At 29.9% G+C, this 57,671-nt stretch carries 57 protein-coding genes and 1 tRNA gene (2 of these 58 cut by a window edge); 41 read left to right on the top strand and 17 right to left on the bottom strand.

The features are described 5' to 3' along the window. From ISS06_00880 to ISS06_00845, 8 genes are all read left to right on the top strand, one after another. Positions 1–94: the end of a DNA alkylation repair protein gene (locus ISS06_00880; GenBank protein MBL7053743.1), read on the top strand. Its footprint begins 626 nt before the window's first position; the window shows 94 of its 720 coding nt (coding positions 627–720); the start codon falls outside the window, past its left edge; it ends in the stop codon at positions 92–94. A 143-nt stretch (positions 95–237) separates the two neighbouring features. Further along, complete coding sequence (locus ISS06_00875) at positions 238–537, top strand: hypothetical protein (protein MBL7053742.1); 300 nt, start codon at positions 238–240, stop codon at positions 535–537. 40 nt (positions 538–577) lie between these two features. Continuing rightward, positions 578–1,333, top strand: a complete 756-nt coding sequence (locus ISS06_00870; GenBank protein ID MBL7053741.1) for a ZIP family metal transporter — start codon at positions 578–580, stop codon at positions 1,331–1,333. 19 nt (positions 1,334–1,352) lie between these two features. After that, a complete protein-coding gene (locus ISS06_00865) occupies positions 1,353–2,294 on the top strand; it encodes a hypothetical protein (GenBank protein MBL7053740.1) in 942 nt (313 codons plus the stop codon). Between the two features lie 10 nt (positions 2,295–2,304). Next, entirely contained in the window at positions 2,305–4,083 is a 1,779-nt protein-coding gene (locus tag ISS06_00860; GenBank protein MBL7053739.1) for a DNA primase, read from the top strand. Positions 4,084–4,097: 14 nt separating this feature from the next. Next, on the top strand, positions 4,098–5,369 hold the full coding sequence (locus tag ISS06_00855) for a sigma-70 family RNA polymerase sigma factor (protein MBL7053738.1): 1,272 nt from the start codon (positions 4,098–4,100) through the stop codon (positions 5,367–5,369). Between the two features lie 175 nt (positions 5,370–5,544). Next, positions 5,545–5,619, top strand: a tRNA-Asn gene (locus ISS06_00850). 148 nt (positions 5,620–5,767) lie between these two features. Next, on the top strand, positions 5,768–5,974 hold the full coding sequence (locus ISS06_00845) for a hypothetical protein (protein MBL7053737.1): 207 nt from the start codon (positions 5,768–5,770) through the stop codon (positions 5,972–5,974). 50 nt (positions 5,975–6,024) lie between these two features. Here ISS06_00845 and ISS06_00840 read toward each other — a convergent pair whose 3' ends face one another. Together ISS06_00840 and ISS06_00835 are read right to left on the bottom strand one after the other, a co-directional pair. Then, positions 6,025–6,330 (bottom strand): hypothetical protein, encoded by a 306-nt coding sequence (locus tag ISS06_00840; GenBank protein MBL7053736.1) that lies wholly within the window; start codon positions 6,328–6,330, stop codon positions 6,025–6,027. A gap of 212 nt (positions 6,331–6,542) precedes the next feature. After that, positions 6,543–6,836 (bottom strand): hypothetical protein, encoded by a 294-nt coding sequence (locus tag ISS06_00835; protein MBL7053735.1) that lies wholly within the window; start codon positions 6,834–6,836, stop codon positions 6,543–6,545. Positions 6,837–6,989: 153 nt separating this feature from the next. On the opposite strand from ISS06_00835, the gene ISS06_00830 reads away from it, so the two are divergent. Genes ISS06_00830 through ISS06_00820 form a run of 3 tightly spaced genes read left to right on the top strand, consistent with a single transcriptional unit; the run spans position 6,990 to position 8,795 of the window. After that, positions 6,990–7,238 (top strand): hypothetical protein, encoded by a 249-nt coding sequence (locus tag ISS06_00830; protein ID MBL7053734.1) that lies wholly within the window; start codon positions 6,990–6,992, stop codon positions 7,236–7,238. Between the two features lie 7 nt (positions 7,239–7,245). Beyond that, positions 7,246–7,752 carry a cysteine hydrolase gene (locus tag ISS06_00825; GenBank protein ID MBL7053733.1) on the top strand — a complete coding sequence of 169 codons (507 nt, stop codon included), beginning with the start codon at positions 7,246–7,248 and terminating at the stop codon, positions 7,750–7,752. Positions 7,753–7,775: 23 nt separating this feature from the next. Then, positions 7,776–8,795 carry a hydroxyacid dehydrogenase gene (locus ISS06_00820; protein MBL7053732.1) on the top strand — a complete coding sequence of 340 codons (1,020 nt, stop codon included), beginning with the start codon at positions 7,776–7,778 and terminating at the stop codon, positions 8,793–8,795. A 64-nt stretch (positions 8,796–8,859) separates the two neighbouring features. Here ISS06_00820 and ISS06_00815 read toward each other — a convergent pair whose 3' ends face one another. Further along, positions 8,860–9,057, bottom strand: a complete 198-nt coding sequence (locus ISS06_00815; protein MBL7053731.1) for a cold shock domain-containing protein — start codon at positions 9,055–9,057, stop codon at positions 8,860–8,862. Between the two features lie 217 nt (positions 9,058–9,274). On the opposite strand from ISS06_00815, the gene thpR reads away from it, so the two are divergent. After that, positions 9,275–9,796, top strand: a complete 522-nt coding sequence (gene thpR, locus ISS06_00810) for an RNA 2',3'-cyclic phosphodiesterase (GenBank protein MBL7053730.1) — start codon at positions 9,275–9,277, stop codon at positions 9,794–9,796. 50 nt (positions 9,797–9,846) lie between these two features. Here the strand turns inward: thpR and ISS06_00805 are convergent, their stop codons facing one another. Then, the gene (locus tag ISS06_00805) at positions 9,847–10,365 is read right to left on the bottom strand and encodes a hypothetical protein (GenBank protein ID MBL7053729.1); all 519 of its coding nucleotides are present in this window, start codon (positions 10,363–10,365) and stop codon (positions 9,847–9,849) included. A gap of 155 nt (positions 10,366–10,520) precedes the next feature. On the opposite strand from ISS06_00805, the gene ISS06_00800 reads away from it, so the two are divergent. From ISS06_00800 to alr, 3 genes are all read left to right on the top strand, one after another. After that, positions 10,521–10,847, top strand: coding sequence for a hypothetical protein (locus ISS06_00800; GenBank protein MBL7053728.1), 327 nt, complete (start codon positions 10,521–10,523; stop codon positions 10,845–10,847). A gap of 102 nt (positions 10,848–10,949) precedes the next feature. After that, positions 10,950–11,579 (top strand): adenylate kinase, encoded by a 630-nt coding sequence (locus ISS06_00795; protein ID MBL7053727.1) that lies wholly within the window; start codon positions 10,950–10,952, stop codon positions 11,577–11,579. Positions 11,580–11,584: 5 nt separating this feature from the next. Next, the gene (gene alr / locus ISS06_00790; GenBank protein ID MBL7053726.1) at positions 11,585–12,703 is read left to right on the top strand and encodes an alanine racemase; all 1,119 of its coding nucleotides are present in this window, start codon (positions 11,585–11,587) and stop codon (positions 12,701–12,703) included. Between the two features lie 249 nt (positions 12,704–12,952). On the opposite strand, the gene ISS06_00785 is transcribed toward alr, so the two are convergent. Further along, a complete protein-coding gene (locus ISS06_00785) occupies positions 12,953–13,615 on the bottom strand; it encodes a hypothetical protein (GenBank protein ID MBL7053725.1) in 663 nt (220 codons plus the stop codon). Positions 13,616–14,250: 635 nt separating this feature from the next. On the opposite strand from ISS06_00785, the gene ISS06_00780 reads away from it, so the two are divergent. The 6 genes from ISS06_00780 to ISS06_00755 all read left to right on the top strand — a co-directional run bounded on the left by ISS06_00780 (position 14,251) and on the right by ISS06_00755 (position 21,462). Then, entirely contained in the window at positions 14,251–15,384 is a 1,134-nt protein-coding gene (locus ISS06_00780) for a PD-(D/E)XK nuclease family protein (protein ID MBL7053724.1), read from the top strand. Between the two features lie 191 nt (positions 15,385–15,575). Next, on the top strand, positions 15,576–17,315 hold the full coding sequence (locus ISS06_00775; GenBank protein ID MBL7053723.1) for an HlyD family efflux transporter periplasmic adaptor subunit: 1,740 nt from the start codon (positions 15,576–15,578) through the stop codon (positions 17,313–17,315). 16 nt (positions 17,316–17,331) lie between these two features. Next, positions 17,332–18,048 (top strand): ABC transporter ATP-binding protein, encoded by a 717-nt coding sequence (locus ISS06_00770; protein ID MBL7053722.1) that lies wholly within the window; start codon positions 17,332–17,334, stop codon positions 18,046–18,048. 10 nt (positions 18,049–18,058) lie between these two features. Further along, entirely contained in the window at positions 18,059–19,291 is a 1,233-nt protein-coding gene (locus tag ISS06_00765; GenBank protein ID MBL7053721.1) for an ABC transporter permease, read from the top strand. Continuing rightward, complete coding sequence (locus tag ISS06_00760) at positions 19,284–20,543, top strand: ABC transporter permease (protein ID MBL7053720.1); 1,260 nt, start codon at positions 19,284–19,286, stop codon at positions 20,541–20,543. Before ISS06_00765 ends, ISS06_00760 begins: the two co-directional genes overlap by 8 nt. Further along, entirely contained in the window at positions 20,536–21,462 is a 927-nt protein-coding gene (locus tag ISS06_00755; protein MBL7053719.1) for an NAD-dependent epimerase/dehydratase family protein, read from the top strand. The genes ISS06_00760 and ISS06_00755 overlap by 8 nt, the downstream gene beginning before the upstream one ends. A gap of 58 nt (positions 21,463–21,520) precedes the next feature. On the opposite strand, the gene ISS06_00750 is transcribed toward ISS06_00755, so the two are convergent. Further along, entirely contained in the window at positions 21,521–22,252 is a 732-nt protein-coding gene (locus ISS06_00750) for a CDP-alcohol phosphatidyltransferase family protein (protein MBL7053718.1), read from the bottom strand. A 257-nt stretch (positions 22,253–22,509) separates the two neighbouring features. Then, positions 22,510–23,217: a hypothetical protein gene (locus ISS06_00745; GenBank protein MBL7053717.1), complete on the bottom strand. Its 708-nt coding sequence runs from the start codon at positions 23,215–23,217 to the stop codon at positions 22,510–22,512. Between the two features lie 104 nt (positions 23,218–23,321). Between ISS06_00745 and ISS06_00740 the strand changes: the two genes are divergently transcribed. The 16 genes from ISS06_00740 to ISS06_00665 all read left to right on the top strand — a co-directional run bounded on the left by ISS06_00740 (position 23,322) and on the right by ISS06_00665 (position 44,352). Further along, the gene (locus ISS06_00740; protein MBL7053716.1) at positions 23,322–25,802 is read left to right on the top strand and encodes a PAS domain-containing protein; all 2,481 of its coding nucleotides are present in this window, start codon (positions 23,322–23,324) and stop codon (positions 25,800–25,802) included. 24 nt (positions 25,803–25,826) lie between these two features. Next, entirely contained in the window at positions 25,827–26,204 is a 378-nt protein-coding gene (locus tag ISS06_00735) for a response regulator (protein ID MBL7053715.1), read from the top strand. 88 nt (positions 26,205–26,292) lie between these two features. Beyond that, complete coding sequence (locus tag ISS06_00730) at positions 26,293–26,832, top strand: isoprenylcysteine carboxylmethyltransferase family protein (GenBank protein ID MBL7053714.1); 540 nt, start codon at positions 26,293–26,295, stop codon at positions 26,830–26,832. 45 nt (positions 26,833–26,877) lie between these two features. Beyond that, on the top strand, positions 26,878–27,252 hold the full coding sequence (locus ISS06_00725; GenBank protein ID MBL7053713.1) for a hypothetical protein: 375 nt from the start codon (positions 26,878–26,880) through the stop codon (positions 27,250–27,252). Between the two features lie 9 nt (positions 27,253–27,261). Further along, positions 27,262–28,041 (top strand): AAA family ATPase, encoded by a 780-nt coding sequence (locus ISS06_00720; protein ID MBL7053712.1) that lies wholly within the window; start codon positions 27,262–27,264, stop codon positions 28,039–28,041. A 3-nt stretch (positions 28,042–28,044) separates the two neighbouring features. Next, positions 28,045–28,902 (top strand): ParB/RepB/Spo0J family partition protein, encoded by an 858-nt coding sequence (locus tag ISS06_00715; protein ID MBL7053711.1) that lies wholly within the window; start codon positions 28,045–28,047, stop codon positions 28,900–28,902. A 40-nt stretch (positions 28,903–28,942) separates the two neighbouring features. After that, positions 28,943–29,161 (top strand): hypothetical protein, encoded by a 219-nt coding sequence (locus ISS06_00710; GenBank protein MBL7053710.1) that lies wholly within the window; start codon positions 28,943–28,945, stop codon positions 29,159–29,161. A gap of 4 nt (positions 29,162–29,165) precedes the next feature. Continuing rightward, a complete protein-coding gene (locus tag ISS06_00705) occupies positions 29,166–29,624 on the top strand; it encodes a GatB/YqeY domain-containing protein (protein MBL7053709.1) in 459 nt (152 codons plus the stop codon). A 7-nt stretch (positions 29,625–29,631) separates the two neighbouring features. Further along, a complete protein-coding gene (locus tag ISS06_00700) occupies positions 29,632–34,671 on the top strand; it encodes an Ig-like domain-containing protein (GenBank protein MBL7053708.1) in 5,040 nt (1,679 codons plus the stop codon). Between the two features lie 7 nt (positions 34,672–34,678). After that, positions 34,679–37,795: a fibronectin type III domain-containing protein gene (locus tag ISS06_00695; GenBank protein MBL7053707.1), complete on the top strand. Its 3,117-nt coding sequence runs from the start codon at positions 34,679–34,681 to the stop codon at positions 37,793–37,795. A gap of 27 nt (positions 37,796–37,822) precedes the next feature. Next, complete coding sequence (locus tag ISS06_00690) at positions 37,823–38,437, top strand: hypothetical protein (protein MBL7053706.1); 615 nt, start codon at positions 37,823–37,825, stop codon at positions 38,435–38,437. A gap of 4 nt (positions 38,438–38,441) precedes the next feature. Then, positions 38,442–40,757, top strand: coding sequence for a hypothetical protein (locus ISS06_00685; protein MBL7053705.1), 2,316 nt, complete (start codon positions 38,442–38,444; stop codon positions 40,755–40,757). 7 nt (positions 40,758–40,764) lie between these two features. Continuing rightward, on the top strand, positions 40,765–41,496 hold the full coding sequence (locus ISS06_00680; GenBank protein ID MBL7053704.1) for a rod shape-determining protein MreC: 732 nt from the start codon (positions 40,765–40,767) through the stop codon (positions 41,494–41,496). Between the two features lie 4 nt (positions 41,497–41,500). Further along, a complete protein-coding gene (locus ISS06_00675; GenBank protein MBL7053703.1) occupies positions 41,501–42,034 on the top strand; it encodes a hypothetical protein in 534 nt (177 codons plus the stop codon). After that, positions 42,031–43,956 (top strand): penicillin-binding protein 2, encoded by a 1,926-nt coding sequence (gene mrdA / locus ISS06_00670; GenBank protein MBL7053702.1) that lies wholly within the window; start codon positions 42,031–42,033, stop codon positions 43,954–43,956. The genes ISS06_00675 and mrdA overlap by 4 nt, the downstream gene beginning before the upstream one ends. Before the next feature lie 78 nt (positions 43,957–44,034). Further along, complete coding sequence (locus ISS06_00665; GenBank protein MBL7053701.1) at positions 44,035–44,352, top strand: hypothetical protein; 318 nt, start codon at positions 44,035–44,037, stop codon at positions 44,350–44,352. A 6-nt stretch (positions 44,353–44,358) separates the two neighbouring features. On the opposite strand, the gene ISS06_00660 is transcribed toward ISS06_00665, so the two are convergent. From ISS06_00660 to ISS06_00635, 6 genes are read right to left on the bottom strand one after another with little or no spacing between them, the layout of a single operon-like run. Beyond that, complete coding sequence (locus tag ISS06_00660) at positions 44,359–45,300, bottom strand: methionyl-tRNA formyltransferase (protein MBL7053700.1); 942 nt, start codon at positions 45,298–45,300, stop codon at positions 44,359–44,361. Positions 45,301–45,313: 13 nt separating this feature from the next. Next, positions 45,314–45,805, bottom strand: coding sequence for a hypothetical protein (locus ISS06_00655; protein ID MBL7053699.1), 492 nt, complete (start codon positions 45,803–45,805; stop codon positions 45,314–45,316). A gap of 14 nt (positions 45,806–45,819) precedes the next feature. After that, entirely contained in the window at positions 45,820–46,380 is a 561-nt protein-coding gene (locus ISS06_00650) for a LemA family protein (GenBank protein ID MBL7053698.1), read from the bottom strand. Positions 46,381–46,395: 15 nt separating this feature from the next. Further along, positions 46,396–47,130 (bottom strand): hypothetical protein, encoded by a 735-nt coding sequence (locus ISS06_00645; GenBank protein ID MBL7053697.1) that lies wholly within the window; start codon positions 47,128–47,130, stop codon positions 46,396–46,398. A 34-nt stretch (positions 47,131–47,164) separates the two neighbouring features. After that, on the bottom strand, positions 47,165–48,547 hold the full coding sequence (locus ISS06_00640; GenBank protein MBL7053696.1) for a hypothetical protein: 1,383 nt from the start codon (positions 48,545–48,547) through the stop codon (positions 47,165–47,167). A gap of 5 nt (positions 48,548–48,552) precedes the next feature. Further along, the gene (locus ISS06_00635) at positions 48,553–51,168 is read right to left on the bottom strand and encodes an AAA family ATPase (protein ID MBL7053695.1); all 2,616 of its coding nucleotides are present in this window, start codon (positions 51,166–51,168) and stop codon (positions 48,553–48,555) included. 180 nt (positions 51,169–51,348) lie between these two features. On the opposite strand from ISS06_00635, the gene ISS06_00630 reads away from it, so the two are divergent. From ISS06_00630 to ISS06_00615, 4 genes are read left to right on the top strand one after another with little or no spacing between them, the layout of a single operon-like run. Beyond that, positions 51,349–52,230: a glycosyltransferase gene (locus ISS06_00630; protein MBL7053694.1), complete on the top strand. Its 882-nt coding sequence runs from the start codon at positions 51,349–51,351 to the stop codon at positions 52,228–52,230. A 16-nt stretch (positions 52,231–52,246) separates the two neighbouring features. Continuing rightward, a complete protein-coding gene (locus tag ISS06_00625; protein MBL7053693.1) occupies positions 52,247–53,722 on the top strand; it encodes a glutamate--tRNA ligase in 1,476 nt (491 codons plus the stop codon). Further along, positions 53,712–54,944, top strand: a complete 1,233-nt coding sequence (locus ISS06_00620) for a peptidoglycan DD-metalloendopeptidase family protein (GenBank protein ID MBL7053692.1) — start codon at positions 53,712–53,714, stop codon at positions 54,942–54,944. Before ISS06_00625 ends, ISS06_00620 begins: the two co-directional genes overlap by 11 nt. 10 nt (positions 54,945–54,954) lie before the next feature. Then, a complete protein-coding gene (locus ISS06_00615) occupies positions 54,955–55,179 on the top strand; it encodes a hypothetical protein (protein ID MBL7053691.1) in 225 nt (74 codons plus the stop codon). Between the two features lie 124 nt (positions 55,180–55,303). On the opposite strand, the gene ISS06_00610 is transcribed toward ISS06_00615, so the two are convergent. From ISS06_00610 to ISS06_00595, 4 genes are all read right to left on the bottom strand, one after another. After that, a complete protein-coding gene (locus ISS06_00610) occupies positions 55,304–55,603 on the bottom strand; it encodes a hypothetical protein (GenBank protein ID MBL7053690.1) in 300 nt (99 codons plus the stop codon). An 85-nt stretch (positions 55,604–55,688) separates the two neighbouring features. After that, positions 55,689–56,600 (bottom strand): hypothetical protein, encoded by a 912-nt coding sequence (locus ISS06_00605; protein MBL7053689.1) that lies wholly within the window; start codon positions 56,598–56,600, stop codon positions 55,689–55,691. A 386-nt stretch (positions 56,601–56,986) separates the two neighbouring features. Next, positions 56,987–57,178 (bottom strand): hypothetical protein, encoded by a 192-nt coding sequence (locus ISS06_00600; protein MBL7053688.1) that lies wholly within the window; start codon positions 57,176–57,178, stop codon positions 56,987–56,989. Position 57,179: 1 nt separating this feature from the next. Then, positions 57,180–57,671 carry the 3' portion of a peptidylprolyl isomerase gene (locus ISS06_00595; protein ID MBL7053687.1) on the bottom strand. It continues 48 nt past the right edge of the window, so the window shows 492 of its 540 coding nt (coding positions 49–540); its start codon lies off the right edge, out of view — the gene reads right to left on this strand; the stop codon is at positions 57,180–57,182.

Raw genomic sequence — 57,671 nt, 5'->3', positions numbered from 1 at the left:
TATTATGCCACGTATGATGTTGCGTTATGCTATTGAAAAATTTTCTAAAGAAAAACGCAAATTCTATCTTTCTTTTGGGGGCCCTGACTCCTGAATTCCCTAAATAAAATTTATCCAAAATTTACTGAGAGGCAAGGCCTCTCAGTAGGTTAAATAGTAGATATAGGGAATTGACAGAAAGGGAGATTTGCGCTATCCTTGTCACAGTAAGAAATAATTTAAAAAAAGGAGGCAGAAATGCAACTTACAACACAAACGCCAAAAGTCATATTTTCGGTAATAATAGGATTTTTTGCTGGAATACTGAATGAAGATGTGTTAATCTTTAGCACGCTCATGTTGCTTGTTTTTTATGCAAGTGGATGGGGGTGGGCTGATTGGGAAGATATAAAAGCAGTATTGACAGGCAACATCACGGAGATTGATATTTTGCTTAGAATGATACCGGTTTTTATCCTGTCACTTATCTGGCTCGGATTATATTTATTCAAAGCAATTAATTTTGGCTTAAAAACATACAAAAGGCTCTCAATGTAGAGCCTTTTTTTTATTCAAAAACTTTGTTATAATATTTTTAATGACTTTATTTTTTATTATTTTATTTAGTATTTTAGGAAGCATCGGTGTTATAATCACAATAGGCAGTTATCTTTTATTCAAAGAAAAAATCCAAAAAATACTTATCCCATTCTTAATAGCATATGCTGGCGGAACTTTATTAGCCTCTGCTTTTTTAGGATTAATTCCAGAAGCAGTGGAGCGGCTTGAATTAAGGCCAATCTTATTAACAGTTCTGATTGGAATTATTATTTTTTTTCTTATTGAAAAAACTATTATCTGGCATCATTGTCATGACCAAAAATGCGAGATTCATAAGGCCTCTGGTCAGATGATTTTAATTGGTGATGCTTTTCATAATTTTGCTGACGGGGTGGTGATTGCAGCTAGTTTTTTGATATCAATTCCTTTTGGCATAATGGTTGGATTTTCTATGATTCTTCACGAAATTCCTCAGGAAGTAGGAGATTTTGCCATTTTAATTCACAGTGGATATAAGAAGAAAAAAGCGTTATTATTAAATATATTATCAAGTTTAACAACTTTGCCAGCAGCAATTCTATCTTATTATATTCTTGAGCCAGTTCAAGGAGTTGTCCCCTATATCATGGCTATTTCAGCTGCTAGCTTTATTTATATTGCCTTGTCTGACCTTGTGCCAGAGCTTCATCGCAAGCATGTTAGTGCTAATGTAAAAAATATCATCACGCAATTTTTATTATTATTAACCGGAATAATTACTATTATTTTATTATTAACTTTTCATCATCACTAATCATTTTAATTAAAAACATATGAAAACAAAAAGCACTCCAAAAGAAATATTTTCCTATTTATTAATGATCGCCACCCTTTATATAGGGGTTGGCAGTTTTATTGCCTTGCTATTCCAATACATCAATTTTCTGTTTCCAGACCAATTAAGTTATAGCTATAATAGTATTAGCGGAGTTGTGCGGGCTTCCATGGCGAATTTAATAATTCTCTGGCCTGTTTTTGTTTTTATGGCTTGGTCTATAGAAAAATTAAACAAAAAATCTCCCGACAAAAGAGATTTGAGATCAAGGGCTTGGCTATTATATCTAACTCTATTTATCGCTGCTGGAGCCATTATAATCGATTTAATCTCCTTGATAAATAATTTTTTAAAAGGTGATTTAACTATTAAGTTTTTTCTTAAATTATTAGTTGTAATGGTAGTGGCTGGAGCTGTTTTTGGTTATTATCTCTGGGATCTAAAAAAACGAAAACAAACCAAATCAAGTATTCCAGGATTGTTTGCTAAAATTAGCTCGTTAGTGATTCTAATTGCTATTATTGCCGGTTTTTTCATAATCGGTTCGCCAGCTCATCAAAGAGATTTAAGAATAGACAATGAAAGAGTTCAGGACTTAAACATGATTCAGTCAGAAATTATAAATTATTGGAGGAACAAAGAAACTCTTCCTAAAAACCTCACTGATTTAGAAGATAGTATTTCTGGATTTATTCCTCCGCAAGATCCTGACACGGATAAGGACTATGACTATAATTTAAAAGATAATTTCAAATTTGAATTATGTGCTACTTTTGCTACAGATAATAAGGGGGATAAATATAATACAAAATATTATAGGGGGTTTGATAAAAAATGGTTGCACGACAAAGGAAAAGTATGTTGGGATAAAACAATAGATCCAGACCTATATAACACAAAAGTTCTAATGGAAAACAGGTTGCCAATTATTTACGACTAAAATAAATATTATGGATGTTGTTGATGAAATAAAATCAAAACTAGACATTGTTGATGTTATATCTGACTATGTTCATCTAAAACAATCAGGCACCAGTTTTAAAGCTCCGTGCCCGTTTCACAAGGAAGAAAATCCATCTTTTCATGTTTCGCAAGAAAAACAGATATGGCATTGTTTTGGCTGCTCCAAGGGTTCGGATATGTTTGGTTTTGTCCAAGAAATAGAAGGAATTGATTTTCCAGAAGCCTTGCGCATTTTGGCAAAAAAAGCAGGCGTTAATATTTCTGAGAAGAAAGATAAAAGTTTTGATAGCGCTAAAACAAAGCTACTTGATATTTGTAATATTAGTGCCAAGTTTTATCATAAAGTATTAATGGATTCAAAATCTGCTAATTCAGCCAGAAAATATTTAAAACAAAGAAATTTAAAGAAAAAAACAATTGAAGAGTTTGAGCTTGGTTTTGCCCCTGACAAATGGGATACTTTATTGAATTTTTTAATTAAAAGAGGTTTTTCCTTTAAACATATTGAAATGGCTGGTTTGATTGTTAAATCTAGAAAATCAAGTAACAAATATTATGATCGTTTTCGTAATAGAATAATGTTTCCAATAAGAGATATGTTTGGGCAAACAATTGGTTTTACTTCAAGAATAATGCCAGAAGCAGAAGATGACCAGATTGGTAAATATATTAATACCCCTGAAACTCAAATCTATAACAAAAGTAGGGTTTTATATGGCTTAGACATGGCTAAACAAAAAATCAGACATTATGATAAAGTAATTCTAGTTGAAGGCAATGTTGATGTCATTTCAGCTCACCAAGCAGATACAAAAAATGTTGTTTGTACCTCTGGCACAGCCTTAACAGATCAACAAGCAAATATATTAAAAAGATATACTGAAAATATAATTTTAGGATTTGATGTTGACCTGGCCGGGCAAACAGCTACCTCTCGAAGTATTGACCTCTTGCTAAAACAAGGACTTGATGTTAAAATCTTAGAACTAACTAAGGGCAAAGACCCTGATGAATGTATTAGAGAGGATATAAAGAGCTGGAAGCAAGCAGTTAAAAATCCAATCCCAATTATGGAATATTATTTTTCATTAGTACTTAAAGATAAGGATTTAGCAAATCTTTCAGACAGAAAAGAGGTCACCAAAACACTTTTGCCAATCATTGCGAAATTAGGGGATTCAGTAGAGCAGGGATTATGGTTAAAAAATCTTAGTAATAAAATAAATGTTTCAGAAGTTTTTTTGATTGATGCTTTGAAAAAGATTAATGCTTCAAAAAGACCAACTTATTCAAGTCAACCTGCTCAGTTAGCAGAATTAAAAACAGGCATTCAACAAATACAAGAAAAATTTTTAGCAATGATTTTAACTTTCCCTGAACAAGGAAAAAAAGTTTTAGATAAGTTATTGTTAGACATGTTTGAAACAGAAAACTTAAAACAAATACTAACCAAAACAAAAGAATATTTTGACAATTCAGAAAAAATTGAAGCAGAAAAAATAAAGAAAACAATCAAAGATAAAGATTTGCTTAATTATTTTACTTTCTTAACTTTTTTAGCAGACAAAGAATTTAAGGGATTTAAAAAGGAAAAAGTGGATAGAGAATTAACCAAGTCATTTAATCTCTTTAAAAAAAGATATTTAAACACCAAAATAGAGAGATTAATAGATGAGTTAAGACATGCAGAGGAAGAAGGTAATAAGCAGGATATAAAAGAAATCAGTCAAAAAATTAATGGATTATCAAAACAAATTTCAAAATGATTTTTAAATAATTTATGTCAATTAAGAAAAAAAAGAAAATTTTAAAAACAAAGGCATTTCTAAAAAAGAAAGCGATTAAATCAAAGACAGCTGTGAAAAAGAAAAAGATTCTTAAGAAAAAAGTGAAAAAGAAAGTGATTAAACCAAAGACAGTGGTGAAAAAGAAAAAATCTCTTAAGAAAAAAGTTGTCAAACTGGTTAAGACAGATCCAATCTATTCAATTAAATTTCCAGAACAAGAGGCGGACAGATTAGCCAACAAAGGGAGAAAAAGGGGATTTGTGACGGAAAATGAGTTACTTCATGTTTTTGTTAGATTAGAAAAGTATTTAGATGAATACGAGGATTTTCTTGATAAATTAGAAAAAGCTGGTATAAATATAGCTGAATCAAAAGAAAATCTATTGGATCAAGAAGAAAAAAAAGACAATAAATTCATGTTAGATTTAAGCAAGTTGTCAGCTGATTCGATTCAGATGTATTTAAAGGAAATTGGCAGAGTATCTTTAATAACCCCCAAAGAAGAAGTAGAACTAGCCAAACTCAAAGACGATGGAGATGAGTTTGCCAAAATGAAGTTAATAGAATCAAATTTGCGTTTAGTTGTCAGTGTTGCTAAAAAATTTTCTGGTTATGGGTTAACTTTTTTGGACTTAATTCAAGAAGGAAACATCGGACTTTTCAGAGCTGTAGAAAAATTTGATTGGAAAAGAGGCTATAGATTTTCAACTTATGCTGTTTGGTGGATAAGACAGGCAATTATCCGTTCATTAGCAGATCAATCAAGAACAATCAGAATTCCTGTCCATGTGGTTGAAGTTTTAGGAAAATTTAAAAAAGCAGACAGATATTTGGCGCAAGCATTAGGCAGGCGACCATCCCCAGAAGAAATAGCTGACGAATTAGAAATAGGCGCAGATGAAGCCAGGTATTTAATTAAAATATCACAAGATGTTATTTCATTAGAAACAACGGTTGGAAAAGATGATGACAAAAATACAGAACTAGCTGATTTTATTGAAGACATAAAAACAATAACACCTGACAAAGTGGCTGCGCTTGCTCTTTTGAAAAAATATATGAAAGAAGTGACCTCAGACCTCTCATCAAGAGAGCAGAAAATACTGGATATTAGATTTGGACTTTCAGACGGAGTAGCTCATACATTAGAAGAAGTTGGACAGGTATTTGGTGTTACTAGAGAGAGAATCAGACAAATTGAAGCTCGAGCATTGGAAAGAATTAGAGAGCTTGGTGATACCAAAAAAATCAAAGATTATTATTGATCCCTGGTCACTAATTCTTAGTCACTAATCATTTATTAATCATTACTAATCTTTTTATATTCACTTCCTCCATGAAATGGTCTAATCTCCTTTTGGAGATTGTGCCTCTTAAGTATAAATCCTTTGATTTTTTAAAAAAATAAAGGCCTGAACTTAAATTATAATTGAATATTATTCCGGAGTAGCTCAGTGGCAGAGCAGCTGGCTGTTAACCAGCGTGTCGGCGGTTCGAACCCGCCCTCCGGAGCCATAAATCAGAACGAAGTTCTGATTTATGCCGTGAACCGAATTTATTCTGGTTCATGGCAATAATTAGTTATTAACAAAATGATAGCCAAATTTTATTATATTTATGTCATTTTAAGTTTTAACGATAGCAAATTTTTAATTAAAGAAAAATGAATAAATTAAGCAGAAGAATAAGTGGAGTCGGACTAACATTATTATCAATTTGGTTTATTTTTTTTCTAGGATTTGTTGATGGTCCAGGAATTGATTTTTTTGCTATCCTTTTAGGAATATTTCTTTTGATTCTTGCTTTTATTATTTTTTTTAATAAAAAAGAAGATGAAATTGAAAAAATAAAAAAACTAATAAAAAATTAATTAAATAAGAAACAGCGGATTTTTTAAATCCGCTGTTGTTGTTCTTTTTGTTATTCGCGACATTTTTTTGCGTCTTTGACTAATTCTTGGTTAGCTGGATCTGCTTCAAATTCAGTAATTTTTTTAAGTGTCTCTCTTGATAATTTATTTTTAGGCTTAGACAAAAAACAATAAGCAATGTATTTCTTATCTTTTTTATCTGATTTTAATAAATCCCCAAGAATTTTTTCAGCTGGTTTGTGCCCATTATAAAAAAAGCAACCAATTTCATTAATAATCAAGCATTCAGGATATTCCCAGCTCGGGTTTTCTAATGCAATCTCTAGTTCACGAAAAGCAAGTGCTGTTTGTCTCATTTAAGAACCCCCCTTATTTTGTTTTTAAAGTGTCTCAAAAAATTATAAATTCTTTTGAGTTTTGATATACTTTAGCATATCAGATTTGGTGTTTTTGTCAAGAATATAAAAAATAGTATTAAAAAATAAATAGAAGATCAATAATATTAAAAGCGAAAGCCCTAAGATTTTAATCTCAGGGCTTTTTATTGACTGGACATGATTAACATTTGTTACTCCTGTTCAAGAATAATATTCCGACCATCTTTTGTCTTAAAAGAAAAAATATCATGTATTTCGTCTATTGGTATTTTTAATCTTAAGGGCGGTTTGTCATATATTCGTCCCTTTTTATTGATTCTTTCTTGAACAATAGTAATCTTTAGATGACTTTTTATCAACCACAATTTATCAATTCTCCCTAATGGAGAATCTGGCGCATCTTGTTTGCATGACAAGATTTTTCCATAAAATGGCAGATATGCTTGAAGTTGTTCTATCAACTTTTTCATCTGTTCTATGTCCATGGGTTTATTCTCGTGTATAAACACAATCGTCTCCTTTTGATTGTTAATGAATAAAGGGATTATCCCTTCTAATGCTTATAAAATAGCAGATTTGGTGTTTTTGTCAAGAATATAAATATGTAATAATATTTAAAAATATGATACAATGAAAGCATGAAGATAAAAAGGTTTGTATATATTTTTCTTTGGGTTGTGCTAGGAATTATTATTAGCACGATAATTCATGCCTTAATAGAAATCCCAGTGCTTAAATATCTTGTAAGTGGATTAAATTGGTCGCAATGGCAAATAATCCATGACATTGGTTCAGTAATTCTTTTTGTTTTGGGAATATTAGGAGGTTGTTTGGCAGGAAAATATTGGTGGAGAATTATTTATATTGATAAAAAATTTAAAAAATAAGAATAAAATGAATAAGTTACTTTTAATTATTGATATGCAGGAGGGATTTAGGGCTATTGAGTCAGAAGCAATATTGTCAAATGTTTTGAAATTAAAAAAATCTTTTAAAGGCAAGATAGTTTTAACAAAATTCATTAATAATAAGGATTCTTTATTTGAAAAACAACTGGGCTGTGATAAGTTTCAAAATACTAAAGAACGGCAATTATTTTTAGAATTACAATCAACAGACAATACAGAGATAGAGCATAGTGCTTATATTATTTTAAACGAAAAGTTAAAGGATTTTATTTTCAATAACAAAATCAAGCAAGTTTATCTTTGTGGGGTTTATACAGATGTTTGTGTGATAAAAACAGCCATGGATTTATTTGATAGTAATTTGGAAACTTTTGTGATTAAAGATGCTTGTAATTCCTTGCATGGTCAAGCAAACAATGATTTAATAATAGACAGCTTGAAACATATTATAGGAGAGAAACATATCATTCTAACGAAAGATATTTGTAATTAAATAATATAATAATTAAAAAATATATGAAAAAAACAACAATTTCGTTTTTTGAAGCGGCCAAGTGGGAAGAAAGATATTTATTAGACAAGTTAAAAAATAAGAAGAATTTAAAATTAAATTTTTTTGAAAAACAGTTATCAATTTCTTATCTAAAGAAAATAAAAGACACAGATATTTTAGCTGTTTTTATTTACTCTAAAATTGATAAAAAAGTTTTAGATGCTTTGCCAAAATTAAAACTTATTACAACCATGTCAACTGGCTTTGACCACATTGATTTAGTTGAATGTAAAAAGAGAGGCATAAAAGTTTGCAATGTACCTGTTTATGGGGAAAACACAGTGGCTGAACATACTTTTGCTTTGATTTTGGCCTTGTCTAGAAAATTACCAGAGTCAATTGAGAGAACACAGGAATATGATTTTACACTTGATGATTTATGTGGATTTGACTTAAAGGGGAAGGTTTTAGGCATAGTTGGCATGGGCAGTATTGGTAAGCATGTGGCAAGAATAGGCAAGGGATTTGAAATGAAGGTTGTTGTGGCTGATCCTAATAAAAATGTAAAATTAGCTAAACAATTAGGAGTTAAGTATGTTGGTTTTAATTATTTATTAGCTCATTCAGATATTATTAGCTTGCATGCCCCATATAATAAACATACTCATCATTTAATCAATAAAGACAATATTAAATTAATTAAAAAAGGTTCGTATTTGATTAATACGGCCAGAGGGGGATTGATTGAAACACAAGCATTAATGACTGCTTTGAATAAAAAAATATTAGCCGGGGCTGGATTGGATGTTTTGGAGCAGGAGTATTTTATCAAAGAAGAAAAACAATTATTAGCCAAGCCTTTTCAGGAAAAGCGTGATTTGAGGACAATTTTACAGGGGCATTTATTAATTCAAGATGACAAGGTTTTGGTTACTCCTCACAATGCCTTTAACTCGCAAGAGGCCTTGGAAAGAATTTTAGATACAACTGTTGATAATATTAATGGGTTTATAAAAGGTAAGTTTATTAATAAAGTAAAATAAAAACTAAAAACAAAAGACCGTTAATAAAAGCGGTCCTTTGTTTTTGTTTATTGAAAAAGTGGTATTAAGCTTTTTTTACTTGATTTGCAGCTGGTCCTTTTGGAGTATCTTTTACTTCAAAAGTTACTGCGTCACCTTCTCTTAAGTCACTGAACTCAACTCCGTCTAGTTCGCTAGCGTGAAAGAATAAATCTTTGTCGCTATCTTCTTGAGTAATAAAACCGAAGTTTTTGTCAGTTAACTTTTTAATGGTTCCTTCCATAAAATAGAATTATAATGATTAATTTCTAATAATAAATAGAAATTCGACGATGTTTTCGTATTTACTAAAAAGTTTAGATTTTTAATAAGATTAAAATATCTAATAAAATAAATATAACATACTAATGATTTCTTGTCAATGTTGGCAAGGAACTTTTGGCTTGTTATAATTTATTTAGTTTTAATAAAGATAAATAAAAAATATAATCAATTTTTTTATGAGATTATTTATAGCTATTGATGTTAATAATTTGTGTGATTTTTTTACTAATTTGCAAACAAAAATTAAAGGAGATGAGGCAACTATAAAATATACTAATTCATATCACTTAACCCTAAAATTTTTAGGAGAAGTCGCAGATACTAGCGTTGATAGAATAAAACAATTACTTGAGAAAGTAGATATCAATCCTTTTTTAATAAACTTTTCAACTATTGGACATTTTACGCCAAAGAAAATAAAAGTTATTTGGGTTGGATTAGAAAATAATAAAAGTGTAATAAAGTTACAACAAGAGGTTGATAATTCTTTGACAGGATTTTATGCCAAAGAAAAAAGGTTTCATCCACACATTACTCTTGGCAGGGTGAAACATGTTAAAGATAATAATTTATTAAAAAAGAAAATTGAAAATATAAATTTTAAGCCAAGTCAATTTCAAGTTAAATCTTTTAAACTTATAAAAAGTACTTTAACTCTTGAGGGACCTATTTATAAAGATATTTGGGTTGCTAAATAATAAATAGAAAAAACCGCTCTAATTTTAGTCAAAGAGCGGTTTTGTTGTTTTTAGTTTCTTTTTATTGGTTTTTGAAATGGATTGAATGCAATAATGCTTTCAAAGATGTCTATTTCTTCTCCAATGTTTCCATTGTCGCAAACTACTGAATTGATATTAATTTTTGCTTGACCATAGACATGGCCATTGTCGCAAACTACTGCATTTCCTTTAATTTCTGCGTCATCTTGAATTCGTGCATTTCCACAAATTACAGCATTGCCAGAAACATTGGCTGCATTGAATATGCTGGCATTTCCACAAACTATTGCATTGCCAGATACTCTGGCTGCTCGAGAAACCTCAGCCTCTCCAGAAATCATTGCATTTTCAGAAATTGTAGCTGATCCAGAAATTATTGCTTTACCATATATTTTTGCGTTATCAATAACAGTTGCTCTTTCTAGTACAAATGCTTTTTGTCCTACAAAGGCTGTTGGTGCAACATAAGCAGTTTCTGCAACCCAGCCACCACCATTTTTATGGCGATGATAATTTGTGCCATCACTTCCTTTCATTCCTTTTTCCATTTTTTCCTCCTTTTTTTATTTAATGAACCAGTTTTAAGTGTAGCAGAAAGAGGGTTGGTTGTCAATTAGATTGACAAAAGCAAGATTTTTTGATATCATGTTGATTAGTACATTAAATAAAGAGATGGAGGGATTCAATGAGATACTTTACAGCAATGAATAATATTGATAGTAGATTTTTTTTGTTCAAATGTTTGTTGTGTAATTCTAAAGACAAAGAACATAGAGTTGTTAAATACAATTATGTTGATTTTTTAGAGATTAAAAAGCATATAATTAGTAATCATAAAATTACAAAACAAGACATCCTAGAATTAAGATGGGCTAAAAGTAATAAGTTTCATTTTGGGATTAAGGATGGGCGAATTTGTCAGTTTTATGAATGGGAAGTTTTTTGTCAAAATATTTGTATTATTCGTGCTAGGACGAATAACAATAACAGGATGGCAAAAGAAAGATCGTTATTATTATTACAAAAATAAAAGCCGTGTTTTAAAATAAATACGGCTTTTTATGTTTTTCAAATATTGATTTATTAAAAATAAATGTTATAATTATGTAAAATAATCATTAAAATAAAAATTATGAATTTTATATTTTTAGGACCACCTGGAGCAGGGAAGGGAACAATTGCTAAATATGTTTCAAGAGAAGAAAGCATTCCACAAATTTCAACCGGAGATTTATTAAGAGCAAGTGTAAAAGCGGAAACAGAAATTGGCCAGAGAGCAAAAAATTATATGGATGAAGGAAAATTAGTACCAGATGAATTGGTGATTGATTTATTAAAAACTAGAATTAAGAAAGGTGATTGTGCTGGTGGTTTTATTCTTGATGGGTTTCCTAGAACAATTCCACAAGCAAAAGCTTTGATAGAGGCAGAAATATTTATTGATAAAGTATTAAATTTTAAGGCCTCTGAAAAAATATTAATTCAAAGGTTGTCTGGAAGGAGAACATGCAAAAATTGTAGTGCCATATTTCATATTACAAATATTCCACCAAAAAAAGAAGGCATTTGTGATAAATGTGGCGAAGATTTATTTCAAAGAGACGATGACCAGCCAGAAGCAATTAAAAAAAGATTAAATGTTTACAAACAACAAACATTTCCATTAATAGATTTTTATGAGAAAGAAGAAATTTTAGCTGACATTGATACTGAAAAGCCAATTTCAGAGATAGTGGAAGATGCTTTGTCTGTGATTAAATAAAGTTTATGCTTACTTGGGTTGAAATAAAAAAATCCAATATTCAATATAACTTAAAGCAATTTAGAAAAATAGTTGGTAAACGAATAAAAATAATGGCCATTGTCAAGGCAAATGCTTATGGTCATGGCATATTAGATTTTGCTAAAATTGTTTGTGATTCAGAAGTTGATTATTTAGGAGTTGTTAATTTAGATGAAGCATTATATTTGAAAAAATCAGGAATTAAAATTCCTGTTTTTATTTTAAGTTTTTATGAATTATCATCTAAAAAAATAGAACAAGCTCTTAAACAAAAAATCGAATTTCCAATATACACAACAGAGCAAATAAAATTTTTGTCAAAAATTGCAAAAAAAATAAACAAGCAAGTTAATGTTCATATTAAAGTTGATACTGGCATCAGCAGGATAGGAGTTTTCCCTGAACAAATAAAAGATTTTATTACAGAAATTAAAAAATTTTCTAATCTTAAAATCAATGGCATGTTTACGCATTATGCTGATTCTGAGTCAAAAGACCAGACATATACAAATAGTCAAACAAAAAAATTCAAAAACATAGTTAATGAAATGGATATTCCATTAATTCACGCAGGATGCTCTGCTTCAACCATAAATAATTCAGCAACATTTTTTAATTTAGTTAGAATTGGCATTGCCATGTATGGGCTTTGGCCGTCGGGGAGCACAAAAATATTCGCTAAAAAGAAAATGAAACATTTTAATCTCAGACCAGCTTTATCATGGAAAACAAGCATAATTCAGGTTAAAACATTACCAAAAGGGAGTTTTGTTGGTTATGACAGGACTGTTCAAGTTAAACAAAGGACAATTATTGCTGTTTTGCCTGTCGGGTATTGGGATGGCTATGATAGGGGGCTATCTAATTGCGGACAAGTTTTAATTCAGGGAGTTAAATGTTCTGTTATAGGAAATATTTGTATGAACATAACAATGGTTAATGTTTCTAAATTAAAAGATGTTAAAGCAGGGGACGAGGTTGTTTTGTTAGGCAAGCAGGCCAATCAGGAAATTAAGGCTGAAGATATTGCTAGTAAAATAAATACGATCAATTACGAAATTATCACTAGAATAAATCAATCAATTCCAAGGATTTATGTGTAATCATGTTTGGGGTTATATTATTTTACATGCCCGTGCTTTTTTCAAAAGCACAGGATTTGTACTTTAGAGGCCAGACCTCCAGAGGAGGTACGGCCTCTGTAACCGATTTAGCTTGGCCTTTTTGTTTACAAGGAAAGACGAGTTTAACAAAGATACTTTTTAATAGGATTATTTTACATGCCTGTGTTTTTTTTAAGATAGTTAAAAGGGGCTTTTTAAAAGCCCCTTTTTTATTTTTGTCCTCCTTTTTTAAAAAACTTCTGATTTAACTTTTCTTAACAATTCTTCAAATTCCATTATTGAGTAATGCTTTTTATTTTTTTCTTCTAAGAATAAAAGAGTTTTTTTGTTTCTTATTTTCTTTTTTAATTTCTTAAAAGTTATTACTTTCTTATTATCTTTATAGTATTCAGCAAAAAGCATATAACTTAATGAAAATCTTAGATTTTCAATTGCTTCAAATGGAACTTCTTGTTCTTGAGTTATTCCTTTCTTAAGATTATTAGACATTTTATTGTTTTGCTCAATAATTTTAGCAAAAGAATAAAATATTTTTGCACGAAGTATTAAGTTATCTCTAATTTTTTTGCTTATTCTCGTTTGCGTGATTTGTTTTTTGTATTTTTCTATTTTTCCGAGAAGTATTGTGCCTGTTAAAATAGGCTCTGTGATGATTGGCTCCATTTTTTTTATCCAATCAACAAATGTTTTTTTTCCACAGAAAAATACATCAAGATATTCTTTTCTTTTGTGAGAATAACCTCTATATGAATCAGGCAGTACTACCAATAAGTCAATGTCTTCACCTTGTTTGTTTCCATATAATAAAATGATTTCAATGTCATCTATTGATATCTTGAAGTGATTCATAATAAAGTTAAACGTTTGTTTTAAGATTTCGTCTTCTCTCATTTTTGCTTCTCCTTTTTTTTATTTTAATGAACGATGTTTTAAAGATATCAGAAAGAGAGCTAATTGTCAATGTGTGATATTATTTTGAATGTTTCTATCTTTGAAAAAGCACAGGATTTGTACTTTAGAGGTCCTCATAGTTATCCACAGGCAAGGGCTTGCGGATGATTTTATTTGTGCTATGTTTTTTATGGTGCTTGTTAGAATTTTAACGAATTCTTGTTTAATTGAAAAAAGATTTATCTTTTCGACATTAGAGCAAGCACCATTTTAATACTAATTATACTTTTGTATAATTACATACAAAGGGGCCAGAGCATCAAGTTCGCTGATTTATTATATAGCGTAACCGATTTAGCTTGGCCTTTTTGTTTACAGGCAAAGACGAGTTTAACAAAGATACTTTTTAATAGAATTATTTTACATGCCTGTGCTTTTTTCAAAAGCACAGGATTTGTACTTTAGAGGCCAGACCTCCAGAGGAGGTACGGCCTCTGTAACCGATTTAGCTTGGCCTTTTTGTTTACAGGCAAAGACGAGTTTAACAAAGATACTTTTTAATAGAATTAGATTGACAGCAGGGCTTTTTTTTGATATGCTTGAATAAAGTTCTTTAAAATAAAAAGGAGGAACAAATGAATACGCATAGTTTTAAGATACAGGCAACTGGCAAGAAAATAACATTTTCAAGCAAAGCATTGCATCGGCTTTATTATGATTGGAGCACAAGTAAGTTAAGGGAGTTTATTAATTGTCCTTTAAGGTTTTATTTTAATAGAATCGTTAAAGTACAAAAAAATCCCAAGATGAACATTAATCCAAAACCAATTCTTGTTTTTGGAACGATTGTTCATGAAGTTTTATGGAGATTTTTTTCTCCACAAATGGTAAATGGATTTGAGTCACCAAAAAGCATGTCAGATCTTTTTATTGGAATATGGAATGCATTTTCAAAAGGAGAAGATTTTGCTGGAGCTAGAAGGCAATGGAACTGGAAAAAAATCGATTTTAATTATGCTAAAGAGTTTGATAATTTGACTGGGCAAGGGGTTAATATATGCAAGTATTTCTGGAATAAAAATATTCATTATTTCAGGGAGCCAGACAAGTATATAAGACCATTGATTGAAATTGATTTAAGAGATTATTATTTTGGACCTAAAAAAAGATACAAAATAATAGGAAAAATCGACCGGATTGAGCTTGTTAAGGAAAAAGAAATAGTTAAGGCATATATTGTTGATTACAAAAGTGGTTCAGGATATGGGTATACGGCTTCATATATGAGCAAAGATTGGCAGTTTTTAATTTATGAATGGCTTTATTCTCTTCATTATAGTCAAGCCAACATAGTTAAAACACCAGCTCCTTTAGCAGGTATGTATATTTATCCATTGTCAGCCATAAAAGCAGATAAACAAGATCCATTAAACTTGACTGAGTTGATTGAAGTAGAGATGGGAAACCCAAACAAAATGTCAAACATTGAAAGACTGGTTCTTAATGCCAAAGAAAACTTGCAAAAATGTTTAGAACAAGGAGATTTTCCAGCTTATCCAAAATTTAATGAATGTGGAAAAATCTGTCCTTTTGAAAAACAATGCAGTGTTTTTTTGGCCAAACACCAACAAGTTAATAGGCGGTATGCAAAATTAGGCAATCCTATTGATAAAGAGGTTGTTAGTAATGTCCTAATTTCTCCGTTGAATAAACTCAAAGAATCTAAGCAAATGTCGCTTAAATTTAAAAAAACAAAGACCTTGTCGTAAAAACGACAAGGTCTTTTTCTTGATTTATTATAAAAGATGTGATATGCTCTAATTAATAATAAGTGGTTAATGAATAATAATTTATATGGGATGTTCTAAAAAAAGAAAAAAAGCTAGAAAGGGTAAATCTCCTAGCATAGGGGTTAAATTGCCTAAGTTAAAAAAATATAGAAAAAAATTAAAATAATAATATGACAAAAAAAATTAAAAAAATAATAATTTTAAGCTTTGTTTTGCTTATTATTTTATTTGGTATTTTTATTTATAATAAAAATACCAGCCAAATTGATATTAGTAAATATGATTTTATTGCTGTTGGCAAGGGAGATATATTACAGCAAGTAAATGTTGTTGGAAAAGTCGTGCCCAGGGAAAAAGTTGACCTTGGCTTTGAAAAAACAGGCAAAATTTCAAAGATAAATATTAATATTGGTGATAAGGCAATCAAAGGAGATGTTTTGATAAAACTAGATGATTCTGACTTGGTTTCTCAATTATCAGAGGCAACAGCAGGCGTTAATAGTGCTCAAGCCCAATTAAATCAATATAAGGCCGCTCTTAACAGCGAACAAGCTAAATTGGCAGAATTAAAGCAAGGAGCAAGAGAAGAAGAAATACAATTAGCAACCACGGCTGTTTCCAATGCAGTCAAGAATCTTGGCAATGTCAGAATAGACCTTGCTAATGTTAAACAAAAGGCTGACTCAGATATGTCCAGTCTTTATGATGAAATCCAGGACATTCTTAATAATGCTTATGCTAAAGCAGATGATGCCATTAATAAGCAGGTGGATGATTTTTTTATAAATGATTTGTCAGACAATCCTGAATTGTCTTTTTTAATTACCAATTCACAAATTAAAATAAATGCAGAAAATGGTAGAGAAAATGTTGGGAATACGGTTAATCAAATAGTAGACCAAGTTAATAATTTTTCAGATGAATATTCCAACACACAATTAGATACAATCTTGTCTGAATTAGAAAATAATCTTATTTTAGTTCGAGACTTTTTGAATATTTTAAATGATGCTATTAATTCAGCTTTGGGGATTTCGTCAACCACTATAAATACCTACAAGACAAATCTTAATACTGCTAGAACAAATATAAATACTGTTATTTCAAGTATTAATTCTCAAGAGCAATTAATAGTTACTCAAAAAATAACAAATCAAAATAATATTTCAACATCAGAATCAGCTGTTAATACGGCTGAAAACACATTGGCTACTGTTCAAGATCAATTAACGCTTAAAAAATCAGGAGCAACTAAGGAACAAATTGAAAATCAAGAAGCTAAAATTGCTCAAGCTCAAGCAAATATTAATAATCAAAATTGGCAAATACAGCAAGCTCAGGCCAGGGCAGAAAATATATTAGTACAAATAGATAAAATGTCACTAAAATCTCCTATTAATGGTATTATTGTTAGACAAGAGGCAACTCTAGGGGAAATAGCTTTAACCAATGCTGTAATTGTATCTCTTGTTTCTGAAGGGGAATTTGAAATAGAGGCTAATGTTTCAGAAACAGAAATTGCTATAATTGAGTTACAAGACGAAACAACCATGACATTGGACTCGCTGGGGTTAGAAGAAAAGTTTTCAGGCAAAGTAATCAAAATTGATCCAGCTGAAACAGTTATTTCCGGCGTGATTTATTACAAAGTAACTTCTGTCTTTGATGTAAAAGACCTAAGAATTAAGTCAGGCATGACTGTCAATTTAGACATTAAAACAGAAGACAAGCAAGATGCTTTATTTTTGCCTTATTTTGTTATTTTAGAAGATAATGGAGAAAAATATGTTGAAGTTTTAGAAAACAACATCTTGAAGAAAAAAATAATAGAAACAGGACTAGAAGGAGAAAATAATATTGAAATTGTAAGTGGATTAGAGTACAAAGATAAAATTGTCTTTGAAAAATAATTTCTTAAAACAAAATATGCTCATTCAAGCAAAGAATATTGTTAAAAATTATATTAACGGAAAATTAGTTACCCCGGCTTTGCGTGGGGTTTCTTTTAATATTGATGCGGGCGAGTTTGTAGCCATAATGGGTGCTTCGGGTTCGGGAAAATCAACTTTAATGCATATAATTGGTTTTTTAGATACTTTAACTTCTGGTGAATATTTATTTCAAAATAAAAATATTAAAAAATTTGATGAGATAAAATTAGCTAAAATTAGGAATAAAAAAGTAGGGTTTGTTTTTCAAACATATAATTTATTGGCCAAAACATCTGTTCTAGATAATATTTTATTACCAACAATTTATACTCCTGGGATAGATAGAAAGAAAATTAGAAAAAAAGCAATTAAACTTTTACATAAACTAAGCTTATCACATAGAGCAAATTATTTACCAAATCAACTTTCAGGGGGAGAGAGACAGAGAGCTGCTATTGTGCGGGCATTGATTAATGATCCAATTTTAATTTTAGCTGATGAGCCAACTGGGAATTTAGATAGTAGGTCAGGCCAAGAAGTAATGGAGGTGCTACAAAATTTGAATAAGCAGGGGCATACTATTTTAATGGTTACACATGAAAAATATGTTGCTCAATGTGCCAGTAGAATACTTACCTTAAAAGATGGTCAAATTATATCTGATGATAAGCAATTTACTCAGCACATGGCTAAAGATGGATTGAAAAAATAATTTTTTAAAGATGTATATATTTAATATTTTTAAATATTCTATTCAAAGCCTGTTTTTACAAAAAAGCCGTTCTTTTTTAACAATGCTAGGTATTATTATCGGAGTAGGAGCAGTTATAGCAATTATAGCAGTTGGTTCTAGTGCCCAGGCACTAATCTTATCTCAAGTAGAAGCAATGGGAAGCAATTTGATTGGTATTTTGCCAGGAGCAGCTGATGCCAAGGGGCCACCAGCAGCTGTATTTGGAATTGAAGTTACTACCTTAAAGCACGAGGATGCTTTGGCTTTAAAAAAAATCCCACATTTATTGAGTGTTTGTTCTTATATCAAGGGCATGTCTACTGTTAGTTTTTTAAATCAAACCAAAGAGTTTGATTATGTAGGGGTGACAGAAGATTATATTAAGGTAGAAGACACCTCGCTTGATTACGGACGTTTTATTGGAAAGCAGGATGTGGATGCCTTGTCTCGAGTAGTTGTTTTAGGCAGTGGTGTTAAAAAAGATTTGTTTGGAAAACAAAATCCGATTGGGCAAAAAATTAAAATTAACCAGAAAAGTTTTAGCATCATAGGAGTTATGGAGCCCAGGGGGGTGGTTATGTTTGAGAATCAAGATCAGTTAATTTTTGTACCTTTGAAAACAGCCCAAAAATTACTTCTAGGGGTAAATCATTTGGCTTTTATAAGGGCTAAGGTTGATAAATCAGATAATGTTTCTCTGGTTCAAGCAAGAATAGCTAGATTAATTCGTTATCGACATAATATAAAAGACCCGAGTAAAGACGATTTTACTATTAAAACAACTGTTCAAGCAATGGATATTTTAGGAACAGTTACTCAGGCACTTCAATTATTTTTAGCTGCTGTGGCAGCTATTTCTTTAATTGTTGGCGGAATTGGTATTATGAATATTATGTTTGTGAATGTAAATGAAAGAACTCAGGAAATTGGGTTGAGGAAGGCCTTGGGAGCAAGTAAAAAGGATATTATTATTCAATTTTTAATTGAAAGTGCTGTCATTACATTAATTGGTGGAATAATTGGAATTGTTTTAGGAATTTTGATTGCTTTATTGGCGAGCATTATTGTAAATTATTTTGGATATGATTGGCAGTTTATTATTGAACCAATTGCTATTTTTTATGCGACCATAATGGCTGTGAGCATTGGTTTAATCTTTGGACTTTGGCCAGCTAACAAAGCTTCTAAATTAAATGCTATAGATGCACTAAGGTATGAATAAAATTTCTATTTTAAAACAATCAATTATTGCCTTGAAATTAAACAAACTGCGTAGTTTTTTTTCAATTTTAGGAATTGTAATAGGAGTGGCCTCGGTTGTTATTATTCTTTCAGTGGGACAGGGATTAAAAGGGTTTGTGACGAACGAAATAGAAGCATTTGGTCCAAATATTCTTGATATAGCTATTAAGGTCCCCGGAGACAATCAAATGGGTACAATTGTTTCAGTTGCCAAGGGGATAAAGATAACAACTTTAAAAACAGATGATATTAAAGCGCTTAAAAACAAACAAAGATTTCCATACATAGAAGCTGTTTATGGACAAGCATTTGGACAGGATTGGGTGGCTTATAAAAATAACGAGAAAAGAACAATTTTTTATGGGGCTAGCGCTGATTTTCCTTTGGTTATAAAAACAGCTAAAATAGACAAGGGAAGATTTTACACTGATTCAGAAGAAAAGTCATTGGCCAGGGTGGTTGTTTTGGGAAATAATTTGGCTAATCATTTTTTTAAAAAAAATAATCCTTTAGAAAAGAAAATAAAAATAAAAGGACAAAATTATGAGATAATTGGAGTATTAAAGCCAATGGGGGGGATTGCTATGGGGGGCATAGATATGAATGATTTTCTTTACATTCCATTAGAGACAGCCCTTAAACAAATTTTAGGAATTAATTATTTAACTGAAATAGCTCTGACAATTAAAGATGAAACATATTCTGCGCGAGCAATAAAAGAAATATCTAGAATGTTGCGTCAAAATCATAATATTATTGACCCTAGTAAAGATGATTTTCAAATTACAACCATGGAAGAAATCTTAAATCAAATAAATGAAATTAGTTATGTCTTGAATTTATTGTTAGGGTTTTTAGCAGCTATTTCTTTGTTGGTCGGTGGAGTTGGAATAATGAATATAATGTTGGTAAATGTTACTGAAAGGACAAAAGAAATAGGGTTAAGAAAATCACTAGGGGCTTCAAGTAGAGATATCTTGGGTCAATTTTTAATTGAAGGACTTATTATTACTGGTGTAGGTGGGCTGATTGGGACTTTAACAGGAATATTATTTTCATTTTTAATAGGATTTGGTGCTCAACAACAGGGCCTGACCTGGCCTTTAACAATTTCTTGGTTAGCAGTTAGCATTGCTTTTTTGATTGCAGTAATCATTGGTCTTGTTTTCGGTATTTATCCTGCTAAAAAAGCAGCTAAACTTAATCCAATTAAAGCCTTAAAACATGAATAAAAAATTAAAAATTTTAATAACTGGTTCAAGCGGAACAATTGGGACGGCTTTGTTTATGTTTTTATTAGACAAGGGATATAATGTAATTGGAATTGATAAAAAAGAAAATGTCTGGGAGAAAAAGTTGAATAAATTAACAATAAGAGGGGATTTGCTTAAAAATAAAGATATTGAAAAAATTCCTAAAAATATTGATTTAATAATTCATTTGGCAGCTAATGCTAGAGTTTATGATTTAGTTGTTAATCCTCGGCTTGCATTTGAGAACATGGAAATGATATATAATATATTAGAGGTTGTTAGAAAAAATAAGATATGTAAAATTATTTTTTCAAGCAGCAGGGAGGTTTATGGTAATAATGGAGCCATGGTTTATAAAGAAAATGACAATGAAAATATTGATAGCTGTGCTAGTCCTTATGCAGCTAGTAAAATGGCTGGCGAGGCCTTAATAGCGTCTTATGGCAATTCTTATGACATTGATTATATTATATTTCGGTTTTCAAATGTTTATGGAAAATATGATAAATCAGACCGTTTATTTCCTCTTTTCATTTCAAAAGCCAATCAGAATAAAAATATATTTATTTATGGGGAAGAGAAGATGCTAGATTTTACGTATATTGATGATTGTATTTCTGGTATTTACTTGGCTATTAAAAAATTTTCAAAAATTAAAAATAATACATTTAATTTAAGTTCTGGTCAATCTCATAGATTGCTTGATGTAGCAAAATTAATAATCAGAGAAATGAAAAGCAACAGTCATGTTTTGCTTAAGAATAATAGAGCAGGGGAGGTTTTGCAATATATGGCTGATATTTCAAAAGCAAAAAAGTTGTTGGGATATAATCCAAAATATAATATTAAAAAAGGCGCTAAATTGACAGTTAAGTGGTATAAAAAAATATTTTATTAATTTTTAATTTGTTTTTCTTTACTTGATAATAGGGATAAAAAAATACACCCCTAAATTTTTATTTAAGGGTGTTTTTTTTGATTGAAATGAGATGAGAGATGATTGCAATTACTGAAAACGGAATGCTAGCGACAAGAAATATACTTGCAACAACATTCATATTTTTTGAAACATGCAACACGCAACTCAAAATAAGAAAACTACAACCAATTACTTGTAGAAATAATTTGGTTTTACCAGGCAAAGTAGATTTTTGTCTCCAACCAAAGTTTAATCTACGAGCTAATGGTGTTAACATAAAAAAGATAAACACCATGTTTAGTTCAAGGATTAAAACAGTCCAAAAAATCCATGGTGCTAACCAATTAAATCCAAGCGGAAGAAAAACAGCCGCAAATACTAACTTGTCTCCTAAAGGATCAAGTTTTGCTCCTAGTTCGCTTTCTTGGTTTAATACTCTTGCTAATGGTCCATCAATTACATCAAGTAGCATGGCTGAGATAAAAAATATTAAAGATATAATATAATGTTCATCAATAACAAAAATAAAAATAGGTATTGCTAATATTATTCTAAAGATAGATATAAGATTAGGCCCATTCACTATTTTTTTTCTTATTAAAGGGAGAATAATTATATCTGCTATTTTCTCAAACCAATACTGTTTTTTCTTTTTAGCTCTTTTCTCAAAATCATCAATATATTCTTTTATTTTTGATTGAATCCACTTTTCTTTATAATTATGGATTTTTACCAAAAATTGAGAAAGAATTTTTATTAGTTTTTCCATTTGTTCCCTCCTTTTTTTATTTTAATGAACAATATTTTAAGGGTAGCAGAAAAAGGGGCGATTGTCAATATTTGGATTATATTATTTTATGCCTCTGCTTTTAAAAAAAGCAGAGAATTTGTACTTTAGAGGATCGGCTTTCAAGGAAGGTATGGCCTCTTGCCAACCATTGAAGAGGGGTGCTTAAGTTGATAAAAGAGAAAGAAAAAAGGAGCGATTTTTTATCGCTCCTTTTTATTTATTTACTCAAGGTTACTTTAAAAGGAATATTTTATCCTTAACGCTGTTTCAACTTCATTAATAAAGTCAAGAAAATTCCAACCTATTCTCATTAAAATTTCAATATCTCCATATAAAGAACATTCATACAGATTATTTTTTTCATTAATTTTAATTAGAAGAGGATGCTTGCTTGTTTTGAACTTGGCATTATAATTTTTAAATTCATTTGGTTTTAACCTAAAAGAGAAAAAACCATGAGCCAATTTTTGTCGCAAATCTCTTAATAGTTTTATTTTTTCCCATGAATGAGACTTCTTAAGAGATATTTGAGTAAGGTTATCAATATATTCCATTGCTTTGATTGAATCAGTGAAATAATTTGATTGATTTTCTTTGTCTGGCGCATCTGGACATTGTTCAATATCTTGGACAATGAATGAGACTTGTATTATCATTCTTTCTATTAAAGCTGATCCTTCTATTATCATTGCTCCAACGTAGAGCTTGGAAATTTCTGTCATTTCATCTATGTTGTCTGATGCAAACTCCCAAAATTCTTCAATTAGTTCAGCATTATTAGAACCAGCGCTAGTAGCTTGCTCAATAAATGTTTCATTGATTTCCTTTTCCGTGCTATCAATTAAGTATATTAATTTATATATACCTTCTTTTAATAAATTAATTTTTATTTGATAGATGGTAAGTAAACTTCTCAATCTAGTTGGATTTTGAGAATAATTCATTATAACCTCCTTGGGTTTTGTTTTATTTTTAATGTACTAAATTAAATATATCAAAAAAATAACCATTTGTCAATATATGGTTTTTTGTTTATAATTAAAACAATATGGACGATTTTAACAAAAAAATAAAATTTGGATTTAATAAAAAAATTATTCTCATTTTTTTATTATTATCTATTTTGCCAATTTCAATAATAGGATTTGTATCTGTTTCCTATACAACCAAGGCATTAGAAAAAGAAGCCTTTGAACGATTTGATTCTTATCACATAGAGGCAAAGAGAATTGACGCTGTTTTGTCAAAAGTAAAATCAAGTACTAAAAATTTAGCTGATTTTGCAACTAATGTTTATAATAATCAAGCCATGTTTTATCGTCCTGACCAATGGTCAACTGATAATCTTTTTCAAGGGAAAGACGGACAATATGGTAATAGCGCAAATGAACAGAGTTCAGTAATTGTTTTTAATTGGGTTGACTTTAATGATGAGATAAAAAAGAATTTAACACTATCTTCTAATTTGGATTTTATTTTTCCTTCTATAAAGCAAGAGAATAAAAATATAGATAGTTTATATATTATAGGAGACAATTATTCTTGGTATCGTCTTTATCCAAATTATGATGCTGTGCCTGAGAAACAAGGCGGAGTTGCTATTGATGTTTTGCCAGCTGATTTAAATAAAGATGGAATAGACCCTATTTTTTGGGACAATCTTGATAAAAAATTAAATCCAGGCAAACAAGCAAAATGGAGTCCACCATATCTTGATGTTAGTGGTCATGGATTAGTTACTTCTGTATTAGCCCCTGTTTATAAAGACGATAAAATGATTGCCGTAACAGGCATGGATATGAAATTGTCAAATATTACAAACAGAATAATTGATATTAAGTTATGGGAAACAGGTTATGCTTTTTTAATTGATTCTCAGGCCATGGCAATTAGTTTTCCAGTTAGAGCAGGAGCGGATTTAGAATATAAAAAAGAAAATTTAAAAATTTCCGAAATTAGAAAATATAATTTATTAGCTAATCTTTCAAATCAACAATTTAAAAATGTTATATCAGAAATGATAGAACAAAAACATGTTCATGAGCCAAAAATAGTTGAATTCAATAAAGTAAAAAAATACATTGCATCACATCCAATTGAAAATACAGGATGGGTACTTGGTTTTGTTGTGCCAGTTAATGAAGTTATTCAGAGTGCTGTGTTAGTGAAAAATTTTATAATAGCAATTCTTTTTTTGGCTTGTTTTTTTCTTTTAATAATAATATTTTTTGGGTCAAAATTAATTACAAAACCAATGGAAGAGCTAGTTAAAGGAGTTGATGAAATGAGCAGAGGGAATCTTTCATATCAAATCAAAATCAAAACAAAAGATGAAATTCAAGTTTTGGGTGAAAAGTTTAATGAAATGGCTGTTAAATTAAAACAATATTATGCTACTTTGGAAGCCAAAGTGAGACAAAGAACAAAACAGCTAGCTCAAGCGAAAAATCAGATTGAAAGAGAGAAAAACAGGATTCAAGCAATGCTAAATAGCATTGGTGACGGCGTTTTTGTTATTGATAATGGCCAAAAATTAATTTTAATAAATCCTTCAGCAGTTAAAATATCAGGTTTTGAAGCCAATAATTGTTTAGGCAAAAAATATGATAAAGTTTTTGAATTTTTAAAAGAAAATGATAATTCTGTTAATAAAAAATTTATTATTAAAGCAATAGATAGCGGTAGAACAACAAGTATGCGAAATCATACTGTGCTTGTTCATAAAAATAAAAACAAAATTCCAATAGCTTGTTCATCTGCTCCTATTAAAGACGAAAATAAAAATATTATTGGAGCGGTGATTGTTTTTAGGGACATTACTCAAGAAAGAGAAATAGAAAGAATAAAGTCAGAGTTTGTTTCTTTGGCTTCTCATCAATTAAGAACCCCTGCCACAATTATTAAATGGGGGGTAGAAATGATGTTACATCAAAAAAAAGACAATGCAGACAAGCAAGAAGTAGAACAAATACAAAGAGTTCATAGAGGGGCTACTAGAATGATTGAGTTAATTAATGATTTACTTGATGTCTCTAGAATGGAATCAAGTAGATTGGTTTTTGACTTAAAACAAATACAATTAAAAGAATTGACTGATAAAATAATAGAAGAATATAAGCCATATTTGGCCAAGAAAAAAGCAAAAGTAATCTTTAATAAAAATTTAAAATCTTTGCCAAAAGTTGAAGTTGATTTAGAGAAAATGCGGCAAATTATTATTATTTTACTTGATAATGCGGTTAAATATTCTCCAGAGGGAGGGGAAATTACAATAGAGATTCATACAGATGATGTGAAACAACAAATTATTTATTCAGTAAAAGATAATGGAGTTGGTATTCCTGCTAAAGAAAAAGATAAGATATTTAATCGATTTTTTAGAGCTGAAAATGTATCTCAAAAACCTGGTACAGGGCTAGGGCTTTATTTAGCCAAAGGGCTAATAGAAGCTTTTGGTGGAGAGATGGGCTTTAAATCAAAAGAGAATCAAGGGGCTACTTTTTATTTTAAATTACCTTATAATAAATAAATAACAAAATAAAATTAATAAATTATGTCAGCAACAAAAAAAATTAAAATTTTAATTGCAGAAGACGAGCCAGATATGCGCAATATTTTAAAAGGCATGGTATCCAGTGCCGGCTATATTGTGATTACGGCTGAAAACGGAGAACAAGCAATAAATTTGGCTATCAAAGAAAAGCCAAACTTGATATTGCTTGATATTATAATGCCCAAATTAGATGGGTTTGAAGTTTTGAAAAAAATGGAATACAACCCAGCTTTACAAAATACGCCAGTTATTATTCTGTCTAACATGGGGCAAGAAAAAGAAGTTGCCAAGGGTAAAGCTTTGGGGGCGGTTGATTATTTGATTAAGGCAGATATTCATTTAACTGAAATATTAGATAAAATTGAAAAACATCTTTAAATCATTAAATGACATTGGATTGACAAAATAGCTAAAATTTGATATAATCCTTTATAGTTCATCACAAAATCAAACAATGGAGGGCGATATGAAGATATTGTTAATTACAGGGATTATAGTTTATTTTTTGAGTAGATTTTCAGTTGTAGGGCTAAATGGTGATTTTAATGATAAAGGGTGGAGAATAAAATTTTATTTTATTTCTATTATCCTGGCAGAAATAATCACTATAAGCGTAATTGTTTTTCAGTTATTTGTTGATGTTTGGGCATGGTCTTTAATAGAACCATATCAATCAATTGGTTTTTTAATTTTCTTAGCAGGAGTATTTATATCTGTTTGGGGGAGAAAAGAACTTAAAAATAATTGGAGAACAGCTCGTTGTATAGCCAAGCCAAAGATATTAGTTGATACTGGTCCGTATAAATATGTAAGACATCCAATTTATATTGGTAGCTTATTAATGGGGATTGGCTTTGAGATGACTTTGGCAAGTTATTTCTTAATAATTGTTCTAACTCTTGGGACTGCATTTATAATTAATTGCATGAGGCAAGAGGAATATTTTTTAACATCATGGTTTAAGGAATATGAAGAATATAAGCAAAAAACTAAACTCCCGTTTTAAAAAAAAGAGGCTATTTGATAAAACTTATGGCCTCTTTCCTTGTTTATGAATTATTCTAAAAAAATAAAAATATATTTTTTAATTTGTATACCATTTTTTATGCTTTTGCATTGGTTGGGGTGGAGGGAGTATTATTATACGATTTTCTTATATGATAAAGTTCTTCATTTTTTAGCCGGAGCAAGTATTGGGCTATTATCTATATGGACTTTACAAGAAAAAAAACAGAAACATGTAAAGATAAAATCAATTATGCTTGTTTTTTTAATTGGAATAATATGGGAAATATCAGAATATATAATTGATCACAGTATTGGGATTTCTTATAATTTAATGGCACTACAACAAGGAAGGGTTGATACTTTTTGGGACATTATGGCAGATTTAATGGGTGGCATTTTTTTATTATTAATGTTATAATCTTTTAAGATGCAAAAACCAATTGTAATAGCAATTTGTAATAGAAAAGGAGGAACTGGCAAAACAAATATAGCTGTAAATTTGCCAGCTTTTCTGGCTTATTTTGGCAAAAAAGTTTTATTAATTGATTTAGACCCTCAATCAAACGCAAGTTCTGGATTAGGACAGGAAAATAATGACAAGGGAATTTATGAAGTATTAAGTAAAGAGATATCTTTAGGGGCATCAATGAACGAGGTTTTACCTAACTTTTGGCTTTCCCCGGCAACTCCTAATTTAGTGGGAGCTGACATTGAGTTAGTAAATGCAGATAATAGAGAATCAATTTTATCTCAAGTTGTAAAATCATTTTTTAATAATACTGAAAATGAATTTGATTTTGTTTTTATTGACACACCTCCTTCTTTTGGATTAATTACATTGAATGCAATGGTGGCAGCAGATGAAATACTTATCCCTGTTCAAACAGAATACTATGCTTTAGAGGGGCTCACACAGCTCATTCAATCAATTAACTTAATAAAACAAGAATTGAAACCAGATTTATCAATCATGGGAGCTGTTTTAACAATGTATGATAAAAGAAATAAACTTTCATATGATGTTTGGCAAGAACTTTATAAGAATTTTCCTTATAAAATATTTAGAACAGTAATACCAAGAAATACTTCTTTAGCAGAAGCTCCTAGTCATAGTAAAACAATTTTAGAGCATGCTCCAAAATCAAAAGGTGCTAATGCCTATAAAAGATTAGCCAAAGAAATTTTATTTGAACATAAAAATTTTTAAATTATGTCTTTAGGAAGAGGAATAGGGGCTTTAATCCCTTCAAAATCAATTAGAAAACACTCACAAGAAGTTTTGGGAAAAACAAAAGAAAATGTTTTGTTAATACCAATAAATCAAATTAATCCAAACCCAAATCAACCAAGAAAAAATTTTGCTCATTCTGAAATGGAAGAATTAATTAATTCAATTAAAAAAAATGGGATTATTCAGCCAATAATTCTTACTAAAATTTCTTCATCGCCTGATAAATATGAAATAATTGCAGGAGAAAGACGTTGGCGGTCTGCTAAATTTTTAGAAATGGATGAAGTGCCGTCATTGGTTCGCTCAATTAAAAATAATGAAAAATTAGAAATTTCTTTAATAGAAAATATTCAAAGAAAAGACTTAAATCCAATGGAAAATGCAGTTGCTTATCAAAGATTAATTGATGAATTTAATCTAACTCAAGAGCAAATATCAGAGAGGATAGGGAAGTCAAGAGCAAACATTGCTAATACATTACGATTATTAACTTTGCCAGACATAATTCAACAAGCAGTTAGAGACGAAAGGATAACAGAGGGACATGCTAAGGCCTTACTAGCAATTAAAAATGAACAAAGTAGAAAATTAATGTTAAAAAGAATACTTGGAGCAGGATTGACTGTTAGGGAAACAGCTCAAATAGCAGCTGGCAATAAATTTAGAAAAAAAATAACTCCTGATAGAAATTTATTAGCCAAAGAAGAAGAATTATCATTATTTCTTGAAACAAAAGTTAAATTACAGCCAACCGTGAAAAAAGTTAAAATTATTATTGAAGCATATAATAATGATGATTTAAATAGAATAATAAATAAAATACAAAAACATAAATAATATTTACTTTTTAATTTATGTTTGTTAAAATGAAATTATTATGGCAATTGAAAGCAAAAGAAAACAAAATGAACCAATGAATTTTTTTCTAAAAAAATTTTCTGACAGAGTAAAACGTAGTGGTATTCTTAACCAAAAGAAAAAAACAAAATTTCTAACCAAACCCTTAAATAAAAGGGCCAGGAAAGAAAACGCACTCAAGAAAAAGAAAACGTCAGAGCAATTATTTTATTTAAAAAAAACAGGTAGAATAAAATAATTTTATGGAATTATTAAAACAAATTGAAGTAGATTTAATAAAATCTATAAAATCAAAAGACCGTGATTTGGCAGTTGTTTTAAGAGATATAAAAACTGCTTTATTAAATAAAGAAGTTGAATTACGTCCTCTTGAGCAATTAATGACAGATGAGATTGCAGTTAATATAATTCAAAAACAAGCCAAGAAACGGACAGAAGCAATTGAGTTTTATAAAAAAGGAGGCAGAAAGGATTTGCTTGAGAAAGAAGCCAATGAATTAAAAATTTTATCAAAATATTTACCAGTTGAACTTGATAAAGCAATTATTATTAAAATAGTTTCAGAAATTATAAAAAACATAAATGCTCAGGGAATGAAAGATTTTGGCAAGGTAATGGGCATGGCGATAAAAGAAATAAAAGGCAGAGCTTCAGGCGACAAAATTAAACAAATAGTTCAAAAGCAATTATCTAATATTTAATTTTAAGATGAAGAATATTTTTAAAATTATATTTTTATTATTATTTTTTGCTTTTTTATTTTTTTCACCTCTTGCTAATGTTTTAGCTCAAAATGAAATGAATCTTAACCAAGGCTTGTCAGATTTTGGCAACACAGCCGGGTATGGACAAGCTGATTTACCTCAAGTTGTTGGCAATATTATAAAAATCGTGCTTGGTTTACTCGGATTAATCGGTGTAATTATAATAATAACAGGAGGGGTTATTTGGTTAACTTCAGCTGGTGACCCTGAAAAAATAAAAAAAGCTAGAAGAATTATGCAAGAAGGCATAATTGGAATGATAATTATTCTTTCTTCGTATGCAATAGTGGCTTTTATAATGACTAGATTTGCTGGAATTACAGGGGAGGGGTGGACAGGATCAGGAGGAGACCCAGGTGGTTCTGGTTCATATGGTGATGTTTTTAAAATAACCAAAATTGAGACAACTCATGGTGGGGATGAGGCAAGCTATCATCAAGATGTATATCTTTGTTCAGCTGTTCAGCCCCTTTTTAATTCTAGGGTTAATAGCGGGAAAATAGATGATTTAGTTCTTGATGAAAGCATAAAAATAACTAATAATGTTGGAGAAATTTTTACTGGAACATGGCAAACACGTAATAATGCTATTATTTTTAAACATGTGGCTACACTTTTTGATGCTAATACTAATTATTCTGCTTATTTACCAAAACAAATATTAGATTCGCAGGGCCGGACATTACAAGAATGTATTGCCTCGGGTAATTGTCAAGAAACAGGCAGTAATTTTATTTGGGATTTTACAACCGGAGAAACAACAGACATCATTAATCCGGAAGTTACTTCAACTTATCCAATTTCTGATATTAATGACCTTGATTATCCAGACACAAATGTCTCCATGAACCCAGTTATTCAAGTAAGATTTTCAGAGCCGATTGATGTGACGACAGTAATGGACGAAAACAATAATTTAATAGCAAATAATATTTGGGTAGACAAATTGAGTGAAGAAGGAGGAGCAATAGAAGAAACATTTATGGCTGATGTTTGGGAGGTAGAGATGGCTGGTAATGGTTTTAATTTAGAATTAATTGATAGTAATTTATTGGAATCATTTACTTGGTATAGAATTCACGTTGAACATATTATGGACCTTTGTGGCAATGAAATGACTGAAGCAAAAGAGTGGGAATTTCAAACAAATGATTCATCTCCTGGCATAAAATCATGGCATCCTACTGGAGACAATACCTGTCCAGATGCTGACATTATGGCTGTTTTCAATACATCTATGTATAACAAACGGGTTGAAATTACTTTAACAGGGGGAGGGGACAATATAAACATAAGCATAAACCCATCTCAAGTTGGCGAACCATACTCTGTTCAATTTGCGGGTGGAACATTTAGGGTTGATGATGTTCAAAATATGAACAAATTCAAGGTTTTTATACTTGAATTAGACAATAATTTGCAAAATAATACACCATATAATGTATCTATAATGACTGATTTAGTGATGAATCAGCAAGGAGATTTACTCACACATTCATGGGATTTTACTTCAGCTACTTTAGAAACATGTGTTTGTTCTCCATTTATTTCGCGGTTAACCCCGGATCAAGGATCAGAAGGGGAGTGTTTGACAATTCATGGTTCATGTTTGGCCGGGACAACTTATCAGCCAGCCGAACCTTTTGATGTTAATTTTGTTGCCGGGGCAGCCACAAGTACTATTATCACAATGCCTGTTCAAGGTTATGACGGGCGATACATTACTACAATGGTTCCGTCTGACAATGAAGGGGCAGACTACTTGGAGGGGGATATACTTGATGTTAAAACATCAATTGTTTATGAAGATAGTGGGCAGTCCTTGGAAAGTAATTCTTCTCAATTTTATGTTGATAGTTTGTTTCAGGCACAAGGACCATGCTTATTTAAAATAACACCTGCTTATGGTTATCCAAACATAAATAATGTTGATTTAAGAGGAATAAGATTTGATGAGGAATCTGAATTATCTCAAGTAAGGTTTTATTCTAATAAAATTGCTTCTTATGATTCATGGACAGATATTAAAGTATCTTCAGCACTGGTTCCTCTTGGAACAGTCACAGGTGATGTTGTTTTAATTAATAACATTGGTCAAAGCAATCCTTTGCCTTTCACTTCTTTAGACCATCAATTGCCAGTTATCACGGAAATTAGTCCAAATAGAGGAACAAATGATATTACCATCCCAACTTATATTACTATTACGGGGGAACATTTTAGTAATAATAAAGGACAAAAATATATTGGGTTTAAGGATTCACAAGAAAACATTTATACAGCTGAAATAGGTTGTAATAATTGGTCAGATACAAAAATTGTAGCAGTTGTTCCAGCAGAGCTAACAATGGATGAAAGTTATCAGGTAGCTGTAATTGATCCTTATTGGGGAGAAAGCAATAAAGAAGATTTCTTCGTTACTGCTGAATTTCATCCGGCAATTTGTAAATTAAACCCAAATAATGGTAATGTTGGAGATAATATTGATATTAATGGAATTAGTTTTGGTAATGATATTGGGGATAGTAATGTTACTTTTGCGGGCACAACTATTGATGGAATTGACGAGAATAATTGGGAAAATATATCAATTGGTTTTAATGTGCCAAACAATCAAGAACAAGAAGCAGATGTTATTGTTAGGGTTCGCTCACCAATTGAAACAGGATTTCCCTTAAAGGCGTCTAATCCGGTTCCATTTTATAAACCACCTAAAATTATTAAAATTACTCCTGATAATGGGCCCTTGACAACTTGGATAACTATTAAAGGCGAAAACTTTGGTTCATCTTTTGGAAATGTTTATTTTAAATATAATGGAATTAATTATTTAGCTGATTCTTTGCCAGATTTTTGTCCATCTAACTGGACTAATGAACAAATTATTGTTGTGGTGCCAAACGAATTGCCTGCTCTTTCAGAAGAATCAAATAATTATGATGTTGATGTTTTCATTGAAACATCAGCTGGAATTAATAGTAATGAAAAATCATGGGAAGTTAATAAAAGCCCATTAGGCCCAGCTTTGTGTTCAATAGATCCTTATTATGGGCTAGTAGGGTATTCTCCTATTGAAATAAAGGGAGTGAGATTTACCTTAGAACCTGAAATTACGGGTAGAGAACTAATTTTTAAAAATAATAAATTGGCTGGAGTTTTATCATGGGTATCTGATACTTTAATAGATGATATTGCTGTACCAGCTCAAGCAGTTACAGGAGGAGTGTTTGTAAGGAAAAAAATTAAAACAAATTTTCGTTTAGTTTGTAATGGTTTTCAGTTTGGGGAGACCTGTTTTGGTGATTGGGAAGAAATATGGGATGAAGAATGGATAAATAGCAATTCTTTACATTTTATGACTGAAATTCCAGAAGGAGAAGAGTTATTAATGGTAGCCCAAAGGAATGATTGTTCTTCTTCATACAGAACTCCAAACCCATGGCCTGACTCAGATTATGCTTGTAAAAACGCAGGCATTTTAGTTGAATTTAATCAAATTGTAACTACTGGGTTAAATAATAATAATATTATTATTAAAAAATGTAATTCTGCTAATGAAGATTTTGATCAAGAGGATTGCGTTGTAATTAGTGGCTCAATAATAGAAATGCAATTATCAAATTATACTGGGGTTAAATTTGAACCAGATAATCTTTTAGATGCTAATTATTGGTATCAGGCAATTATTAAAAGTGGTCCTAGCGGTGTTGTAGGAGAAACAGGCAATCAATTAGATGGTAACGAAAATGGATTTGAAGATAACACTCCTAATGATGATTATGTTTGGAAATTTAAAACAAATAATCAAGAAGAACTTTGTCCGGTTGAACAGGTTATGCTTATTGAAAATGTTCCAGCAGATGAATTGCCAGGAAAAATTATCCACCCTAATACAAGAGATTATTTTTCTTCTGCCATTGGTCCAAATTGTCAGATTTTAACAAGTGGTATGACATGGGCATGGGCATCATCAGATATTGGCATTGCTACAATAACACCACAAACAGAACCATCTCAAGCTCAAGCAGAATCTGTTTCTTTGGGTGAAATTGATATTGTTTCAACCACAACTCTTGATGGGCAAGATACGGAAGCACAAATTCATTTAGAGGTTGCTACACAAATTAATATAGAGTCAATCAATCCAAGTAATAATGAATCTGGTGTTTGTAGAAATATTTTTCCTATTATTGTATTTAATCAAAAGGCAAACTTAGCCACTATTTCATCAACCACAATAAATTTTTATGGCAAATATGAGGCATCTCAGACAGAATTAAATTGTTATGAAGAAGCGCAAGGTGTTTGGTGGTGTGAATTGCCAATTGTTATATCTAAATTTCATAATGCTAATAATAAAACAGAAGTTTATATAAATGTAGGATTATTAATAGCCAATAATGATTATAAGATAGAAATCAGTGGAGGAGAAAATGGAATATATAGTTTTTATGATATTGTCATGGGAAATGATTATTTGTTTGAATTTTCAACCAAAGAAGATATTTGTTCGGCAAACTTAATAGATATAGACGTAATTCCTGAAATTATTGAAAATACTCAAGAAATTTCAGAGAATGATTTTATCTTTTTTAATGCAGGAGATGATATTGATTTTATGGCAACAGTAAAAGATGATGACAATAATCAAATTATACAAGTGACAAACCTATATGAATGGCAATGGTTATGGTCATCTTCTGACCAAGAGATAATCAATATTAATGATTCGTCAACTACTGATAATGAAACAGGGGTGGTTCAAAATAATAATGGGAACTCTGAAATAATAGGAGGCATTGAAATCATTATTGATGCTCTTAATCAGACAGTTGGGGATCAATATTTAAAAAAGATTCAAACCAAGGTTTTTTTATGTGAAAATCCTTGGTTTTATCAGGATTGGACAGGAGGAACCAATTATGGTAATGCTGTTGGTGAAAATGAAGAAACCAATTTTGAATTATTATATTGTAGGGATTAAATAATTTATGTTTAAAAAAACAATAATAAAAATTTTATTATTTATCAGTATGGTGGCTGTATTATTTTTGATTTTTATTAATTATAAATTCACGTCTGCACAGGATCTTTTACCTGAGATAGATACTCCTGTATTTTTAATGCCAACCGAAAACATGGTCAAGGAAATCATTTTCCCAATAACAGGGAATGACGATGTGATTGGTTTGAGAGTATATAAAAATCCTAAACGTTTTAAGGTTTTGGACTGGTATAATGAATATGCTTATTCTCCTGGAAGCCCAACCAATGTAGTTATTGATGGCTATAACGGGCTTAATGACGGCAGAACAATTTATGTTGGAGTAGCTGATGTTATGGATGAAGAAACAAGTCCAGTTATTAACACTAGAATTTATCTTATTTCTCGCAATGATAATGCTAGCTCAGACACCATAAATATTTTTAATCAAATGTTAAGCAACTGGAGATTTAATGTTAATATTGAAGACGAAAATCACAAGAATCAGATTAAAAGGGATTTAAATAGAATTTATGACTTTAAGCAAGCAATTATTCCTAATTTAAAAAATTATAAAAATTCATCAGGAAATTATCCAGAATTAACATCAGGCACCTATATCCAGGGGCAAACAAATAGTAAATGGATTTCATGGCAAAATGTCTTTGGGTCTTTATTGGGGCAAACACTACCGATTGACCCTATTAATGAATTTAATGGATTTTGTGCTGGCTGTCCATCAGACACTGATTCGTCTGATTATCAATGTAATAATACTTGTTATAATTCAAATACTTTTTATTTTGAACATCCTAATGGCTCTTATGTTTATCAATATTATGCTCCAGAAGATTCGGCTTGCTTAGGGGATTATTATACCGGGGCTGCTAATTTTGAATATAAGCCAACTGATGGATATGTTACTTGGCAAGGAGAAGATATTTCTGGTAATGAAGATAATATAATAATTTCTCAATTAGACGAAATAGGTATTTCCAATTTTTCATATAGTCCGCCAGAAGCTCCTGTTTGTGGCAATAATATCATGGAATGTGGAGAAGTTTGTGATCAAAATCAAAATTCTAAAGAAAATGCTTTTTGTAATCAAACTACTCTTTGTTTTGGGTGGGCTTGTGAGATAGATTGGGCTGATTGTAATGGAGACCTTCAAGAAGATACTTCAAATGGTTGCGAAACTCATATTGGTGGCTCTGCTGACAATTGTGATGTTTGTGGAAATATTTGTTATGTGCCTGACAATGGAACATCTCAATGTATTGATGGAGAATGTAGTTGGTCTTGTAATGAGAATTATCGGGGTTGGCAAAACACATGTCAGTTAGACCAGTGTCAATCACCAGCTGGAGAAATTAATGATTCTAATGCTCAAACATGTTCAATCGCTAATGGACAGGGCGAACAACAGAGGTATTGCGAAGATTATTACCCAACTCAACCAACGCCTGACTGGGGAGCATGGGGAAGTTGTTATGCTACTACTTGCAATAATGATTACAGGGGATGTACTCCTGGGCAGACATGTTTACTAGCCAATAACGATTGTATTTATTGTGGACTAGACCATTGTGTGTCTCCAAATACAGATATTGATCAATCACAAACAAGAGATTGTGGCATGGCCAATGGAAATGGCGAACAAGAAAGAACTTGTCTTGATTCTTGCCCTAATCCTGACTGGGGAGCATGGGGGACTTGTTATGTTACAGCATGTGATTATGGCTATAGGATTTATCAATCATATAATATTTGTGAATTAGATCATTGTTCTGATGATGAAAATACATGGGGAACTATAGGGGATTTTGACACAAGAGATTGCACAGCCCTAAAAGAACATGCTCAAGATGCTGATGAATCAAGAGAATGCATTGATAGCCATCCTCCTTTTTGGCAAAATTGGTCATGTGTTTTAAATGAATGTCTTTATAATCCAACTGATGGCTATTATAGAATTTATAACAATCAGTGTGAAGTAGCTCATTGTACAGATGCTTTTACAAACCCGGATGTACCTGCCAATAATTCAGAAACACAAGTTTGTGACTTGTATTGTGATTTATATGGAACTCAAGTTGATTGCGGAGACGGAACACAGCATAGGGATTGCAATTTTAGTATTCATCCTCCTGCTTGGCCCAATTGGAGTGGAATAACTTGTTTGGTAGATAATTGTATTAATGGCTATCACCAAGTAGGCGATGATAGTTGTGTTATTGATATTCCATCAACTCCAAGCGATTTATCAGCAACCGTAATATCTTCATCACAAATAGAATTATCATGGACAGACAATGCTGATACTGAAACAGGAATTAAAATAGAAAGAAGCTCTGATGGAGTTATTTGGCAAGAGATTAACACGGTTGCTTATGATGTAACATCATATATTGATGGAAGTTTAGCTCCAAATACTCTTTATCATTATCAAATAAAGGCCTATAATAATGGTGGGGATTCAACTTATTCAAACATTGCTTTTGAAACAACCCATCCATTGGCCCCACTTGCTCCAAGCGGTTTATCGGCTTTAGCAGTATCTTCGTCTCAAGTAAATTTATCATGGAGTGATAATTCTACAAACGAAACAGGGTTTATAATTGAAAGAGCTGATTTAATTGATGGAACATGGACAAGCTGGGTAGAAATCGTAGCTCTCGGAGTAAATGAAAATTCATACAATAATGATACTGGGCTTGGAATAAATATGACTTATAATTACAAGGTCAAGGCCTATAATAGTGGTGGTAGTTCTGGCTATTCTAATCAGTCAGAAGTGACTACATTGTTGCCTGCTCCTGCATTAAATTTTTGTCAAATAGATGATGAAGAGATTCGCTTGTTATGGCCAGATTATGGTGATAATGGACAAACGGGTTTTATTTTAGAAAGAAAATTCAACAGTGAATCATGGCTAATTCTAACAGACAGTATTCCAGCTAATGAATATTTATATAATGACGAAAATGTTATGGGAAATACTGGCGATATTTATCATTATAGAATAAAAGCATATAATATTAATAATACATCGGAATATTCCAATGAAGTTATGGTTAATTATTATTGTTTCTTCTATCAAGAAGGTTGTTCTTCGTGTAATTAATTTATAAAAAAATAAAAAATTATATTTATGTCAGAAGAAAAAATAGAAGATATTTTTAAAGAAGTTGAAAGGTCTTCTAAAAAACAAACAAATCAAGAGACATTTAAGCAAGAAGCTGATTTAATGGCTAACAAGAACAAATCTCCAATTAAAGTGAGACAAGTGAATGTTGATAATCCTTTGCCAAAAAAATTATTATTGAAAAAATTTTTAAAACCAACCATACTTATAATTATAGTAATAATGGTTGTTGGGGGAGCATTGTATGGTTGGAAAAATTTAAAACAAACTAACCAGCCAGAAATTATTATTCCGATAGTCAATCCAGCTCCAGAAGTAAATGTTCAAGAAAAAGATGAATCAATTATTAAAAAAGACATCAACGATGATGCTGACAGGGATGGACTTAAAGACGAAGAAGAATCAGCGTTGGGCACAAATAAAAATAAAATAGATTCAGATGATGATGGATTATCAGATTATGAAGAAGTAAAAATTTATTTAACAGATCCTTTAAATAAAGATACTGATGGAGATGGAAATACTGACGGAGATGAAATAAAAAACAGAAAAGACCCAAATAATCCAGACGTAGGTGCTTTATTATTTAATTTACAAGAAGAAATAAAAAAATTAAAATAATTTTATGTTTGAAGATAAAAATAAAACAAATAATTCGTCTCCTCAATCTCAGCCAACTCCTGCTCCTCAACCAGCCCCAAAGCCGGCTGGTTCGGTTCCAGTTCCTCAGCCAACTCCTGTTTCTCAGCCAACTCCTGCTCCTCAGCCAACTCCTGCTCCTCAACCAGTCCCAAAGTCGGCTGGTTCGGTTCCAGTTCCTCAGCCAACTCCTGCTTCTCAACCAGCCCCTGAGTCGGCTGGTTCAGTTCCTGCTCCTCAGCCAACTCCTGCTCCTCAGCCAGCCCCTGAGTCGGCTGGTTCGGTTCCAGTTCCTCAGCCAACTCCTGCTCCTCAACCAGCCCCTGAGTCGGCTGGTTCAGTTCCTGCTCCTCAGCCAACTTCTGTGCCTCAACCAGCCCCAAAGCCGGCTGGTTCAGTTCCAGCTCCTCAGCTCCAGAAGATTGATACAAAACAAGAGGAATTTGAAACGCCTGAGTTAGCTAAAAAAGAAATTATTGAAAAAGCAGCCCAAGAAGGAGCATCTTCTAAGGGAAAGGTTTATACAATGCCCGGTAAATTTAAAAAATTTAAACCAAAAAAGAAAAAAAGAAAGAAAAAGAAAAATATAATAATTTTTGTAATTTTAATTATTTTACTACTTGGTGGCGGTGGCTTTGGTTTTTTTATGTGGATGAATAATTATTATCAATCAGTTCAAGAACAACCTCAACCACAAACAGAGGTAAAAGAAGAAGAACAAGCAGAGCCAGCGCCAACAGAAGGAGAGGTAAAAGAAGAAGAACAAGCAGAAGAGACAATTAAAGAAGAAGAACAGCCAATAGAGGAAGAATCGATAATTGAAGAGGTTTTATCAGCAGAACAAATAATTACAACCGAGGCGGTTAATAATGAAAACAAAAAAATTGCAGAAATTGAATTTTATTTGCCAGCCGGAGCAATTAATGAGAATACTACATTTGAAATGAATATTACATCTCAATTATGGACAAATAAATTACAGCAAGAATTTTTGGTAGAAGAATCTTCATACAAGGTTATTGAAACCATCTATAATTTTAATATTGAGCCAAATGATTTTTCACTTGTTTTTTCTGAGTCAGTTAGACTAAAAATATCATATAATCAAGAATTTATTAATGCTGATTGGGAAGAGCACTTAGTTTTAGGATATTTTAAAGATAATCTATGGACACCTCTTGAATCTATTTTGGACACGAATAAGAATACGTTATCTATTAATTTTGATATTTTGCCTTCAAAAATTTTTGCTATTCTAGTTGCCAAGGATAAAACAACTCCAAAAATTGAGAAATTCCAAATTGCTCCAAATATCCCTCTAAGCATTGATTCAGATAATGATGGATTAACTAATATAGAAGAAAATATTTTTACAACTCAAATAAATAATCCTGACACTGATGGTGACGGAAACCCTGATGGACAAGAGGTTCTTACATTAATGCACCCATTAAATTCTGGAGAAGCACAACTTGCCAGTTCTGGGTTAATTAATGTTTATACCAACCCAACTTATTCCTATAGTTTTTTCTATCCAAGTTCATGGTTGGCCAGAGCATTGCCAGAAACAGCTAATCAAGAAGTATTAGTGATTACTAATACTGGAGAATTTTTTAGCATCACAGTGGAAAATAATTTAGAAAAATTATCTCCAAAAGAATGGTATTTAAGACAATCTCCAGACATTGCAGAAGAATTATTATTTGAGACAATTATAGACAATCAACCAGCTATATGGAATCCTGAAAAATTAACAATATATACTGCTAAAGAGGATAGGGTCTATGCAATTTCTTATAACATTGGTATAGAAAAAAAATCAAATTTCAAAACCTGTTTTGAAATGTTAATAAATAGTTTCCAATTCATTGTTCAAATACAAGGAAGACCTAATAATACATTGATTAAGTATCCTGATAGTCCGGGAGTTTATCTTATTGAAAATAATAAAAAAAGAGCTTTTCAATCAGGAGAAATATTTGAGATGATAGGATTTAAATGGGAAGACGTAATAGAAATTCCCATCAATGAAGTTTATGAGGATGGCGATATCATAAGCGGACGATTAAATGGGACTTTGATTAAATATCCTAACAGTTCAGGTATTTATTTTATTGAAGATAATAAAAAAAGAGCTTTTCAATCAGGAGAAATATTTGAAATGCTAGGGTTTAAATGGGAAGATGTAATAGAGATTTTGGTTGGAGAAATATATGAAGATGGTCCAATAATTGGAAACACATCATCAATAACTCCAGTCATTGAAGAAGGTAACACGACTTCAACTCCTGGTTCAGAATAATTTTTTTATGATAAAAAAAATAATATTTTTAATTATTATTGTTTTATTTTTTTTCATTTTTCTCTTTAAAGGAGAAAATGTTTTTTATTTTCTTTTAAGCCCTTTACAAAGATTTTTTTCTTTTTCTTTAGTTCAAAACAATCTTGATAATAATATTTGTGATGAAAAAACTCAAATTAAAATATTTCAAAATGAAAATCAAATTTTAAGAAAACATCTTAATTTTCTTGAGAAATCAAAAGATAAATTTATTTTAACTAACGTTATCGGTAGAAAAATAGGAGTTGATTCCAACTGGACATTATTAGATAAAGGAAAAAATGATGGGGTAATCAACGGGCTAGCAGTTGTTGATGCCAGAGGGTTTTTGATAGGTAAAATATACAAAACAACGGATTATTATTCATTTTTAATGCCAATATTTGACTATAGGTCTTTAATTTCAGCAGATATTTTAAGCAATGTTAATGATAATGAACAAACAAACAATATTGTGTCAGGAATTATCAAGGGGCAGTATGAATCAACCATAAAAATAGAATATGTTCCATCAAATAAAAAAGTAAATATTGATGATTTTATTATTACTTCTGGGTTACAAGAAAATATTAGAAGAGGTATAATTATTGGAAAAATAGATGCAATAAATGAAAATACGAGCACTATTTTTAAGGATATAATTATAAAATCTTTTTTTAATAAGAATTTTAGGATAGCTTCTATTATACTTCCAAAATAAACATATGGAAATTTTTAAATTTTTTTCAATTCTTTTACTAATTTTAATTTTTTTTGTATTAAATTTATCTTTAACATTTATATTTAAAGACATTTCTTTAGTTTTTGTTTTAATTATTGTCTTGGCGATAATATATTCAATCAAAATGCCATCTAATAAAAATATTCCTTATAATCTATTGATATTCTTTGCTTGGGCTGGAATTTTGTTAGACATATATTCTATTTTTCCAAAAGGATTAATGTTTTTGTCATTATTTTTAAGTGCCTGTATTAGTTATAAATTTATTGTTCAAAAATTAAATTTATCAAGTTCTTTAAATATTTTTATTACTGGATTTTTAATGAGTTTTGTTTGGCAAATATTTTTTTTAGGGCTTAATTACATCTATTATTTTTTTAATTTATTAGAAACAAAAATTAATATTAATGAAATTTATATATCTAATATTTTTTTATTGTTATTTTTGCAAGGGTTTTTAGTTGTTTTTATGATTTTTGTTTTAAAAATGACAAAATTTAATTTTCATAAATCATGAAAGATTTGTTTTCAATAAAATTAAAAGATAATAGTATTAGAGATAATAAAATAGAAAAATCTTCATATAATCCAGTAGAGTTTGACTACACCTCAACCAACCAAGAAAGCATGGATGCATCAACTTTGGTTGAGCCAATTAAAAATAGTAGAATTTATTGGCTCTATTTTTTATTTATCTTCTGTTTTTTAATTATTATTGGGCGAATTACTTGGCTACAAATTGTTTTAGGAAATAAATATGAAAATATTGCAGAAGGGAATAGAATTAGAATAACTAAAATAAAACCAGATAGAGGGCTTATTTATGACTCAAATCTTAATTTATTAGTAGAAAATATTCCAAAATTTTCATTAATTGTAGTGCCCGGAGACCTGCCAAAAGACGAGCTAATCAAGGCAACCATTATCAATGCTTTGAATAAAAAGATGGAGGAACTTGAAATATCCACCCAAGAACAAATTAAAATTTTTGAAAATTTAAATACATATTCATATAATAAAGTTATTCTCAAAAATAATTTAAGTCATTTAAATGCAATGAAATTAATGCTAGTGGTCAATAATTTGCAAGGCATTTTACTTGAGCCAAGTAGTCAACGTTATTATTTAATGCCAGCAAATTTTTCTCATATTTTGGGATATGTTGGTAAATTAAACAAACTTGAATTAACCAAGTATCCAGATTATTTAATTACAGATAATATAGGGAAGACGGGAATAGAATTGTATTACGAAGATGTTTTAAAAGGTAAATATGGCAGAAAAAAAATAGAAGTTGATTCTTTGGGTAAAGAAAAAAATATAATTTTTCAAGAAAAATCTATTTCAGGGCAAAATATAGTTCTTTCAATAAATGCTGAATTGCAAAGGAAAATATCTGAAATTTTAATAAAACATATTAAAAAAAACAAAAGTAGAGCTGGCACAATAATAGCAATGAATCCATCTAATGGTCAAATTTTAGCGATGTTTAGCTGGCCTAGTTATGATAATAATATTTTTATTGATTCTGACAAAATAAAATATGAGAGCATTATTAATAACCCAGATAAACCACTTGTTTTTAGAGCAATAGCTGGAGAATATCCATCTGGATCAATTATAAAACCAATTATTGCAATTGGAGCTCTTGAAGAAGAAGTAATTAGCGGGAGAACATTAATTTATTCTACCGGAGGAATAAATGTTGATAAATGGTTTTTTGCTGACTGGAAAAAAGGAGGGCATGGATATACAGATGTTATAAAAGCATTATCAGAATCAGTTAATACATTTTTTTATTATATTGGAGGCGGTTTTGAAAAATTTAACGGGTTGGGTATTGATAAAATACATTTTTATACTAATTTATTTGGATTAAATCAACTAACAAATATTGATTTACCAACTGAAAGGGCTGGCTTAATAGCAAATCCAGAATGGAAACAAGCAGTAAAAAAAGAACAATGGTATATTGGAGATACTTATCATGTTTCAATAGGACAAGGAGATGTTTTAGTTACTCCAATTCAAGTAGTTAATTATATTTCTGCTATAGCAAATAATGGCACATTGTTTGAACCGTCTTTGGTTAAAGAAATACAAGCACAAGCTAATCAAACAAATCAACAAATATCTCCAAAAATTTTAAGACAAAATTTTGTATCTCAAGAAAGCATTGAATTAATAAAAACAGGGCTAAGAAGAGCTGTCACAACCGGGAGTGCTAAAAGATTATCTACACTTAAAATAAATGTGGCTGGCAAAACTGGTACAGCTCAGGTTGGAGGAGATAAAGAGCCACACGCATGGTTTATTGGGTTTGCTCCATATGAAAATCCAGAGATAGCTTTTGTTGTTTTGATAGAAAACGGGGGAGAAGGGAGCAAAGTAGCTGTTCCGGTTGCCAAAGAGCTTTTAGAATGGTTTTTTGATGAATAAGCTTGTTTTAGTCAAATAAAATTGTTATAATTTAGAAAATAAAAGTCGATATTTAATTAAATAATTATTTTAAGAAATATGAACAAAAAAATTAACCTAATAATTGGAATAATTTTTCTTTTAATTGCAATCGTATTACTCTTTCTTGATATTCATTATTTGATTATTATTGGAATCGCTTTAATTGGTTTAATTTTGCTTTTTTTGTCATTAAAAGGAGAAAAAAATTTACCAATTGTAGCTAAAGAACCTTCTCTGCCAACCAAGACAGAAGAAGAAAAAACTCCAGTACAGCCATCTGCCCCAGAGTTTTCTGAAAATATTCCTTCATCATCTGAAAATATTCCTTCGGATTCAGAAGATTTTTCAGATGATTCACCTGAAAAGTTGGAATAAAAAAAATTATAACAAAACAAAATTAATAATATCAGGGTGACCATTATAGAAATCCCTAGATGTTATTATTTTCTTTCCTTGTATTTGTATTTTTTCAAGAATTAAAGCGTTTTTTTGACAACTAACACATATTTTTTTATCTTTAGATAAAAAAACTTTACCCACGGGCTCTCTTTTTTTAATTTTTAAAATATTAGCTTCAATAATTTTTAAAATTTTATTATCTAAAATAGTATATGAATTAGGCCAAAGATTATAGGCCCTAATACTCGCTTCAATTTTTTTAGCAGATTGGTTCCAATTAATTTTCCCATCTGTTTTTTTTATTTTATATGTAAAGCTTGCTTGTTGATGATTTTGTGGAATTGGTTTTAATTTATTTTTAAACCATTTTGGTAAAATTTCAATTAATAAATCAGCTCCTATGTTTGCTAATTTTTTAGATAATTCTTTATAAGTAGTTAATTTAATTTCAATTTCTTGCTGAATAATTATATCGCCGTGATCCATTTTTTCATCCATAAGAATAATACTAACTCCTGTTTGTTTGTCTAAAGAGAGAATAGATTGATGAATAGGGGAGGCACCTCTATATTTTGGCAAAAGAGATGGATGTATATTAATACATCCATATTTTGGTATATCTAAAATTTTTTTAGGTAGAATTAGCCCATAAGCTGTTACAATGAATAAATCTGGCTGAATTTTTAATAATTTATTTGTAATTTTATCATTATTGTTTAAAGATTTTGGTTGCCAAACATCAATTTTATTATTAATGCTTATCTTTTTAGTCAAAGATGGGGATAAAATTTGCTTCCGACCAATTAATTTATCAGGACAAGTGATAGTTACTATTGGTTTGAATTTTGTTTTAATTAATTTTTTTAATATTATTTCAGCAAATTCAGGTGTACCAAAAAAAACAATTTTATATTTTTTATTCATTAGATTATAAAATTTATTTTATCTTTTTCCATTTAATATCTTTTTCTTCTCCTGCAAATTCGCGCCACTCATTATCATCAACTATTACAAACCAGGCCTTTTTTGATTGACTCCATATCATTGGGTTTCCTTGATAAAATGGTTTTTTAACAATTTCTTTTGGTTTTAATTTATCTAATTCGAGCCATTTTTTAAAGATTGTTTCAATAGAATAATCAAGGTTTCTTGATTTTGCCCATTGTGAAATTTTATCAATTGCTTGTTTTGATTTTTTTAAAGAACCAGCTAATTCTAATAATTGTTTAGCTGGCCTGGTAAAACGAGAATATATTATTTTTCTTTTCTTACAATCTTTTTTTATTTGTTCTAAATTTATTCCTTTGCTATAAAAAAAATGATTAACAACTTTTTGTATATCTGTTTCTTTAGTTGTTTTATTTTTTTTAGCTTTATGAATAGAGGTCTTGCGTTTTAAGGTAGTTTTTATTTCTTTATTTTTTTTCATGGTCTATTTAAAATTTAAAAATTTACTTCTGGAACTGTCCTAGCATCTTTTTCTTCAAGTTCAAAAAATTCAGATTTTTTAAAATTAAATATTTGAGCTATTAAATTAGTGGGGAAAATTTCTTGTTTTGTATTAAAGTCTCGAACATTACTATTATAAAATCGTCTAGCTGCTTGAATTTTATTTTCTGTATCAACAAGTTCATCTTGAAGAGATTTAAAATTAGCAGATGCTTTTAATTCAGGATAATTTTCTGATACTGCAAAAAGAGATTTTAAAGCTCCTGATAAACCTTTTTCAGCACTGGCTTTTTTAGTTGGATTTTGTGCTCCCATGGCTGTTGTTCTGGCTTTTGTAACTTTTTCAAAAACTTCTTTTTCGTGAGTAGCATATGCTTTGACGGTTTTAATTAAATTCGGAATTAAATTATAGCGACGCTTCAATTGAACATCAATGTCTGACCATGATTCTTTTGTTCTGTTTTGCCAACGAATTAAAGAATTATATGATGCAATTATCCATAAAATAATTACAGCAATAATCCCTATTAAAATCCATAAATAATAATTAGTCATAATATTTATTAAAAGTTAATTAATTATATCAAAGTCTGTCACTAAAAATCCTTTATTATCCATTGACTCATAGGACAGAATTTTTGTTTTATAATTTGTTTTATATAGTATACCAAAAAGAAGACATAAAGACAGCAAGTCCATGTATTCTTTGTTGCTCGCGATAAGTTTACTTAAAAATTCTAAAAAATCATGAATTTGATTTTTTTTAATATATTTTATAAGTTTTTTATTAACTTCATCTTTGTTATTTTTAGGTCCATGAAAAAAATTAGAAGAAGCAATTATTCCTATTTTTTTATTTGTAAATAAAATCTCTTGTTTTAATTTTTTCCCGAAATTATAATGGTCTTTGGGGCTCAAACATGAATGAGAGATTGGCACTATGGGACAGTTTTTATCAAAATAATACAAAGGAATAGATATTTGATGGTCGATATTTGTTTGAGTTATCATTGTTAATTTAATTTTATCTGTTTCAAATTTTTCTTTAATTTTATGAGAGAGTTCAATAGCTGGTTTAAATTTAATTGTTGTTTTTAAATTGCCAAATTTAGCAAAATTAGTAATATATTCTTCAGACAAATTAAGAGCCATAGCATTATTAAAAATTGGCAAATGACTAGATAAAACTATTATTGAATCAGGAGCTAATAAAGATTTTGCTTGAGATATATTTTTGATTGAATGATTTGTTTTTTTGAATAAATCAAGTTTGCCTGAATTAATTTCAGGAATAATAATTGGCATATTTGGAATTATAACAGAAAAAGATAACATAATTTTATTGTGTAATCATTAAAACATCTCCTAATTCATGTATATTTGATACTGGTTTTGACACATTAATAACCGATTCCCATTGATATCCCATTGTTTTGAATACTTCTTCCGAGAAAATAGGCATTTTTTTACTATTGCTAATAAGATAGACACATGGATCATTTACTATTTTTATCAATGATCCATCCTTGAATTTAATTGGGCTAGACATTTTATACTGATTAAGTTCGTCTGAATCTACTTTTATAAGAGAGCTATATGGATAATTGTTTTTTAAAATTGTTATGTCAATAATTGGATATTTGATATCTCCTTTAACATAAAAAACGCTATTTGTTTTACTGTCCTGCAATAAGGCCCCGGTTGGGTATGGTGATTTTATTGTATTGCCTGTCTTGTAAAGATTAATATCATTAAATTCAACTTCTATAATTTCATCAGGATGAAATCCAATTGCTTTAAATATTTCTTCTGAAATAGGGCGTTTTTTGTCTTCAACAATCATATATATTATTTTATCAGGGGATTGAATCAAAGAATAATTTGGAAAGCCCATTGGTTCGCCAATCTCGTAAGAATCAAGCTTTTCTTTGTCTATTATTTTAACATTTTTAAAATCATATCCAATTAAAAAAACACTTTTTGAGCGAAAGGGTCTTTTTTTGTTATTTTGAATAAGCCAAACGCCTGCTTCATTTTCAGCTCTTACAATTGTCCCATTTGTCTCTTTAGCAATCTCTTGTACAAACCAATTATCCCAGATTTCTTTGAATAGCCAATTATCAAAAAGATGAGGAGCATAGTTGTAAAGACCAGCCGTGGCCATATTACTAGGATAAATAATGTGGCCGTGTTCTTGAACAAGCGGGCGGTCTTTCCAGTTGATAAGAGTGGTTGTTTTTGTTCCAATCTTATATCTAAATTGCCAAGGATGGTCTAAATAATAATTAAATCTCCATGCAGCTCTATCTACTTGCAAAGCAAAGCCCCTGTATTTACTAACAGGGGATTGATAGTCATAGCAAGTAAAACCAGTAGCCCAATTATAATCATCTTGTGTAGGAGATTGCTTGGTTATCAAGCTTTTTTCTCTTTGTAATAATGTTATTAGAAATTCTGGATTTATTTTATATTCTTGACCGGCTCTATGTATTATGGTTGCAGCTGATTTTTTAATACCATCAACGTCATTAGTGTAATAATTTGCAATTCCTCCTCCTTTTTTATCTAAAAATGCTTGAATTTGTCCAACATCCATTGCTTGATAATTAGTTAGGTCATGATCAGAAATAATATAATTTGGCTCAAAAAGAGCGAAGACATTAAGAGGGAAAAATAGAAATCCTAAAATAGAAATTAATAGTATGTGTAAAAATCTAGGCATTAAATTTATTTTATAAATATTTTTTTATTCCTTACATCAACCCTAAAGACTCTTTTTTTGTCTGCTTGTCCACTAATCATTTTTAAAGCAAGTTTGTCAAGAATTTCTTTTTGAATTACTCTTTTTAACGGCCTAGCTCCATATGTTATATCATACCCAAGCTCTGTTAAAAGATCTTTTGCCTTATCTGTAACCACTAATTTAAGCTTTTTTGTTTTTAATCTAATAGCTACTTTTTTTAATTGCAAGTCAACAATTTTTTTAATATGTTTTTTTGCGAGAGTATGAAATATAATTGTTTCGTCAATTCTATTTAAAAATTCTGGTTTAAATGTTTTTCTTAGGGATTCATAAATCTTTTCCTCTATTATTTCTCCTTGCGTTTGCTTGGTTTTTTCTGATTCAAATCCAATATTAGATTTTGATGAATAATCTTTTATTAAATCAGTTCCGATATTCGAAGTCATTATAATAACAGTATTTTTAAAATTAACTGTTCTGCCTTTAGCGTCAGTAAGCTTTCCTTCGTCTAATATTTGTAATAAAATATTAAATATTTTTGGATGGGCTTTTTCTATTTCATCAAAAAGAATTACAGAATACGGTCTTTTTCTAACAATTTCTGTTAATTGCCCCCCCTCATCATATCCTATGTAACCAGGAGGGGACCCAATTATTTTTGAGACAGCATGACTTTCCATATATTCTGACATATCTATTTGAACTAACGCTTCTTCAGTATTAAATAAAAATTCTGCTAAACTTTTTGCTAATTCTGTTTTGCCAACCCCTGTTGGACCAAGAAAAATAAATGAACCAATTGGTTTGTTTTCTTCTGATATTCCTGCCATAGACCTTCTAATTGCATTAGCAACGGCCATGACAGCTTTTGCTTGACCAATTAATCTTTTATGAATCTCTTGTTCCATGTTGGCTAGTTTTTCGCTCTCTGCTTGCATCATTTTAGATACTGGAATTCCTGTCCACCTAGATACAATCTTAGCTATTTCTTCTTCTCCAATTTCTTCTTTTAATATTCTTTCATTTTTTTGAATCTTTTTTAATCTGGATTGATATGTTTTTATTTTTTTATTTAATTCTGGGATTAATCCGTATTTTATTTCGGCTACTTTTTGTAATTTTGTTTCTCTTTCAGCAATTTCAGATTCTTGTTTTAATTTATCAATAGTTTCTTTTGTTTTATGGATTTTAGTAATAATGTCTTTTTCTGTCTTCCATCTAATTTTAATTGCTTTAATTTTTTCTCTTAAATTTGCTAATTTTTTGTTTAACTTTGCTTTTTGCTGTTTGGCTTTTTTATCTTTTTTTAAAACAGCAATTTCTAATTCAATTTGTCTATATTTTCGTTGCAATTTATCTAATTCTTCTGGCTGGCTTTCTATTTCCATTCTTAGTGCTGAACAGGCTTCATCCATTAAATCAATTGCTTTATCTGGCAAAAATCGATCACTTATATATCTTTTTGATAGATTAACAGCAGCTATAATTGCCTTGTCCGTGATTCTTACGCCATGATGTATTTCATATTTTTCTTTTATCCCTCGCAAAATAGTAATTGCATCTTCTATATTTGGTTCTTTCACGTAAACTTGTTGAAATCGACGTTCTAAAGCTGCATCTTTTTCAATATGTTTTTGGTATTCTTTTAAGGTTGTTGCCCCTATGCAATGCAATTCTCCTCTGGCCAAGGCTGGTTTTAACATATTTGAAGCATCAATTGACCCTTCTGCTCCACCTGCACCAACCAAAGTATGCATTTCGTCAATAAAAAGGATATAATTCCCTGATTTTTTTATTTCTCTTAAAACTGCCCTTAATCGGCTTTCAAATTCTCCTCTAAATTTTGTACCAGCAATCATTCCTCCTAGGTCAAGCGAAACTAATTCTCTATTTTTTAATGACTCTGGAACATCCTTGGCTACAATTCTTTGGGCTAATCCTTCTGCAATAGCTGTTTTGCCAACACCTGCTTCACCAATTAAAACAGGATTATTTTTTTTTCTTCTACTCAATACTTGAATAATCCTTCTTATTTCATTATCTCTACCAATAATTGGATCAATTTCTTCGTTACGAGCCATTTTTGTTAAATTTACAGTATATTTTTCTAATGCTTGATACTTGCTCTCAGGGTCTGGCTCAGTTATTCTTTCAGAACCACGAACATCTGCTAATATTTTTAATATTTTCTCATAATCAATTTGAAATTCTTTATTTAATGCATCTTTTAATGTTGAGGGGATTGTAAGAATTGCTAGAAAAAAATGTTCTGTACTAACATATTCATCTTTTATTTTTTTTGCTTCTCTTGATGCCATGAATATAGTTTTTTGAAGCAAGGGAGAAATAAACATTTCTGCAACATTAGCAGTTTGTTCTTGCTTAATTTTTGGAGCTGATTTAATTAAATTATCAGCTTTTATTTTTAATTTAGCTATGTCTATTTCCATTTTTTTTAAGACAGCTAAAATAACACCATCTGTTTGTGTCAGCAGGGCAAGTATTAGATGACTTACATCAACTTGTTGTTGATTGTTTTCAATTGCTATATTATGCGCTGTTTGAATTGCTTCCTGCGCTTTGATAGTAAAGTTATTCATAATATATATTATAACATAATAATATTAGCAGTCAAGGACATAGAGTGCTAAGAAAAGAAAATTAAAATTTTTAAATTAAGAATTATTTTATATTTTACTAAAATATTTTAACTTGGTAAAGCATTTTGATTATTTTGTAATTATGCTATAATTATAAAATAATATTGAAAGAAAAATAAAATGATTTCTATTATTATTACAACCTGCAGAGAAGAGGGAACTCTTTTAAAAGCAATTGATGAAATATTGCGTAGCCGATTAGATAAAAATTATAAAATTGAAATTTTAGTTATTGGTCCTGACAAGCAAACAGCTAAAATTGTGACTAAATTATCTCAAAGATATAAATATATTAAATATTTAAAAGACAAAGCAGAAGGTAAACCAGCTGCCCTTAATCTCGCCTTTAAAAAAGCAAAAGGAGATATTTTAATTTTAACTGATGGAGATGTTTATATTGATAATAAAGGGCTTGAATCTCTTATAAGGCCATTTAAAGATAAAAAAATAGGAGCAATTACTGGCAGGCCCGTTAGTCTTAACTCAAGAAAACAAATGCTAGGATATTGGTCTCATTTTTTAACTCATGCGGCTCATAAGTGGAGAATGACAAAAACAAACTTTCCTTGTTCAGGATATTTATATTCATTTAGAAATATAATTAGCCAAATTCCAAAAAATGTTCTAGCAGAAGATGGATTAATAACGCAAATCATCAAATCAAAGGGATATAACATATCATATTCTCCTAAATCAATTGTTTATGTTAAGTATCCTGATAATTTTAAGGACTGGATGAAGCAAAAACTTAGGTCAACAGGAGGATATAAACAAAAATTTATACAAACAACTAATCATAAATTAAAAACTAGAACATTTTGGCAAGAAATAAAAGATGGAGTAATTTTATTCTTATTTTTTCCTAAAACAATTAAAGAATTTCTTTGGACTTTTGTACTTTTTTTGGCTAGAATATATTTATGGTTTTTAATTTTTTTAAAAATAAAAATATTTCAACCAAAACTGGCAAAAATTTGGCAAAGAGTTGAAAGCACTAAATAATAAATTACATATTTTTATGGTCAAAGTACGTTTTGCTCCTAGCCCAACAGGCTATTTACATATAGGAGGATTTAGGACTTATCTTTATAATTGGCTTTATGCTAAAAAAAATAAAGGTAAGTTAATTTTGCGTATAGAGGATACAGACAGAGAGAGATACATCCCAGGGGCTGACAAAAAATTAATTAAAATTTTAAAAAAAATGGGACTAAAATGGGATAAAGGGCCTTATTATCAGTCAACTAGGGTCGAGACATATAGAAAAATAGCTTACCAGTTAATAGATAAAAATAAAGCATATTATTGTTTTTGTTCAAAAAATGACCTGGATGAAATGAGAGCCAAACAAATTGCTGTGAAGCAAGCTCCAAAATATGACCGTCGATGTAAACACCTAACCCAAGCAGAAATAGATATAAAATTAAAAAGAGGAGACCAATATGTTATTAGATTAAAAGTACCCGAGCAGGGGAGTATTGAATTCAAAGACAAAATTAGAGGTAAGGTTAAATTTGATTTAAAACACGTTGATGACCCTATTTTATTAAAATCTGACAAATGGCCGACTTATCATCTAGCAAATGTAATAGATGACCATTTAATGGGGATTACGCATGTTATTAGAGGAGAAGAGTGGTTGTCATCAACTCCAAAGCATATTCTGGTTTATAAAGCATTGGCATGGAATATTCCAATATTTGCTCACATGCCTCTTATTCTTAATACTGATCGTTCAAAATTATCAAAAAGAGAAGCAAGCGTATCTGTTGAAGATTATTTGAAAAAAGGATATTTAAAAAACTCTTTAATTAATTTTTTAGTATTACTTGGATGGAACCCCAATAATGACAAAGAAATATTGAGTTTAAAACAAATAATTAATAATTTTTTCTTAAAAGATATTCAAAAAGCAGGCGCTATTTTTGATTTAAAAAAACTTAATTGGATGAATGGTCATTATATTAGAAAAATGAAATTAAAAAAATTAACAACCAAATGTATTCCTTATTTGATTGAAGATGAATTAATAGTCAAATACAAACAAAAATATAGGATAAAAGCTACAGGCAAATTAATAAATTTTAAAAGGATAAAAAAAATTGTAAAATTAGAGCAAGACAGGATTAAGCATTTAAATGAAATAGGGGATTTAAGTAAATTCTTTTTTGTTGATAACTTAAAATATGATTTAGAAATGCTTTTATGGAAAAAAATGGATATCAATGATGTAGCGATTAATTTGAAACAAATTAAGCAAGATTTATCAAGCATTCCTAAAATATTGTTTACTGCTAAAAAAATCAGGAAAGTTTTAAAAAAAAGGACAGCTAATTGTTCAAGTTTAGGAGAATTTTTTTGGCCTCTTAGAGTAGCTTTAACCAAGCAAAAACAATCTCCTCCACCAGAACAAATTGCTGAAATTTTTGGCAAAGAAAAAGTATTAAATATACTCAATCAAATTTTAATTAAAATAAAAAATAATGAAAAATAATAAAAAAATAATTTTTATTTTTATACTAATTATAATTTTTTCCCCTATTAAAAATAGAAATATTTTTGCTTCTAATTCTTTTTCAGAAGAAATAGAAGAAATTCAAAAACAGATAAAAGCAAAGGAGCAAAAAATAAATGATTTAAAAAATCAGAAAGAATTTTATCAAGATAAAATTGATATAAAAAGAGATGAGTCAGTAACCTTAAAAAATCAAATTGATATTTTAAAAATACAAATATTTAAAAGTAATACAGAAATACAACAACAAGAAGTCAAAATTGATTCAAAAAATTTATCAATAAAAAACATTCAATATAATATTGAAGATAATAAAAAAGAAATAATAAATATTAAAGCAAGTTTATCAAATATCCTACAAACAATTAATTCTGCTGACGAGCAAAGCTTTGTAGAAATTATCTTATTTAATGACTCAATATCAGCCATTTTTAATAGTATTAGATATTTAAATTCGCTTCAATCAAAAACAAATCATTTTTTAAAACAAATAAAATTTGTCAAACAAGGACTTGAAATTCAAGAAAAGAATCTTAGAGTTGAATTAAATGACTTGATTGACATGGATGCTGAATTGATAAATAAAAAATCTCGACTAAGTTCAACCGAGCAGACAAAAAAAAATATATTAGCAGAAACACAAGGAGCAGAATGGAAGTTCCAAAGCTTATTAGCAGAGATTTTAGCTGAAAACAAACAAATTGAAAATGAAATAGCTAGCATGGAAAGAGAGATTAGGGCCAAACTAGCAAAAGAAGAGTCAGGAGAAACTTTGATGGAACCAGCTGGTATTATTATTTTTTCATGGCCTGTAACAAATAGGGGAATTACATCTAGATTTCATGACCCTGATTATCCTTATAGAAATTGGATAGGAGAACACTCGGGGCTAGATTTAAGAGCAAGTCAGGGAACACTTATTAGAGCCCCTGCCTCTGGATATGTGGCTAAAACACGTAATGCGGGGCTTGGATATAGTTATTTATTGCTTGTTCATAATGATGATTTTTCAACTTTATATGGACATGTGAGTGAGTTTTTAGTGGAAGAAGGGGAATACATAAAAAGAGGGCAGGGGGTAGCTAGAACAGGCGGGATGCCTGGAACATATGGGGCTGGTCGGTTTTCCACTGGACCACATTTACATTTTGAGGTAAGATTAAATGGCATGCCAGTTAATCCAGAAGATTATTTATTATAAAAATTTATTTATGTCAAATTATAACAGAAATGGGTTAAACAGCTTTTGGAGGCAGAGTATTCATCCAATTATTTCTTTAATTATGTTGGGAATCATAACTTTTGGAATTTTTTTCTTAGGAGCGGTGTTTGTTAGAGAATATGTTAAAATATGGGCTGAAATAGAGCAACATCAGCAACAAAGAGTATTTTTCCCGGAAAAGGAAACATTTCTTAAAAAAACAATATTACCATAGAAATAAATAAAGAGAGAGTAGTATCTGTTTTGTTATAGATAGTGTCGCACAATATACATTTTACGTCGCTTGAACACTACTCTTTATTCAATAATTAATTTTATACAAAAAAGAGGGCCAATTATTAGCCCTCTTGTTTTTTTTCACAAAGAATAAATGCTTGTCGTCCATCACATCTTTCAATTGTTTCCATTATATCATCTTCATTAGATGGTTTGTCAATAGTAGCAAAAAATGATTCAAATGGTGGTTGAAAATGTATTTTGGATGAAATAGTATTATCAAGAATTAATGATACTGCAATGCATTTTTGCTTCTTGAATTCAATAGATGTTCGAACTTTGGCCCGTGCATCAAATTGCTTGTCAATTAGCTCTTTTAGCATCAATACGGCGCGTTTCTTGCCTGTTTCTGTGTGATTCATTGTGATATTCCTCCTTTAATTGTTGTTTTAATGAATTTTATATGAACATATCAATATATATCAAAAAAAATCACTTTTGTCAATATCATTCTAATGATTCTATTTCTTCTTCGTCTAAATCTATGAATTTATGAAATATTTTGTTGCCATAACGTAAGTCAATATATTTTAATTCTTTTCTTTCCTCTATCCCAATTTTTTGCGATAAAATTTTATTTAATTTAACTAATTGTTCATTAATATTAATTTCTGAGTTAATAAATATTTGCCAATTATCTATTGTTGTCATTTTGGCTGTTAGTATACTCCCCTCTTCGTCTATGTCTATTTTGTTTATATTTACTCCATTTATATTTTTTAAAATAGAATTATTTATAAAGGACAATAAATTATTAAAAAATTTTACCACATTTGCTTTTTTTATATTTATAGAACTCTGGTCATAAAATACAGGCATTTCATATAATAATTGATTGCCAGAATTATTAGTAGAAGGCATAATTATCTGTCCTAGAGAGTTTAAATAATATATTTTTTTATCTCCCAAGATAATTAAATTAGCTACTGGTTCAACTTGCTCTATTTTTACAAGCAATTTGCAACGAGGAAACAATTTTTTATTAATAAAAACAGAACTTATTCTTGAATCTTGCTTAATTTTATTTTTAAGTAAATTAGTTTTAAGAAGAATTAAATTATTTCCAGCTAAAATAGAAAAATATTTTTTATTCATGAAATCAGAAATTATTTCTTGAATTTCATCTTCTAAAATTAATTCAGATTTTCTGTTATTAAAAGATATGGCTGCCTTATCAATTTTAAAAAAATTGCTAAAAAATAAAAAATAAAAAATAAATATTATTGCCAATATTATTGCCAATATAAATATTAAAATTTTTAATTTTTTATTACGCTTGCGCAAGAATCTTTTTCTACTAGTAGAATGTCTAGATGCTCTTGTTCTTTTATATAATTTTATTTCATTTTTGTATTTCATGTTATATTTAGTATATCAAATTATTTGTTTTTATCATAGTTTGTGGATAACTTTTTTAAAAAAATATGTTATCATATAAATATAATTAAGGAGTGGAAAAATTCAGGCATTAAAATTATATGTTGGCTTATTTGGAAAAACCTCCTTTTTTCCAATATCTGTTTTTCTCGAGCAATTATAGTTAAATAGGAACCTCTTCTCTCCTATTGCCTTCCAACATACTCCTTGGATTGGATTGACGCTCTGATTAAAAAACAGACCAAATATTTTTTTAATGCCTACCATTAAAAGCCCTCTAATTAAAGAGGGCTTTTTTTATTGTAAATTTTATTTACAAAAATTTATAAAACAAATTATTTAACCTAATTTACAATTATTCTTGCTCCCTATTTCTGATCTTGTATGAATTTCTCAATCGTTCTGTCATAAGTTGCTTCCGCTTGCTTTGAAAATACACAAGCAGGCAATTCTTTTCTTTGGTTGTGATATTTAATACATTCACAACAAACCCCTTTCCTGGGACAACCTGGATAAGTACAAGGACAATTGACTATATTTTTATTTTGTTGACATTCCATCTTACTCTAAAACAATACTTTTTATAATTATATCATTTATTGGATGGTCCCTTGCATTAGCCTCTGTTTTTTCAATTTTTTCAATAACATCCAAGCCGTCAATAACATATCCAAAATTAGTATGCAGGCCATCAAGCCAAGAAGTTTGATTAGCAGTAACAATAAAAAATTGAGAACCATTTGTATTTGGTCCGGAGTTAGCCATGGCTAAGCTTCCTTTTACTAATTTATGTTCATTTATCTCGTCTTTAAATGAATATCCTGGACCACCTGTGCCATCGTCATCCCAATTATTGTCTTTACTATTTGGATCACCTGCTTGAATCATGAAGTTTTTTATTACACGATGAAACTTTGTGTTATCATAAAACTCTTTGTTTGCTAAATTAAGAAAATTATTAACAGTAATAGGAGAATCATTGTTATAAAGTTCTACCTTAATATCTCCTAAACTTGTTTTAATAATAGCTTGCTTGTATTTGCTAACCAAATC

The sequence above is a fragment of the Patescibacteria group bacterium genome (assembly GCA_016784145.1).
Taxonomy (GTDB): domain Bacteria; phylum Patescibacteriota; class Patescibacteriia; order UBA2591; family UBA6264; genus BS150m-G65.
This window is presented reverse-complemented; position numbering and strand designations above follow the sequence as displayed.

Bases quoted from the DNA above. Each gene is read 5' to 3' on its own strand.
- ISS06_00875 (MBL7053742.1), top strand. From the start codon at position 238: ATGCAACTTACAACACAAACGCCAAAAGTCATATTTTCGGTAATAATA.
- ISS06_00870 (MBL7053741.1), top strand. From the start codon at position 578: ATGACTTTATTTTTTATTATTTTATTTAGTATTTTAGGAAGCATCGGT.
- ISS06_00865 (MBL7053740.1), top strand. From the start codon at position 1,353: ATGAAAACAAAAAGCACTCCAAAAGAAATATTTTCCTATTTATTAATG.
- ISS06_00860 (MBL7053739.1), top strand. From the start codon at position 2,305: ATGGATGTTGTTGATGAAATAAAATCAAAACTAGACATTGTTGATGTT.
- ISS06_00855 (MBL7053738.1), top strand. From the start codon at position 4,098: ATGTCAATTAAGAAAAAAAAGAAAATTTTAAAAACAAAGGCATTTCTA.
- ISS06_00845 (MBL7053737.1), top strand. From the start codon at position 5,768: ATGAATAAATTAAGCAGAAGAATAAGTGGAGTCGGACTAACATTATTA.
- ISS06_00840 (MBL7053736.1), bottom strand. From the start codon at position 6,330: ATGAGACAAACAGCACTTGCTTTTCGTGAACTAGAGATTGCATTAGAA.
- ISS06_00835 (MBL7053735.1), bottom strand. From the start codon at position 6,836: ATGGACATAGAACAGATGAAAAAGTTGATAGAACAACTTCAAGCATAT.
- ISS06_00830 (MBL7053734.1), top strand. From the start codon at position 6,990: ATGAAGATAAAAAGGTTTGTATATATTTTTCTTTGGGTTGTGCTAGGA.
- ISS06_00825 (MBL7053733.1), top strand. From the start codon at position 7,246: ATGAATAAGTTACTTTTAATTATTGATATGCAGGAGGGATTTAGGGCT.
- ISS06_00820 (MBL7053732.1), top strand. From the start codon at position 7,776: ATGAAAAAAACAACAATTTCGTTTTTTGAAGCGGCCAAGTGGGAAGAA.
- ISS06_00815 (MBL7053731.1), bottom strand. From the start codon at position 9,057: ATGGAAGGAACCATTAAAAAGTTAACTGACAAAAACTTCGGTTTTATT.
- thpR (MBL7053730.1), top strand. From the start codon at position 9,275: ATGAGATTATTTATAGCTATTGATGTTAATAATTTGTGTGATTTTTTT.
- ISS06_00805 (MBL7053729.1), bottom strand. From the start codon at position 10,365: ATGGAAAAAGGAATGAAAGGAAGTGATGGCACAAATTATCATCGCCAT.
- ISS06_00800 (MBL7053728.1), top strand. From the start codon at position 10,521: ATGAATAATATTGATAGTAGATTTTTTTTGTTCAAATGTTTGTTGTGT.
- ISS06_00795 (MBL7053727.1), top strand. From the start codon at position 10,950: ATGAATTTTATATTTTTAGGACCACCTGGAGCAGGGAAGGGAACAATT.
- alr (MBL7053726.1), top strand. From the start codon at position 11,585: ATGCTTACTTGGGTTGAAATAAAAAAATCCAATATTCAATATAACTTA.
- ISS06_00785 (MBL7053725.1), bottom strand. From the start codon at position 13,615: ATGAGAGAAGACGAAATCTTAAAACAAACGTTTAACTTTATTATGAAT.
- ISS06_00780 (MBL7053724.1), top strand. From the start codon at position 14,251: ATGAATACGCATAGTTTTAAGATACAGGCAACTGGCAAGAAAATAACA.
- ISS06_00775 (MBL7053723.1), top strand. From the start codon at position 15,576: ATGACAAAAAAAATTAAAAAAATAATAATTTTAAGCTTTGTTTTGCTT.
- ISS06_00770 (MBL7053722.1), top strand. From the start codon at position 17,332: ATGCTCATTCAAGCAAAGAATATTGTTAAAAATTATATTAACGGAAAA.
- ISS06_00765 (MBL7053721.1), top strand. From the start codon at position 18,059: ATGTATATATTTAATATTTTTAAATATTCTATTCAAAGCCTGTTTTTA.
- ISS06_00760 (MBL7053720.1), top strand. From the start codon at position 19,284: ATGAATAAAATTTCTATTTTAAAACAATCAATTATTGCCTTGAAATTA.
- ISS06_00755 (MBL7053719.1), top strand. From the start codon at position 20,536: ATGAATAAAAAATTAAAAATTTTAATAACTGGTTCAAGCGGAACAATT.
- ISS06_00750 (MBL7053718.1), bottom strand. From the start codon at position 22,252: ATGGAAAAACTAATAAAAATTCTTTCTCAATTTTTGGTAAAAATCCAT.
- ISS06_00745 (MBL7053717.1), bottom strand. From the start codon at position 23,217: ATGAATTATTCTCAAAATCCAACTAGATTGAGAAGTTTACTTACCATC.
- ISS06_00740 (MBL7053716.1), top strand. From the start codon at position 23,322: ATGGACGATTTTAACAAAAAAATAAAATTTGGATTTAATAAAAAAATT.
- ISS06_00735 (MBL7053715.1), top strand. From the start codon at position 25,827: ATGTCAGCAACAAAAAAAATTAAAATTTTAATTGCAGAAGACGAGCCA.
- ISS06_00730 (MBL7053714.1), top strand. From the start codon at position 26,293: ATGAAGATATTGTTAATTACAGGGATTATAGTTTATTTTTTGAGTAGA.
- ISS06_00725 (MBL7053713.1), top strand. From the start codon at position 26,878: ATGAATTATTCTAAAAAAATAAAAATATATTTTTTAATTTGTATACCA.
- ISS06_00720 (MBL7053712.1), top strand. From the start codon at position 27,262: ATGCAAAAACCAATTGTAATAGCAATTTGTAATAGAAAAGGAGGAACT.
- ISS06_00715 (MBL7053711.1), top strand. From the start codon at position 28,045: ATGTCTTTAGGAAGAGGAATAGGGGCTTTAATCCCTTCAAAATCAATT.
- ISS06_00710 (MBL7053710.1), top strand. From the start codon at position 28,943: ATGGCAATTGAAAGCAAAAGAAAACAAAATGAACCAATGAATTTTTTT.
- ISS06_00705 (MBL7053709.1), top strand. From the start codon at position 29,166: ATGGAATTATTAAAACAAATTGAAGTAGATTTAATAAAATCTATAAAA.
- ISS06_00700 (MBL7053708.1), top strand. From the start codon at position 29,632: ATGAAGAATATTTTTAAAATTATATTTTTATTATTATTTTTTGCTTTT.
- ISS06_00695 (MBL7053707.1), top strand. From the start codon at position 34,679: ATGTTTAAAAAAACAATAATAAAAATTTTATTATTTATCAGTATGGTG.
- ISS06_00690 (MBL7053706.1), top strand. From the start codon at position 37,823: ATGTCAGAAGAAAAAATAGAAGATATTTTTAAAGAAGTTGAAAGGTCT.
- ISS06_00685 (MBL7053705.1), top strand. From the start codon at position 38,442: ATGTTTGAAGATAAAAATAAAACAAATAATTCGTCTCCTCAATCTCAG.
- ISS06_00680 (MBL7053704.1), top strand. From the start codon at position 40,765: ATGATAAAAAAAATAATATTTTTAATTATTATTGTTTTATTTTTTTTC.
- ISS06_00675 (MBL7053703.1), top strand. From the start codon at position 41,501: ATGGAAATTTTTAAATTTTTTTCAATTCTTTTACTAATTTTAATTTTT.
- mrdA (MBL7053702.1), top strand. From the start codon at position 42,031: ATGAAAGATTTGTTTTCAATAAAATTAAAAGATAATAGTATTAGAGAT.
- ISS06_00665 (MBL7053701.1), top strand. From the start codon at position 44,035: ATGAACAAAAAAATTAACCTAATAATTGGAATAATTTTTCTTTTAATT.
- ISS06_00660 (MBL7053700.1), bottom strand. From the start codon at position 45,300: ATGAATAAAAAATATAAAATTGTTTTTTTTGGTACACCTGAATTTGCT.
- ISS06_00655 (MBL7053699.1), bottom strand. From the start codon at position 45,805: ATGAAAAAAAATAAAGAAATAAAAACTACCTTAAAACGCAAGACCTCT.
- ISS06_00650 (MBL7053698.1), bottom strand. From the start codon at position 46,380: ATGACTAATTATTATTTATGGATTTTAATAGGGATTATTGCTGTAATT.
- ISS06_00645 (MBL7053697.1), bottom strand. From the start codon at position 47,130: ATGCCAATTATTATTCCTGAAATTAATTCAGGCAAACTTGATTTATTC.
- ISS06_00640 (MBL7053696.1), bottom strand. From the start codon at position 48,547: ATGCCTAGATTTTTACACATACTATTAATTTCTATTTTAGGATTTCTA.
- ISS06_00635 (MBL7053695.1), bottom strand. From the start codon at position 51,168: ATGAATAACTTTACTATCAAAGCGCAGGAAGCAATTCAAACAGCGCAT.
- ISS06_00630 (MBL7053694.1), top strand. From the start codon at position 51,349: ATGATTTCTATTATTATTACAACCTGCAGAGAAGAGGGAACTCTTTTA.
- ISS06_00625 (MBL7053693.1), top strand. From the start codon at position 52,247: ATGGTCAAAGTACGTTTTGCTCCTAGCCCAACAGGCTATTTACATATA.
- ISS06_00620 (MBL7053692.1), top strand. From the start codon at position 53,712: ATGAAAAATAATAAAAAAATAATTTTTATTTTTATACTAATTATAATT.
- ISS06_00615 (MBL7053691.1), top strand. From the start codon at position 54,955: ATGTCAAATTATAACAGAAATGGGTTAAACAGCTTTTGGAGGCAGAGT.
- ISS06_00610 (MBL7053690.1), bottom strand. From the start codon at position 55,603: ATGAATCACACAGAAACAGGCAAGAAACGCGCCGTATTGATGCTAAAA.
- ISS06_00605 (MBL7053689.1), bottom strand. From the start codon at position 56,600: ATGAAATACAAAAATGAAATAAAATTATATAAAAGAACAAGAGCATCT.
- ISS06_00600 (MBL7053688.1), bottom strand. From the start codon at position 57,178: ATGGAATGTCAACAAAATAAAAATATAGTCAATTGTCCTTGTACTTAT.